Annotated in this window: 49 protein-coding genes (2 of these 49 only partly in view); 29 read left to right on the top strand and 20 right to left on the bottom strand. The window is 68.8% G+C overall.

Features of this window, described 5'->3' with window-relative positions; genetic code table 11:
• Positions 1 to 544, bottom strand: the 5' end (the start) of a protein-coding gene (locus EPO51_RS06570; RefSeq protein ID WP_293347558.1) for a helix-turn-helix transcriptional regulator. Its footprint begins 566 nt before the window's first position; 544 of the gene's 1110 nt are visible here — the first part of the coding sequence; it begins with the start codon at positions 542 to 544; its stop codon lies beyond the left edge, outside the window.
• A gap of 180 nt (positions 545 to 724) precedes the next feature.
• Between EPO51_RS06570 and EPO51_RS06565 the strand changes: the two genes are divergently transcribed.
• Positions 725 to 1423, top strand: a complete 699-nt coding sequence (locus tag EPO51_RS06565) for a PEPxxWA-CTERM sorting domain-containing protein (RefSeq protein WP_293347555.1) — start codon at positions 725 to 727, stop codon at positions 1421 to 1423.
• Here the strand turns inward: EPO51_RS06565 and EPO51_RS06560 are convergent.
• The 4 genes from EPO51_RS06560 to EPO51_RS06545 all read right to left on the bottom strand — a co-directional run bounded on the left by EPO51_RS06560 (position 1409) and on the right by EPO51_RS06545 (position 3971).
• Complete coding sequence (locus EPO51_RS06560; protein WP_293347734.1) at positions 1409 to 2200, bottom strand: alpha/beta fold hydrolase; 792 nt, start codon at positions 2198 to 2200, stop codon at positions 1409 to 1411. The two genes, EPO51_RS06565 and EPO51_RS06560, sit on opposite strands and share 15 nt — an antisense overlap.
• 171 nt (positions 2201 to 2371) lie before the next feature.
• Positions 2372 to 2944, bottom strand: a complete 573-nt coding sequence (locus tag EPO51_RS06555; RefSeq protein ID WP_293347552.1) for a TetR/AcrR family transcriptional regulator — start codon at positions 2942 to 2944, stop codon at positions 2372 to 2374.
• A 46-nt stretch (positions 2945 to 2990) separates the two neighbouring features.
• Positions 2991 to 3407, bottom strand: coding sequence for a VOC family protein (locus tag EPO51_RS06550; RefSeq protein ID WP_293347549.1), 417 nt, complete (start codon positions 3405 to 3407; stop codon positions 2991 to 2993).
• Between the two features lie 24 nt (positions 3408 to 3431).
• Positions 3432 to 3971: a GNAT family N-acetyltransferase gene (locus tag EPO51_RS06545; RefSeq protein ID WP_293347546.1), complete on the bottom strand. Its 540-nt coding sequence runs from the start codon at positions 3969 to 3971 to the stop codon at positions 3432 to 3434.
• 140 nt (positions 3972 to 4111) lie between these two features.
• On the opposite strand from EPO51_RS06545, the gene secG reads away from it, so the two are divergent.
• Both secG and EPO51_RS06535 read left to right on the top strand, forming a co-directional pair.
• The gene (gene secG / locus EPO51_RS06540; RefSeq protein ID WP_293347543.1) at positions 4112 to 4540 is read left to right on the top strand and encodes a preprotein translocase subunit SecG; all 429 of its coding nucleotides are present in this window, start codon (positions 4112 to 4114) and stop codon (positions 4538 to 4540) included.
• Positions 4541 to 4601: 61 nt separating this feature from the next.
• Positions 4602 to 6242, top strand: a complete 1641-nt coding sequence (locus tag EPO51_RS06535; protein WP_293347540.1) for a CTP synthase — start codon at positions 4602 to 4604, stop codon at positions 6240 to 6242.
• A 52-nt stretch (positions 6243 to 6294) separates the two neighbouring features.
• On the opposite strand, the gene EPO51_RS06530 is transcribed toward EPO51_RS06535, so the two are convergent.
• Positions 6295 to 6702, bottom strand: coding sequence for an MAPEG family protein (locus tag EPO51_RS06530; RefSeq protein WP_293347537.1), 408 nt, complete (start codon positions 6700 to 6702; stop codon positions 6295 to 6297).
• Positions 6703 to 6843: 141 nt separating this feature from the next.
• On the opposite strand from EPO51_RS06530, the gene rpmF reads away from it, so the two are divergent.
• The 3 genes from rpmF to EPO51_RS06515 all read left to right on the top strand — a co-directional run bounded on the left by rpmF (position 6844) and on the right by EPO51_RS06515 (position 9130).
• Positions 6844 to 7026 carry a 50S ribosomal protein L32 gene (gene rpmF, locus EPO51_RS06525; RefSeq protein WP_068875442.1) on the top strand — a complete coding sequence of 61 codons (183 nt, stop codon included), beginning with the start codon at positions 6844 to 6846 and terminating at the stop codon, positions 7024 to 7026.
• Positions 7027 to 7161: 135 nt separating this feature from the next.
• Entirely contained in the window at positions 7162 to 8598 is a 1437-nt protein-coding gene (locus tag EPO51_RS06520) for an alkaline phosphatase PhoX (protein WP_293347529.1), read from the top strand.
• A gap of 22 nt (positions 8599 to 8620) precedes the next feature.
• Complete coding sequence (locus EPO51_RS06515) at positions 8621 to 9130, top strand: hypothetical protein (protein WP_293347526.1); 510 nt, start codon at positions 8621 to 8623, stop codon at positions 9128 to 9130.
• On the opposite strand, the gene EPO51_RS06510 is transcribed toward EPO51_RS06515, so the two are convergent.
• Positions 9131 to 9904, bottom strand: coding sequence for an enoyl-CoA hydratase (locus EPO51_RS06510; RefSeq protein ID WP_293347523.1), 774 nt, complete (start codon positions 9902 to 9904; stop codon positions 9131 to 9133).
• Positions 9905 to 10023: 119 nt separating this feature from the next.
• On the opposite strand from EPO51_RS06510, the gene eno reads away from it, so the two are divergent.
• The 11 genes from eno (at position 10024) to EPO51_RS06455 (ending at position 23601) form a co-directional block, all read left to right on the top strand.
• Positions 10024 to 11304 carry a phosphopyruvate hydratase gene (gene eno / locus EPO51_RS06505; RefSeq protein WP_293347520.1) on the top strand — a complete coding sequence of 427 codons (1281 nt, stop codon included), beginning with the start codon at positions 10024 to 10026 and terminating at the stop codon, positions 11302 to 11304.
• Between the two features lie 68 nt (positions 11305 to 11372).
• Entirely contained in the window at positions 11373 to 11669 is a 297-nt protein-coding gene (locus EPO51_RS06500) for an FtsB family cell division protein (RefSeq protein WP_293347517.1), read from the top strand.
• A 49-nt stretch (positions 11670 to 11718) separates the two neighbouring features.
• Positions 11719 to 12768 (top strand): pyruvate dehydrogenase (acetyl-transferring) E1 component subunit alpha, encoded by a 1050-nt coding sequence (pdhA, locus tag EPO51_RS06495; protein ID WP_293347514.1) that lies wholly within the window; start codon positions 11719 to 11721, stop codon positions 12766 to 12768.
• Positions 12765 to 14180 carry a pyruvate dehydrogenase complex E1 component subunit beta gene (locus tag EPO51_RS06490; protein WP_293347511.1) on the top strand — a complete coding sequence of 472 codons (1416 nt, stop codon included), beginning with the start codon at positions 12765 to 12767 and terminating at the stop codon, positions 14178 to 14180. Before pdhA ends, EPO51_RS06490 begins: the two co-directional genes overlap by 4 nt.
• On the top strand, positions 14177 to 14581 hold the full coding sequence (locus EPO51_RS06485; RefSeq protein ID WP_293347508.1) for a GFA family protein: 405 nt from the start codon (positions 14177 to 14179) through the stop codon (positions 14579 to 14581). Before EPO51_RS06490 ends, EPO51_RS06485 begins: the two co-directional genes overlap by 4 nt.
• On the top strand, positions 14578 to 15897 hold the full coding sequence (locus tag EPO51_RS06480; protein ID WP_293347505.1) for a pyruvate dehydrogenase complex dihydrolipoamide acetyltransferase: 1320 nt from the start codon (positions 14578 to 14580) through the stop codon (positions 15895 to 15897). The genes EPO51_RS06485 and EPO51_RS06480 overlap by 4 nt, the downstream gene beginning before the upstream one ends.
• A 9-nt stretch (positions 15898 to 15906) precedes the next feature.
• Complete coding sequence (locus EPO51_RS06475; protein WP_363200217.1) at positions 15907 to 16386, top strand: glutathione peroxidase; 480 nt, start codon at positions 15907 to 15909, stop codon at positions 16384 to 16386.
• Positions 16386 to 17777 carry a dihydrolipoyl dehydrogenase gene (lpdA, locus tag EPO51_RS06470; protein ID WP_293347502.1) on the top strand — a complete coding sequence of 464 codons (1392 nt, stop codon included), beginning with the start codon at positions 16386 to 16388 and terminating at the stop codon, positions 17775 to 17777. Before EPO51_RS06475 ends, lpdA begins: the two co-directional genes overlap by 1 nt.
• Before the next feature lie 137 nt (positions 17778 to 17914).
• Positions 17915 to 19078 carry an efflux RND transporter periplasmic adaptor subunit gene (locus tag EPO51_RS06465; protein WP_293347499.1) on the top strand — a complete coding sequence of 388 codons (1164 nt, stop codon included), beginning with the start codon at positions 17915 to 17917 and terminating at the stop codon, positions 19076 to 19078.
• Positions 19079 to 19081: 3 nt separating this feature from the next.
• Positions 19082 to 22219, top strand: a complete 3138-nt coding sequence (locus EPO51_RS06460; protein WP_293347496.1) for an efflux RND transporter permease subunit — start codon at positions 19082 to 19084, stop codon at positions 22217 to 22219.
• Positions 22216 to 23601, top strand: coding sequence for an efflux transporter outer membrane subunit (locus EPO51_RS06455; RefSeq protein WP_293347493.1), 1386 nt, complete (start codon positions 22216 to 22218; stop codon positions 23599 to 23601). Before EPO51_RS06460 ends, EPO51_RS06455 begins: the two co-directional genes overlap by 4 nt.
• On the opposite strand, the gene EPO51_RS06450 is transcribed toward EPO51_RS06455, so the two are convergent.
• The 3 genes from EPO51_RS06450 to EPO51_RS06440 all read right to left on the bottom strand — a co-directional run bounded on the left by EPO51_RS06450 (position 23585) and on the right by EPO51_RS06440 (position 27013).
• A complete protein-coding gene (locus EPO51_RS06450) occupies positions 23585 to 23980 on the bottom strand; it encodes a DoxX family protein (protein ID WP_293347490.1) in 396 nt (131 codons plus the stop codon). The two genes, EPO51_RS06455 and EPO51_RS06450, sit on opposite strands and share 17 nt — an antisense overlap.
• Positions 23981 to 23996: 16 nt before the next feature.
• Positions 23997 to 25550, bottom strand: coding sequence for an AMP-binding protein (locus tag EPO51_RS06445; RefSeq protein WP_293347487.1), 1554 nt, complete (start codon positions 25548 to 25550; stop codon positions 23997 to 23999).
• Positions 25551 to 25639: 89 nt separating this feature from the next.
• On the bottom strand, positions 25640 to 27013 hold the full coding sequence (locus EPO51_RS06440; protein ID WP_293347484.1) for an SEL1-like repeat protein: 1374 nt from the start codon (positions 27011 to 27013) through the stop codon (positions 25640 to 25642).
• Between the two features lie 123 nt (positions 27014 to 27136).
• Between EPO51_RS06440 and lipA the strand changes: the two genes are divergently transcribed.
• Entirely contained in the window at positions 27137 to 28099 is a 963-nt protein-coding gene (lipA, locus tag EPO51_RS06435; RefSeq protein WP_293347481.1) for a lipoyl synthase, read from the top strand.
• A gap of 7 nt (positions 28100 to 28106) precedes the next feature.
• The gene (locus EPO51_RS06430; protein WP_293347478.1) at positions 28107 to 28556 is read left to right on the top strand and encodes a type II toxin-antitoxin system RatA family toxin; all 450 of its coding nucleotides are present in this window, start codon (positions 28107 to 28109) and stop codon (positions 28554 to 28556) included.
• On the opposite strand, the gene EPO51_RS06425 is transcribed toward EPO51_RS06430, so the two are convergent.
• Both EPO51_RS06425 and EPO51_RS06420 read right to left on the bottom strand, forming a co-directional pair.
• Positions 28541 to 29779: an APC family permease gene (locus EPO51_RS06425; RefSeq protein ID WP_293347728.1), complete on the bottom strand. Its 1239-nt coding sequence runs from the start codon at positions 29777 to 29779 to the stop codon at positions 28541 to 28543. The two genes, EPO51_RS06430 and EPO51_RS06425, sit on opposite strands and share 16 nt — an antisense overlap.
• A 50-nt stretch (positions 29780 to 29829) precedes the next feature.
• Entirely contained in the window at positions 29830 to 30321 is a 492-nt protein-coding gene (locus tag EPO51_RS06420) for a CinA family protein (RefSeq protein ID WP_293347475.1), read from the bottom strand.
• Positions 30322 to 30397: 76 nt separating this feature from the next.
• Between EPO51_RS06420 and EPO51_RS06415 the strand changes: the two genes are divergently transcribed.
• A complete protein-coding gene (locus EPO51_RS06415; protein WP_293347473.1) occupies positions 30398 to 32683 on the top strand; it encodes a spermidine synthase in 2286 nt (761 codons plus the stop codon).
• An 8-nt stretch (positions 32684 to 32691) separates the two neighbouring features.
• Here EPO51_RS06415 and EPO51_RS06410 read toward each other — a convergent pair whose 3' ends face one another.
• Positions 32692 to 33837 (bottom strand): bifunctional 2-C-methyl-D-erythritol 4-phosphate cytidylyltransferase/2-C-methyl-D-erythritol 2,4-cyclodiphosphate synthase, encoded by a 1146-nt coding sequence (locus EPO51_RS06410; protein WP_293347470.1) that lies wholly within the window; start codon positions 33835 to 33837, stop codon positions 32692 to 32694.
• A gap of 99 nt (positions 33838 to 33936) precedes the next feature.
• On the opposite strand from EPO51_RS06410, the gene dusB reads away from it, so the two are divergent.
• The 8 genes from dusB to hflX all read left to right on the top strand — a co-directional run bounded on the left by dusB (position 33937) and on the right by hflX (position 43721).
• Positions 33937 to 34944 (top strand): tRNA dihydrouridine synthase DusB, encoded by a 1008-nt coding sequence (gene dusB / locus EPO51_RS06405; protein ID WP_293347467.1) that lies wholly within the window; start codon positions 33937 to 33939, stop codon positions 34942 to 34944.
• Entirely contained in the window at positions 34941 to 36056 is a 1116-nt protein-coding gene (locus EPO51_RS06400; RefSeq protein WP_465246591.1) for a two-component system sensor histidine kinase NtrB, read from the top strand. Before dusB ends, EPO51_RS06400 begins: the two co-directional genes overlap by 4 nt.
• Complete coding sequence (gene ntrC, locus EPO51_RS06395) at positions 36057 to 37478, top strand: nitrogen regulation protein NR(I) (protein WP_293347464.1); 1422 nt, start codon at positions 36057 to 36059, stop codon at positions 37476 to 37478.
• Between the two features lie 102 nt (positions 37479 to 37580).
• On the top strand, positions 37581 to 39794 hold the full coding sequence (locus EPO51_RS06390) for a sensor histidine kinase NtrY-like (protein WP_293347461.1): 2214 nt from the start codon (positions 37581 to 37583) through the stop codon (positions 39792 to 39794).
• A 10-nt stretch (positions 39795 to 39804) separates the two neighbouring features.
• On the top strand, positions 39805 to 41202 hold the full coding sequence (gene ntrX, locus EPO51_RS06385) for a nitrogen assimilation response regulator NtrX (protein ID WP_293347458.1): 1398 nt from the start codon (positions 39805 to 39807) through the stop codon (positions 41200 to 41202).
• The gene (locus EPO51_RS06380; protein WP_293347455.1) at positions 41199 to 42062 is read left to right on the top strand and encodes a D-amino-acid transaminase; all 864 of its coding nucleotides are present in this window, start codon (positions 41199 to 41201) and stop codon (positions 42060 to 42062) included. Before ntrX ends, EPO51_RS06380 begins: the two co-directional genes overlap by 4 nt.
• A 97-nt stretch (positions 42063 to 42159) precedes the next feature.
• The gene (hfq, locus tag EPO51_RS06375) at positions 42160 to 42405 is read left to right on the top strand and encodes an RNA chaperone Hfq (RefSeq protein ID WP_111274395.1); all 246 of its coding nucleotides are present in this window, start codon (positions 42160 to 42162) and stop codon (positions 42403 to 42405) included.
• The gene (hflX, locus tag EPO51_RS06370) at positions 42402 to 43721 is read left to right on the top strand and encodes a GTPase HflX (protein WP_293347440.1); all 1320 of its coding nucleotides are present in this window, start codon (positions 42402 to 42404) and stop codon (positions 43719 to 43721) included. Before hfq ends, hflX begins: the two co-directional genes overlap by 4 nt.
• A gap of 18 nt (positions 43722 to 43739) precedes the next feature.
• Here the strand turns inward: hflX and mazG are convergent, their stop codons facing one another.
• Both mazG and EPO51_RS06360 read right to left on the bottom strand, forming a co-directional pair.
• Complete coding sequence (gene mazG, locus EPO51_RS06365; RefSeq protein WP_293347437.1) at positions 43740 to 44552, bottom strand: nucleoside triphosphate pyrophosphohydrolase; 813 nt, start codon at positions 44550 to 44552, stop codon at positions 43740 to 43742.
• 78 nt (positions 44553 to 44630) lie between these two features.
• Positions 44631 to 45119: a hypothetical protein gene (locus EPO51_RS06360; RefSeq protein WP_293347434.1), complete on the bottom strand. Its 489-nt coding sequence runs from the start codon at positions 45117 to 45119 to the stop codon at positions 44631 to 44633.
• A 166-nt stretch (positions 45120 to 45285) separates the two neighbouring features.
• On the opposite strand from EPO51_RS06360, the gene EPO51_RS06355 reads away from it, so the two are divergent.
• The gene (locus EPO51_RS06355; protein ID WP_293347431.1) at positions 45286 to 45453 is read left to right on the top strand and encodes a hypothetical protein; all 168 of its coding nucleotides are present in this window, start codon (positions 45286 to 45288) and stop codon (positions 45451 to 45453) included.
• 56 nt (positions 45454 to 45509) lie between these two features.
• On the opposite strand, the gene EPO51_RS06350 is transcribed toward EPO51_RS06355, so the two are convergent.
• The 5 genes from EPO51_RS06350 to EPO51_RS06330 form a co-directional block, all read right to left on the bottom strand.
• Positions 45510 to 49556: a hypothetical protein gene (locus EPO51_RS06350; protein WP_293347428.1), complete on the bottom strand. Its 4047-nt coding sequence runs from the start codon at positions 49554 to 49556 to the stop codon at positions 45510 to 45512.
• 10 nt (positions 49557 to 49566) lie between these two features.
• Positions 49567 to 52905: a hypothetical protein gene (locus tag EPO51_RS06345; protein ID WP_293347425.1), complete on the bottom strand. Its 3339-nt coding sequence runs from the start codon at positions 52903 to 52905 to the stop codon at positions 49567 to 49569.
• A 172-nt stretch (positions 52906 to 53077) separates the two neighbouring features.
• Positions 53078 to 54082 (bottom strand): amidohydrolase family protein, encoded by a 1005-nt coding sequence (locus tag EPO51_RS06340; RefSeq protein ID WP_293347422.1) that lies wholly within the window; start codon positions 54080 to 54082, stop codon positions 53078 to 53080.
• 65 nt (positions 54083 to 54147) lie between these two features.
• Positions 54148 to 56097 (bottom strand): S9 family peptidase, encoded by a 1950-nt coding sequence (locus EPO51_RS06335; protein WP_293347419.1) that lies wholly within the window; start codon positions 56095 to 56097, stop codon positions 54148 to 54150.
• Between the two features lie 62 nt (positions 56098 to 56159).
• Positions 56160 to 57201: the 3' end of a TonB-dependent receptor domain-containing protein gene (locus EPO51_RS06330; protein WP_293347416.1), read on the bottom strand. 1664 nt of this gene lie beyond the right edge of the window; only the last 1042 of its 2706 coding nucleotides appear in the window; its start codon lies beyond the right edge, outside the window; it ends in the stop codon at positions 56160 to 56162.

The following is a 57201-nucleotide window of genomic DNA, read 5'->3' as shown; positions in this document are numbered from 1 at the left end:
CCAGACGCGCCGTGGCGCTGTCGCTGGCGTCCGCTTCGCCCATCCGGATGTTGAGCTGCACCGCGCGCTGGATATGCGGCATGAGCAACTCCAGCAATCGAAGCTGGTCGCGCCCGAACGCATCGCGGCCCGGCAGCATCAGGACGGTGCGCCAGCCTTGCTCGGCCAGGACCATGCCGCCCAGCACGGTGCTGTAGCCCTGCGGCTGGGCCCACTCGGCGTGGTAGGCGCTCTTCACCAGCTCGTCGCGGGGCATGACCATCGCGTCCGTGGCCGGACGGCCGACCCCGCGGCGGGTGATGCGATGGAATACGTGGTTGAGCGGATGATAGGCCTCGGCGTAGAGCCGCAGCTGCTCGGGATCCGTGCGCGGCGCCACCATCCAGGGCAGGGCGTCGGACGCCATGGCGCCCAGCGCCGCCTCGCGGGCGCCCAGCGCGTCCGCCAAGTGGGTGAGCGTGTCGGGCCAGAGCGCGAACGAAGTTCCCGCGTCGTAAATCCTGCCGATCAGGTCCAGGACGTCGGTCTCACCGATGGCTTTCATGGTGTCGGGCCCCCAGCCGCTTCACCTCCTCAACTCGCGAGACGTGGCCAAGGTTCGCCGAACGTCGAATTTTCTCGCCGGTTTCCGCGCCAGACCTCGAACGAACGTCCGATGCGGCGGGTTGTCGCGGCCGTCTAATGTCGCGCTTCGCCCCTGGGGCTCGTTCCGATGGAGGGATGAATGACGAAGACTGGCCAATGCGCGCTGTTCGCCGCGAGCGCGCTGCTTCTCGGCGTAAGCCAAGCCGAGGCCGAGATAATTGGAGGTGTCGATTTTCCCCAGGGGCAGTTGTCGTTTGCTGACTCCGTGGTGTCGTTCGTGCCCGGCGCGGCCGGCATTCCGTCGGCGGCCTACCTCGGCCAGTCGAACGCGCTGGGCGCGCCGAACTACAATGGCAACCCGAGTTGCGCGAGCCAGGCGGCCTGCACCTTTCTCTCCCTCGGCGCCGGCGGCGCCCTGGTGCTGCGCTTCGACGACAATGTGTTGACCGGTTCGGACGACAGCGACTTCGACCTCTGGGTGTTCGAGGTCGGCCCGAACGTCGAGGACACCACCGTGGACCTCAGCGTCGACGGCCTGACATGGCTCTCGGTCGGCTCGGTGACCGGCAGCACGCGCGGGATCGACATCGACGCCTTCGGCTTCGACGCCACCTCCGCGTTTCGCTACGTTCGCCTGATCGACGTCGTGAACGAAGGCGGGACCGGCAACGGCGGCAGCGTCGGCGCGGATATCGACGCGCTCGGCGCGATCTCCACCCGGCCCTTCACCCCTCCGGACAATGGTGTGCCCGAGCCGTCCACCTGGGCGATGATGCTTCTCGGGTTCGCAGGCCTGGGCTCGGCGCTCCGGCGAAACCGCCGCCTACGGCCGATCTAGGACCGCGCGCCGATCCGCAGCATGGCGACAGTGATCGACGATCGCCTCGATAATGGCGGGCCAGTCGTCAGGATGTAGTTCGTGGCCGGCGCCGTCGAGGCGGACTAGCCGCGCGCCGCGCACCTTCTCCGCCAGTCGGACCCCATGGGCCAGGGGCGAGACGGGGTCCGCGGAGCCGTGGATCACCAGCAGCGGCGCAGCGAGCTCCGACAGACGCCCGGCCCAGTGGTCGCCGCCGGAGAGCATGGCATGGTTGAACGCGCTGCCGATGTTCTCCGCCCGGTCGTACTCCCCCTCGGCCCGTCTCCGTGCGGCTTCAAGGTCAAAACGGCGTCCGGTCCCCGAGGACAGGCGGGCGACCTCGACCATGAAATCCGTCACGGCTCCACGGTCGCTCCAGTTCAGGCGTGAGACACCGGAAAAGTGCACGAGGAAGGCCTCGTCGATCCCCGGCAGGTCGGGATCGGACTCGTCGAAGGCCGAGGAGCCGATGACGCTCAAGGTCTCCACGCGATCAGGGTGCGCCAACGCGACGAGTTGCCCAATCATGCCGCCCAGGGACATTCCGACGATATGGCCTCGGGATACGCCGTGGGCGTCCAGCACCGCGACGGCGTCGTCCGCCAGGTCGTCCAGGCTGTAGGTGAGGTGTCCGACGGGGCCGGAGGAGGATCGACCGGTGTCGCGATTGTCATAGCGGATTACCCGGAAGCCGCAGGCCGCCAGCGCCTCGCAAAACGCTGACGGCCACCAGAGCATGGAGGCGGTGGCCCCCATGATGAGCAGGATGTTGGAGGCGGAAGGGGCCCCGAACGCCTCGGTCGCGAGCTGCCCTCCGGGGATCGCGACTTGCCGCTCACGACTTTCGTAAACCATGAGGTGTCACCTCGATTCATATATAACCGACGCGGCAGTTATAATGATCGCAAGGGTGCGCGCAATCGGCCTTCAGGCCTCGAACTCATGGCCAGGAAAGGCGATGGCCATGGCGACCGAGAGGCGATCGAGCACGAACCGACCCAGCGGCGCCTCATCCGCCACCAGCCATTGCATGGTCGCGCCGGCGATCACGGCATGGAGATGCTCGGCCAAGGCCTCGGGGTTCGGCGTTCCGAGGGGAACTCGCGCCGAGATCGCAGCCTGGACCCTTCGATAACGTTCAGAGCCGAGGCCTTTCAGGACCGGATCCGTCGCCTCGCTCCATGCGATCAGCAGGCGAACCTGAAAGCCCGCGCCATCGCCCATCCCGAGGACGATGTCCGAAAGGAAACGCCACAGGTCCTCGACAGACCGTCCGGGTGGAAAGCCGTCCAGATACTCTCGCGTAAGGGCCACGTCGCGTTCGGCGAGCCGATGCAGAAGCGCGGACTTGTTCTGGAATCGCTGGATCAGGGCCGCGCGCGACATGCCCAGGGCCTGCGCCACGTCGCTGAGCGTGAACTGGATAGGTCCGGTGCGAAGCAGGACGTCGCTGGCCGCCTCCAGCACGGCCTCGTCGGAGTGGAGCTTGGGGCGCGGCATCGATCTCGACCAATGGCTAAGTCCTCCGCTATTCGCAAGGGTCCGCTCAGGGCGTGCTGGGCCCCTTCAGCTCGACCACATTGCCCTCGGGATCGCGGACGTAGAGCGAGAAGCCGTCGCCGTCGGCGCCGTAGCGGTCGCCTTCCTCGATCACGTCCACCCCGTGCGCCGCGAGATGCGCCCGGATCGCCGGCTCGTCGAAGGGCCGGACCTGCAGGGCGAAGTGGTCGAGGTTGCGGCCGGTCTCGCCAGGGCCGGCCCCGCCGCGCTGGCCGAGCGGACCGTCCAGCGTGACCAGGTCGATCATCTGCGGGCCCGCGCGAACGTGGGTCAGGCCCAGATCCGGGCGGTCACGGTCGACCGACAGGCCCAGCACGTCGGTATAGAAGGCCAGCATGCGGTCCTTGTCGCGGATCCGCAGCACGATGTGGTCGAAGGCTTGGATGGCGATGGGATTCGTCATGAGCGGGAGATAGGGTCCCGCCGGCTAGAGCAGAAGCCCGAACATGCGGCAGTCGCGGCGCTCCCCGTCCTTCAGGATGTGGCCTCGGAGCAGGCCTTCCTCGGTGAAGCCAAGAGTCTCGAGCAAGGCCTCGGAGCGGCGGGCGCCCAGGTGGGTGCGGGCGCTGAGCCTGCGCAGGCCGCTCGTGGCCGCGAACGCGATCACCGTGCGCATGGCCTCCAGCGGATAGCCCCGATCCCAGGCGTCACGGCCCACCATGAAGCCGATCTCGGCGCGGCGATGCCCGCGATCGATCTCGGAGAGTTCGCACGACCCCACGAATGCCCGATCGGCCAGGGTGCGCATCGCCCAGTAGATCGCGCGGCCCCCGGTCATGGCGTCGACCTGGCCCTGGACGACCCCCGCCACGATGTCCGGGTCCTCGACCTCAGGCACGTCCCAGTAGGCCATCACCTCAGGGTCGCCCATGATCGGATAGAGATGCGTGGCGTCCGCGGCGGTGAGGGGCTCCAGCCGCAGCCGCTCCGTCTCCAGGATCGGAAGACGCTTCGGATCGAGTATCATCCTCTTGCCCCCACACCCATTGTTCCTCGGGTGCGACGCACTAGCTATGGCGTTGGGGCGGGCGCGGTGATAGAGCGCGCGCTTCATTTCGGCGGGGTGTGGCCGCCTGAGCGCACCGAACGCACTGGAAAGTCTGTCCTATGCTGCTGAACCTGCTGCTGGTGATCGAGGTCATCGTCGCATTCTTCCTCGTGGTCGTGGTGCTGCTGCAGCGCTCCGAGGGCGGCGGGCTGGTCAGCGGGGGGACGAACTCGCTGGTTTCGGTGCGCGGCGCGGGGGACCTGCTGACCCGCATCACCTGGATCCTGGGCAGCATCTTCTTCATCCTGGGCCTGCTGCTGACCATCGTGTCCGGCCGCGAGCGCGGCGCGGCCTCGGTCGTCGACCGGATGAAGGTCAACGCCGTGAACCCGGCCGAACTGAACCGCGCCCCGCCGGAGCCGCCGGCCGGTACGGCCCAGCCCGGCCCCGCGGGCAGCGCCCCGGCCCCGCTGCAGGCCCCGACGCCCACGCTCAACAATCCCTTCGGCACGCCTGAGACCGGGGCGGCCGCGCCGGCCCAAAAGTAGTCGTGGATAGACAGCAAACCCGCGGGGCGCCGTGACCGAATCGCGGCTACTCTGAACGCCCATGGCCCGGTACATCTTCATCACCGGCGGCGTGGTCTCTTCCCTGGGTAAAGGTCTCGCGTCCGCCGCACTCGGCGCGCTTTTGCAGGCGCGAGGCTACAAGGTCCGCCTTCGTAAGCTCGACCCGTATCTCAACGTGGATCCGGGCACGATGAGTCCGACCCAGCACGGGGAGGTGTTCGTCACCGACGACGGCGCGGAGACCGACCTCGACCTCGGCCACTACGAGCGGTTCACGGGCGTCAACGCGACGCGCGCGGACAACATCACCACGGGCCAGATCTACAAGACGATCATCGAGAAGGAGCGGCGCGGGGACTACCTGGGCGCCACCGTCCAGGTGATTCCGCACGTCACTGGCGAGATCAAGGACTTCGTCCTGTCCGATCCAGGCGAGGGCGTCGATTTCGTGCTGGTCGAGGTGGGCGGCACCGTCGGCGACATCGAGGGCCTGCCGTTCTTCGAGGCGATCCGCCAACTGGGCCAGGAGCTTCCGCGCGGCCACGCCTGTTTCATCCACCTGACGTTGCTGCCCTACATCAAGACGGCCGGCGAGATGAAGACCAAGCCGACCCAGCACTCCGTGAAGGAGCTGCGCTCGATCGGCATCCAGCCCGACATCCTGCTCTGCCGCTGCGAAATGCCGATCCCGGAGAGCGAGCGGAAGAAGCTGGGCCTGTTCTGCAACGTGCGCCCCAGCGCGGTCATCCAGGCGATGGACAGCGACAACATCTACGCCGTGCCGCTGGACTACCACCGCCAGGGCTTGGACGCCGAAGTGCTGGACGTCTTCGGTCTCACCGACAGCGCGCCCAAGCCGGACCTGACGCGCTGGGAGGATATCTCCCACCGGCTGAGCCATCCGGACGGCGAGGTGAACATCGCCATCGTGGGCAAGTACACGGCGCTGACCGACGCCTACAAATCCCTGATCGAGGCCCTGATCCACGGCGGCGTGGCCAACAACGTCCGCGTCAAGCTGGACTGGATCGAGGGCGAGGTCTTCGAGCGCGAAGAGGCGATGATCAGCGAGCGGCTGACCAACGTCCACGGAGTGCTGGTGCCCGGCGCCTTCGGCGAACGCGGCTCGGAGGGCATGATCCAGTCGGTGCGCTTCGCCCGCGAGCACGCCATCCCGTACTTCGGCATCTGCTTCGGCATGCAGATGGCGATGATCGAGGCGGCGCGGAACCTGGCCGGGATCAAGAAGGCGTCGTCGACGGAGTTCGGCCCGACGTCCGAGCCCATCGTCGGCCTGATGACCGAGTGGGTGCGCGGTAACGAGAAGGAAATCCGGGGGGAGGGCGACAACCTCGGCGGCACCATGCGCTGCGGGGCCTACGAGGCGGTGCTGACGCCCGGGAGCCGGGTCGCGGAGATCTACGGCACGCCCACCATCTCCGAGCGCCACCGGCACCGCTACGAGGTGAACATCGCTTACCGCGACGCCATCGAGAAGACCGGACTGAGCTTCTCCGGCCTCTCGCCGGACGGGGTGCTGCCCGAGCTGTGCGAGCGCCAGGACCACCCGTGGTTCGTGGGCGTGCAGTTCCACCCGGAACTCAAGAGCCGCCCGTTCGACCCGCACCCCCTGTTCGCCAGCTTCATCGGCGCCGCGCGCAACCGGAGCCGACTGGTCTAGATTTTTTCCTCCCCTTCGCAGGGACGGAAGACCACGTCGGCGTCGTGGCTGGTCAGATGAAGAACATCACCCAGAAGGCCGCGAGCACGAGATTCGAGGCCGCGTAGGCTGCCAGCCGGTGGGTGACCTTGTTGTAGCCGAGGTGGATCACCGAATGGATCGCCCGCAGGCCCACATAGGTCCAGGCGAGCGCGAGCGCGGTCTGATCGACCCGGCCGGCGACGTAGTACATGAGCCCGGCCACGTAGAAGAGCATCGGCAGCTCGAGCAGGTTCATGAAGTTGCGGTTGGTCACCGCCACGTGCGGCGGGACGCGGGGTGATTCGCCCAGCTTGAAATCGTCGGGTGTCACCTGCCGCGCGAACACGGCCCGGAACCGGGTGGCGGGGATGAAACCCAGGACGATGAAGGTGAGGAGCGCCATCGCTCCCATAGGCGCGAAGATGAGTTCCTGCGGCATGATGAGCCCTTGGATGCCCGCTGACAGCGTAAGCTAGCTCAGACGGCTTGATCGCGCGTGGCGTTTCATGCATAAGCCCCCGCTCACGCAGGCGGCCCACCCCGGCCGCCGCAATCATTTTCCACGCCGGCGAGATTTCCGATGGCTGTTCCTAAACGCAAAACTTCGCCGTCGCGGCGGAACATGCGCCGTTCGCACCATGCGCTCGGCCCGAACTCGTTCCACGAGGACAAGGAAACGGGCGAGCTGAAGCGTCCGCACCATGTCGATCTGAAGACCGGCATGTACAAGGGCCGCCAGGTCCTGACGCCGAAGGAAGACTAAGCGCTTCCTCGCGCATCAGCGTGCGACTCCCAGACGCCGGCCGCGAGGCCGGCGTTTTGCGTTTCCGGCCGCTCGCCAAATGTCATGACGCCGTAGAGCCTCTTCGAAATAGGGTGGCGCCGTACGGGGGATTCGATGACGCTTTCACGCCGCCACCTGCTGTCCGCCGCCGCGACCGGCGCCGCCTTCGCCGGCTTCTCGCGCTTCGCCGACGCCGTGGCCGCCGAGCCCGCGGGCGCGGCCTATGTCAACGAGGCGGCGGGCTACGGGCCGCTGAAGCCCGACCCCGCGGGCGTGTTCGACCTGCCGGAGGGCTTTTCGTACACGGTGGTCCAGCGGGCGGGCGACCCGATGAGCGACGGGCTGCTGACCCCGCACAAGCTGGACGGCATGGGCTGCTTCCCCCTGGACCGCGACCGCGTGATCCTGGTTCGCAACCAGGAGCTCCGACCGACGGAGCTGCACCTGGGAGCTTACGGCAAGAACCCGGAACTGCGCGGCAAGGTGGACCGGAACCTGGTCTACGACCGCAATCAGGACGATTGGGCGCTGAGCGGCGGGACCACCACCCTGGTCTATGACGTGAGGAAACGCCGGCTGGAGAGCTCCCATCTCAGCCTGGCAGGCAGCAGCACCAATTGCGCGGGCGGGGTCACGCCCTGGGGATCGTGGCTCACCTGCGAGGAAGTCCTGCGCTCGGCAGGGCCGAACGCGGACGGCCAGACCCTGGGAAAATCGCACGGCTGGGTGTTCGAAGTGCCCAGCCGGCACAAGGGGCTGGCCCAGCCCGCGCCGATCACCGGGATGGGACGCTTCAAGCACGAGGCGGTCTGCATCGATCCCCGCACCGGCGTCGCCTACCTCACGGAGGACGAGACCGACGGCCGCGGCCTGTTCTACCGTTTCCTGCCCAACGACCGCCTCGTCCCGGCCAAGGGCGGTCGGCTGCAGGCCCTGGGATTCCGGGACGGCGGCGACAGCCGCAACTGGGACGGGAAGGACTGGGCGCCCGGCGCCTGGAAAGACGCGGTCTGGATCGATCTGGAGGGGGTCCACAATCCCGACGGCGACCTGCGCGACCGCGGCCACGCCAAGGGCGCCGCCTGGTTCGCGCGCGGCGAAGGGATCTTCTTTGGCAGGGGCGAGCTCTATTTCACCTGCACCAGCGGCGGGCCGGGCCGGCTCGGGCAGATCCTGCGCTACAAGCCCAGCCGGTTCGAGGGCGATGCGCGCGAAAAGGACGAGCCCGGCCGGCTGCAGCTCTTCGTGGAGTCGACGGACAACCGGGTCATGAACATGTGCGACAACCTCGCAGTGGCGCCGTGGGGCCATCTGGTGGTCTGCGAAGACAAGGTCGAGTCCAGGGGCGTGAACTTCCTGCGTGGGGTTACACCCGCGGGCAAGGTCTACGCCCTGGGCAAACTGGCCCGCGATGAGACGGCCGCTGCGCTGCCGACGACCGAACTGGCCGGCGTCTGTTTCTCGCCGGACGGCACGACCCTGTTCGTCAACGCCTACTGGCCCGGCATGACCCTTGCCGTCACCGGGCCATGGAGCCGGTTCAAGGCCTGACGTTCCACGCTAGGATGCGGACATGACGCACCTGTTGCTGAGCGCGCTGATCGCAGGCCTCGTCGCGGGGGCGCCCGCCGCGGTCCCGCCGCTGACGCCGGACGGCTGGGGCGAACTGCGCATCGGCATGGCCGAGGCCGAGGCGGTCCGGAAGTTCCGCCTGATCGTCCCCGGCGACGACGACGGGGTCAGCTCGGAGGCCTGTCGCGAGCTCGCCTTCCCCGAGGGCGGTCCGCGGCTGGTGGCGATGGCCGAGAACGGCCGCATCACCCGCATCAGCACGTTCGAGGACGGTCCCCTGCGGACCGACCGCGGCTTCGGCGTGGGCTCGCGCGAGGGCGACATCCGCAAGGCCTACGGACGGACCCTGCGCGTCGAGACCCACAAGTACGACGAGGAGCCGGCCCATTACCTGACCGCCTGGACCGTCGCGGGAAGGCGAGGGGTCCGCTTCGAGACCGACCGGAAGGGCGTCGTTCACACGGTCCACGTCGGCGGCCCTTCGATCGAATACGTCGAGGGCTGCCTCTAGCTATTGGTTCCGGCCGCGCGCCTGCACGGCGGCCCGGCGCGCGGCGACCATCTCGGGGGTGACTTCGCGGTTATGGGTGACCGAGCGTGCGTGTTCGAGCTTGAGGCCCTCGCCCATGGCCAGCTCGTAGCCGTCGTCGATCATGGCCTTGTAGGTGACCAGCATGTCGCCATCGATGTCGGCCATCTGGGCGGCGAGCTGCAGGGCGGCCGGCATCAGCTCGTCCGGCGCGACCACCCGGTTCACCAGGCCCCACTCGTAGGCTGTGGCGGCGTCCAGGAAATTCCCGGTCAGCGACAGCTCCTTGGCCCGATAGGGTCCGATGCAGCGGCTCAGCTTCTGCGACAGTCCCCAGCCGGGCGTGATCCCGACCCGGGCGTGGGTGTCGGCGAAACGGGCGTTGGTCGAGCAGATCAGCACGTCGCAGGCCAGCGCCACCTCGAAACCGCCGGTGATCGCCACCCCGTTGATCGCCCCGATGATCGGCTTGGAGCAGCCCAGCACGGCGCGGGCCGGGTTCTGGGCGGGGTCCGTCGCGTTGGCGGCCCCCATGCCCAGCGGGTCGGTGGAGAGCTCCTTGAGGTCCAGGCCGGCGGTGAAGGCCCGCTCGCCGGCCCCGGTCAGCACGATCACCTTCACCCCGGGATCGGCGTCCATCTCGGCGATGGCCGTCTGCAGCGCGGCCCGGAGCGCCTTGGAGAGCGCGTTCATCGCCTCGGGACGGTTCAGGGTGACGACGGCGACGCCGTCCAGGGGCTTTTCGACCAGCAGCATTCGGGACTCCTTTGTGCGCCTCGGATGGGCCGCTGCCGCAAGGGGCGTCAAGGGCGGGCGTTGCCCGACGCCGAGAAGCTGGCTAAGCACCAGCCGCTCCCCGCCGCCAGAGGAAGACCATGACCGAGATCGTCGACATCACCGCCCGCGAGATCCTGGACAGCCGGGGCAACCCGACCGTGGAAGTGGACGTGATCCTCGAAGACGGTTCGATGGGCCGCGCGGCGGTGCCGTCCGGCGCCTCGACCGGCGCCCACGAAGCGGTGGAGAAGCGCGACGGCGATAAGACGCGCTATGGCGGCAAGGGCGTGCTGAAGGCCGTCGAGGCCGTGAACGGCGAGATCTACGACGCCCTGTCGGGCTCGGACGCCGAGGACCAGCGCCGGATCGACCGGCTGCTGATCGAGCTGGACGGCACGAAGAACAAGGAACGCCTGGGCGCCAACGCCATCCTGGGCGTCAGCCTGGCGACCGCCAAGGCCGCGGCCAGCTCGGCCGCCCTGCCGCTCTACAAGTACGTGGGCGGCGTCTCGGCCCGCGTGCTGCCGGTGCCGATGATGAACATCATCAACGGTGGGGCCCACGCGGATAACCCCATCGACATCCAGGAGTTCATGATCCTGCCGACCGGCGCGGAGACCTTCGCGGAAGGCCTGCGGATGGGCGCCGAGATCTTCCACGCCCTGAAAGCGCAGCTGAAGGCGGCCGGCCACAACACCAACGTCGGCGACGAGGGCGGCTTCGCCCCCAACATTGGCTCGGCCGAAGAGGCCCTGGCCTTCATCGTCAAGGCGGGCGAGAGCGCCGGCTACAAGGCGGCCAAGGACTTCCACCTGGGCCTGGACGTGGCCTCCACAGAGTTCTTCAAGGGCGGCAAGTACGTCATGGAAGGCGAGGGCAAGACGGTCGATCCGGCCGGCATGGTCGACTATCTGGCCGGTCTGGTCGCCAAGTTCCCGATCGTCACCATCGAGGACGGCTGCGGCGAGGACGACTTCGAGGGCTGGAAGCTGCTGACGGATAGGCTCGGCGGCAAGATCCAGCTCGTGGGCGACGACCTGTTCGTGACCAACCCAGAGCGGCTGGGCATGGGCATCGGCAAGGGCCTGGCCAATTCGATCCTGGTGAAGGTCAACCAGATCGGCACGCTGTCGGAGACCCTGGACGCGGTCGATCTGGCGCACCGCAACAGCTACACCGCGGTGATGAGCCACCGCTCGGGCGAGACCGAGGACTCGACCATCGCCGACCTGGCCGTCGCCACCAATTGCGGGCAGATCAAGACCGGCTCTCTGGCCCGCTCGGACCGGACCGCCAAGTACAACCAGCTCCTGCGCATCGAGGAGGAACTGGGCGACCAGGCGGTCTACGCCGGCAAGGGTGCGCTGCGGAACCTGTGAGCAGGCTTGGTTAGCGCCGCGTTAGGGGAATCGGCGCGACAAAGGTCGCAACCTTTCTGGGAATCATCGTGCTCGCCCGCCTGCGTCCGTACCTCTCCACCGCCGCCCTCGCGCTCCTGATCTTCTATTTCGGGGTGCATGCCTTCACGGGCGAGGGCGGGCTGTTGCGCTCGAACCAGCGCGACGAGGCGCTGGCGGCCAAGACACGGGAGCTCGCCAGGCTGACCGCCCAGCGCCACGACCTGGAGGTTCGGGCCCAACTCCTGCGCGACACCAGCCTTTCCGCCGATCTCCTGGAGGAAAGGGCGCGCTCCCTGCTAGGCTTCGCCGACCCGAGGGATTATGTGATCCGATTGAAACCCTAGGACCGGTTCGTCGGTCCTAGGAGCCATCAAGAAGATCACGGAGTGACGCATGGCGCGCGGGCAGACCGGCACGACCGGTCGGCGGAAAGCCAATGGCTCGGCTGAAAAGCCCAAGACGGGCGGGGTCGAGGTCACCAAGGAACAGCTCCTTGGCTACTATCGCGAGATGCTGCTGATCCGCCGCTTCGAGGAGCGGGCCGGCCAGCTTTACGGCATGGGCCTGATCGGCGGCTTCTGCCACCTCTACATCGGCCAGGAAGCCATCGCGGTCGGCGTCGAGGCGGCGAAAAAGGCGGGCGACGAGGTCATCACCGGCTACCGCGACCACGGCCACATGCTGACCAGCGGCATGGACCCCAAGGAAGTCATGGCCGAGCTCACCGGCCGCATCGGGGGCTCGTCCAAAGGCAAGGGCGGGTCGATGCACATGTTCTCCACCGAGGCCAACTTCTACGGCGGCCACGGGATCGTCGGCGCCCAGGTGCCGCTGGGCACGGGCCTGGCGCTGGCAAACGCCTATCGCGGCGACGGCCGGGTCAGCTTCGCCTTCTTCGGCGATGGTGCGGCCAACCAGGGTCAGGTCTACGAGAGCTTCAACATGGCCGAGCTGTGGAAGCTGCCGGTCGTCTATGTGATCGAGAACAACCAGTACGCCATGGGCACGGCGATCCAGCGCTCGTCGTCCGAGACGCGGCTGTTCAAGCGCGGGGTGTCGTTCAACATCCCCGGCGAGGAAGTCGATGGCATGGATGTGCTCGCCGTCAAGGCCGCCACCGAAAAGGCCGCCGAACACGCCCGCTCGGGCAATGGCCCCTACATCCTCGAGATGAAGACCTACCGCTATCGCGGCCACTCCATGAGCGACCCGGCGAAGTACCGGACGCGGGAGGAGGTCGATGAGGTGCGCAAGACCCGCGACCCGATCGACCATGTCGAGGAGTTGCTGGAGAAGAGCGGCTGGGCAGACGAGGCCGCGCTTAAGGCCATCGACGCCGAGGTGAAGAAGATCGTCGCCGACGCGGCGGAATTCGCCCGCACGAGCCCCGAGCCGGATCCGTCCGAACTCTATACCGACGTCTATACGGAGCAGCGCGCGTGACCGACATCCTGATGCCGGCGCTCTCGCCCACGATGGAAGAGGGCACCCTCGCCAAGTGGCACGTGAAGGTCGGCGACAATGTGCGCTCCGGCGACGTGATCGCCGAGATCGAGACCGACAAGGCGACCATGGAGGTCGAGGCCGTAGACGAGGGCGTGATCTCCGAAATCCTCGTGCCGGAAGGCTCCGAGGAGGTGAAGGTCAACACCCCCATCGCCCGCCTGGGCGGCGAGGGCGGGGCGGCCGAGGCGGTCGAGGCCAAGCCCGAACCCAAGGCCCAGCCTGCGCCGGCCAGCCGGTCCGAAGCCTCGGGCGATCCCGAGCGCAAACCTCCGGAAGTCGACGCGAAACCGCGGCCCGAGGGCGAAGCGGCCGCGCCCGTCACGCCGAAGCAGATCCTGAAGGATCCGGAACTGCCCGAAGGCGTGAACCTGGTGACGGTGACCGTCCGCGACGCCCTGCGCGACGCCATGGCCGAGGAGATGCGGCGCGACGGCGACGTCTTCCTGATGGGCGAAGAGGTCGCGCAGTATCAGGGCGCCTACAAGGTCTCGCGCGGCCTGCTGGACGAGTTCGGTCCCAAGCGCGTCATCGACACCCCGATCACCGAGTATGGCTTTGCCGGCCTGGGGGTCGGCGCGGCGATGGCCGGGCTGAAGCCGATCGTGGAGTTCATGACGTTCAACTTCGCCATGCAGGCCATTGATCATATTATCAATTCGGCCGCGAAGACGCTCTACATGTCCGGCGGCCAGATCAGGACCTCGATCGTGTTCCGCGGCCCGAACGGCGCCGCAGCCCGGGTCGGGGCCCAGCACAGCCAGGACTATGCGGCCTGGTACGGCCACGTGCCGGGCCTCAAGGTGCTGGCGCCCTATGACGCCGCCGACGCGAAAGGTCTGCTGAAAGCGGCGATCCGCGACCCGAACCCCGTGGTCTTCCTGGAGCACGAGATGCTCTACGGTCAGGAGTTCGACGTGCCGGAGGGGATCGACTGGGTCGTGCCGATCGGCAAGGCCAAGGTCCGCCGCCAGGGCAAGGACGTCACACTCGTCGCCTACTCCCGGATGGTCGGCTTCTGCCTGGCCGCCGCCGAGGAACTGGCCAAGGACGGTATCGAGGCCGAGGTCGTCGACCTGCGCACGATCCGTCCCATGGACATCGATACGGTCGTCGAGAGCGTGAGGAAGACCAACCGCCTGGTCACCGTCGAGGAAGGCTGGGGCCCGATGGGCGTCGGCGCCGAGGTGGCGGCCAAGGTGACGGAACTGGCCTTCGACTACCTCGACGCCCCGCCGATCCGGGTCCACCAGGAGGACGTGCCCCTGCCTTACGCCGCCAACCTCGAGGCGCTGTCCATGCCCTCGGTGGAGCGGATCGTGAAGGCGGCCAAGGCGGTCTCGTACAAATGAGCGAGGCCTTCGCCTGGCGCGCGGGCGGCTGCCACTGCGGCGGGGTCCGCTTCGAGGCAGCGCTGCCGGCCCAGGTCCTGGCGCAGAGCTGCAACTGCTCCATGTGCGCCAAGACCGGCTACGTCCATGTGATCGTGCCGGAGAGCCGCTTCCGCCTGACCAAGGGCGCGGATCGGCTGGCCGAGTACACCTTCAACACCCGGGTGGCGAAGCACCTGTTCTGTTCGGAATGCGGGATCAAGAGCTTCTACCGCCCGCGGTCCAACCCGGACGGCTGGAGCGTCAACGGCCGGTGCCTGGACACGGTGGACGGGCTTGAACTCGTCATCGAGGCCTTCGACGGCCAGAACTGGGAGGCCAACGGGGCCGCCCTCGCGCATCTCTCCAAGGAACACGCATGACGGACATCCTCATGCCCGCCCTCTCGCCCACGATGGAAGAGGGCACGCTGGCCAAGTGGCACGTGAAGAAGGGCGACACCGTCAAGTCCGGCGACGTGATCGCCGAGATCGAAACCGACAAGGCCACGATGGAGGTCGAGGCGGTCGACGAGGGGGTCGTCGACGAGATCCTGGTCGCCGAAGGCTCGGAGGGCGTGAAGGTCAACACCCCGATCGCCCGGCTGGCCGGGGAGGGCGACACGCCCGCGCCGGCTCCGAAGGCCGAGGCGCCCAAGGCGGCAGCGCCAAAGGCCGAGGTCGCGCCGGCGCAGGCTCCTGAGCCCGCCAAGGCGGAGGCCCCGAAGCCTGCGCCGGTTCCCGCGGCCGCACCTGCGCCCGCGCCCGCCAAGGCTGCGGACGGCGCTCGCATCTTCGCCTCGCCGCTGGCGCGGCGATTGGCCGAGCAGAAGGGGATCGACCTCTCCGCCGTGACCGGCTCGGGCCCGCATGGGCGGATCGTGAAGGTGGACATCGACAAGGCCCAGCCCGGCCAGGGCAAACCGGCTCCGACCGCCGCGCCCGCCACGGGTGCTCCCGCTTCGGCGCCGCGCCAGGCCCAGACGCTGGAACAGATGGGCATCGTACCCGGCAGCTACGACCTGATCCCGCTGGACGGCATGCGCAAGACCGTGGCGCGGCGGATGACCGACAGCTTCCGCGACGTGCCGCACTTCCCGCTGAACATCGATCTGGAAATCGACGAACTGCTGGCCGCCCGGGCGAAGATCAACGCCATGCTGGAGAAGCAGGGCGTAAAGGTCAGCGTCAACGACCTGGTGATCAAGGCCGCCGCGGTGGCCCTGATGCGCGTGCCGGAAGCCAACGCCTCCTACACGCCCGATGGCATCGCCATGCACCACCACGCCGACATCGCCATGGCGGTGGCGGTGCCCGGCGGCCTGATCACCCCGATCATCCGCAGCGCGGAGACCAAGGGCCTGGCCCAGATCGCCACCGAGGCCAAGGATCTGGCCGAGCGGGCGCGGAACAAGAAGCTGAAGCCCGAGGAGTTCCAGGGCGGCACCTTCTCGGTCTCCAACCTGGGCATGTTCGGGATCAAGTCCTTCGCCTCGATCATCAACGAGCCCCAGGGCGCCATCCTGTCGGTGGGCGTCGGCGAGAAGCGGCCCGTGGTGCGCGGCGACAAGCTGGAGATCGCCACGGTGATGTCTGTCACCCTGACCTGCGATCACCGGGTGGTGGACGGGGCGACGGGCGCCAAGTGGCTGGCGGCCTTCAAGCCGCTGATCGAAGACCCGCTCAACATGATCGTCTGAGGCTCAGGTTTGACCAGCATCTACGACTTCAGCGCCGAGACGCTCGACGGCCGCACCGCGCCGCTGGCGGACTATCGGGGCAAGGTGGTGCTGATCGTCAACACGGCCTCGAAGTGCGGCTTCACTGGGCAGTATGCGGGGCTGGAGAAGCTCTACAAGCGCTTCCGCGACCGTGGCCTGGTGATCCTGGGCTTCCCCTGCAACCAGTTCGGGGCGCAGGAGCCGGGCGACGCCGACGAGATCGCCAGCTTCTGCTCGCTGACCTACGATGTGCAGTTCCCGATGATGCGGAAGATCGACGTAAACGGGCCCAAGGCCCATCCGCTCTTCGCCTACCTCAAGAAGGCGAAGAAGGGCTTCCTCGGGACCGAAGGCGTCAAATGGAACTTCACCAAGTTCCTTGTGGACCGGAACGGCCAGGTCACTGCCCGCTACGCCCCCAATATTGAACCCAAGGCGCTGGAAGGCGCGATCGAGGCTTTGCTCTGATGGCTGATGCTTTCGACGTCATCGTGATCGGTTCGGGACCGGGCGGCTATGTGACCGCTATCCGGGCCTCGCAGCTGGGGATGAAGACCGCCATCGTGGAGCGGGCCGAGTTGGGCGGCATCTGCCTGAACTGGGGCTGCATCCCGACCAAGGCGCTGCTGAAGTCGGGCGAGGTTTACGAGAGCCTGGACCATCTGAAGGACTACGGCCTGTCGGTGGAGAAGCGCGGCTTCGACTTCGGGGCGGTCGTGCAGCGGTCGCGCAAGGTGGCGGCGCAGCTGAACTCCGGCGTCACCTTCCTGATGAAGAAGAACAAGATCGAGGTGGTCGTCGGATCGGCCAAGTTCGAGAAGGGGCAGGGCGCGCCGACCGTCGTGGTGGGCGACCGCAAGCTGACCGCCAAGCACGTGATCCTGGCCACCGGCGCGCGGGCCCGCACCATCCCCGCCATTGGCCTGGAGCCGGACGGCGAGCGCATCTGGACCTATCGCGAGGCGCTGACGCCCAAGTTCGCGCCCAAGTCCCTGGTGGTGGTCGGCTCCGGCGCCATCGGCATGGAATTCGCCAGTTTCTACCGTGCTCTGGGATCGGAAGTTACAGTTGTGGAGATGCTGCCGCGGATCCTGCCCGTCGAGGACGAGGAGGTCTCCAAGGCCGCGCACAAGGCCTTCGAGAAGCGCGGGATCAAGTTCCGCGTGCCGGCCAATGTGAAGAAGCTGACCAAGCTGAAGGCCGGCGTGCAGCTGGAGATCGAGGTCGGCGGCAAGGCCGAGACCCTGGACGCCGATGTCGCCATCGTGGCGGTCGGCATCGTGGGCAACGTCGAGGACATGGGCCTGGAGGCCCTGGGCGTGAAGATCGACCGCACGCACGTTGTCACCGACGGCCACGGGGCCACTGGCGTGCCCGGCCTCTACGCCATCGGCGACGTGGCCGGCCCGCCCTGGCTGGCGCACAAGGCGAGCCACGAGGGCGTCCACTGCATCGAGCACATTGCGGGCCTGAAGCCCACGAACCTGACCTCGCCGATCCCCGGCTGCACCTACACAACGCCGCAGGTAGCATCCGTGGGCCTGACCGAGGCCCAGGCCAAGGAGCAGGGGCTGGAGCCCAAGATCGGCCGCTTCCCGTTCCGCGTGAACGGCAAGGCCATCGCCGCGGGCGAGCTGGACGGCTTCGTGAAGACCGTCTTCGACGGCAAGACCGGGGCCCTGATCGGCGCCCACATGATCGGCCACGAGGTCACCGAGATGATCCAGGGCTTCGTGATCGCCATGACGCTCGAGGCCACCGAGGCGGAGCTCCAGGCGACCGTCTTCGCCCACCCGACCATGAGCGAGGCGATGCACGAGGCCTCGCTCGACGCCTACGGGATGGTTCTGCACATCTGACACACGCCAGGGGGTTCGTGTCGCCGCCGCAGCAACCCTCACAGCGATGTAAAGAAGCGGTCATGCCGGCGCCGTCTTGGGGGACGACCTAGGGGACCGGCCCCAGATGGGGGGTCGCGGTCACGGCGAGATCCCTGATGGGCGTCAAGCTTCACCCCGGGCCGACGTTCGCCTTGGTCCTGCTGCTGTCCGGATGCGCCGCGAAGGCCGACAAGCCTGCGCCGAGCCCGCCAGAGGCCGGCTACGTGGTGATGGCGGCCCAGGACGCCCCGCTGGAGATCGAACTGGCCGGCCGCACTACGGCCTACGAGATATCAGAGGTGCGCCCGCAGGTGTCGGGCGTGATCCGGGCCCGCCGGTTCATCGAGGGCGGCATCGTCCGCCAGGGTCAGACCCTCTACGAGATCGATCCCAGCCTTTACCGCGCGAGCGAGGAGCAGGCGCAGGCGAACCTCGCCAACGCCGAGGCGACGCGGGACGCCGCCCAGGCCAAGGCCGACCGCTACAAGCCCTTGGCCGACATCGAGGCGGTCAGCAAACAGGACTACACCGACGCCGCCGCGGCCGCGAAACAGGCTACGGCCCAGGTCGCCCAGTCCAGGGCGGCGCTGGCGACGGCGAAGATCAACCTAGACTTCACCCGCGTTCCCGCCCCGATCACCGGCCGCATAGGCCGCTCCATGGCCACGACCGGCGCACTGGTCACGGCGGGTCAGGCCGATCCCCTGGCGACGATCACCCGGCTGGACCCGATGTACGTGGACATCCAACAGCCCAGCGCCGACGCCGTCGCCCTGCGGCGCGAGCTTTCCGGCGGCGGCGCGGCGCCGTCGGCGGCGAGCGTCGGGCTGACCCTGGAGGACGGCAGTCCCTATCCCTATGCGGGCAGGATCCAGTTCTCCGAGGCGATCGTCGACCCGGACACCGGCTCGGTGACCCTGCGCGCCAGCTTTCCCAACCCGCAGGGCCTGCTGCTGCCGGGCATGTTCGTCCGCGCGAAGCTGTCCCAGGCCACGGTCCACAACGCCATCCTGGCGCCGCAGCAGGGGGTCTCCCGCGACCCGCGGGGCAATGCGACCGTCATGGTGGTGGGCAAGGCCAACAAGGCCGAGCTGCGCACCGTCACCGCCAACCAGACGGTAGGCGACAGGTGGCTGGTCACCGCGGGTCTCGCCCCCGGCGACAAGGTGATCACGGAAGGCCTGGACAAGCTGAAGCCCGGCGACACCGTGCGGCCCGTCCCCGCCGGATCGCCGCCGCTGCCCGGCGCTGGCGGCGCCGGCAGCCGGCGCGGGCGCTGACGGATGATCTCCCGCATCTTCATCGACCGGCCGGTGTTCGCCTGGGTCATCGCCATCGCGATCATGTTGGCCGGCGTGGCGGGCATGTGGACGCTGTCGGTCGAGCAGTATCCCGACATCGCGCCGCCCTCGGTGAACATCCGCGCCACCTATCCCGGCGCCTCGGCCGAGGTGCTGGAGGCCAGCGTCACCCAGGTGATCGAGCAGCAGCTCACCGGCATCGACGGGCTGATCTACTTCTCGTCCAACTCGAACGCCGCCGGCCAGGTCAGCGTCACGGTGACCTTCGTGAAGGGGACCGACCCCGACATCGCCCAGGTGCAGGTGCAGAACAAGGTGCAGCAGGCGCTGCCCCGGCTGCCGCAGGCCGTCCAGCAGCAGGGCCTGGTGGTGACCAAGTCAAACGCCGACTTCCTGATGGTGGTGTCGATCTACGACGCCAGCGACCGCACCACGAGCGCCGACGTCTCAGACTACCTCGTCTCGCACCTGCAGGAGCCGATCGGGCGGCTGGAGGGCGTGGGCGATGTCAACGTCTTCGGGGCCCAGTACGCCATGCGCATCTGGCTGGACCCGTTCAAGCTGGCCAGCTTCAAGCTGATGCCCAGCGACGTGACCGCGGCGATCGAGGCCCAGAACACCCAGGTCGCCGCCGGCCAGATCGGCGGTCAGCCGTCGCCCGACAGCCAGATGCTGAACGCGACCGTGACCTCGCGCTCGCGGCTCACGACGGTGGATCAGTTCAAGAACATCCTGGTGAAGGCCCAGACCGACGGCTCCAAGGTGCTGCTGGGCGACGTCGCCCGGGTCGAGCTGGGCAGCGAGAGCTACACCACCATCAGCCGGCTGGACGGCCATCCGGGCGCCGGCATCGCCGTGCAGCTCGCCCCAGGCGCCGACGCGCTGAAGACCGCCAAACTGGTGCGCCAGGAGATCGAGCGGCAGGCGGGCGCCTTCCCGCAGGGCTACCGCTACGCCTATCCGAACGACAGCACGGCCTTCATCAAGGTCTCGGTGCGCGAGGTGGTCTTGACCCTGTTCGAGGCGATCGTCCTGGTGGTCATCGTGATGTTCGTCTTCCTGCAGCGCTGGCGGGCGACTCTGATCCCGGCGATCGCCGTACCCGTGGTGCTGCTGGGTACGTTCGGGATGCTGGCCGCCGCCGGCTTCAGCATCAACGTACTGACCCTCTTCGGCCTCGTGCTCTCCATCGGCCTGTTGGTCGACGACGCCATCGTGGTGGTCGAGAACGTCGAACGGGTGATGGCCGAGGAGCCGGGCATTTCCGCGCGCGAGGCCACGATCAAGTCGATGGACCAGGTCCAGACGGCGCTGATCGCCATCGCCATGGTGCTCTCGGCGGTGTTCTTGCCGATGGCCTTCTTCGGCGGTTCGGTGGGCGTGATCTACCGGCAGTTCTCGATCACCATCGTCTCGTCGATGGTGCTGTCCGTGGTCGTGGCGCTGGTCCTGACTCCGGCGCTGGCGGCGACCCTGCTGAAGCCGCCGGGCGAAGAGCATCATGGCAGCAGGCTAGATCGGGCGCTGGCCCGGTTCGGGGACCGCTTCAATAGCTGGTTCGACCGCAACGCCGACCGCTATCGCCGGGGGGTCGCGGCCGTCATCCAGCGGACGTCGCTGGCCCTGGTGGCCTATGCGGGAATCGTGGCCGTCCTGATCGGCGCGTTCTTCATCCTGCCGACCAGCTTCCTGCCGTCCGAGGATCAGGGCCTGGCCCAGCTCCAGTTCACGCTGCCGCCGGGCGCCACCATGGCCCGCACCCTGGCCGCCGCGAAGGCGATCGAGCACTATTTCCTGGCCCGCGAGAAGGACAACGTCGGGGCGATCTACACGGTGATCGGCCAGGGCCAGGCCGGCGCGGGCCAGAACGCCGGCCGCGGCTTCATCTCGCTGCGCCCTTGGGACGACCGCCACGGCCAGGCCAACACCGCCCAGGCGATCACCCGCCGGGCCAGCCGCACGCTGTCGAAGCTCCGCGACGTGCAGTTTTTCGCGCTCAACCCGCCGCCGGTGCGCGGCCTGGGCCAGTCCAGCGGCTTCACCGCGGAGCTGACCAATACCGGCGGCCTGAGCCGGGCCGACTTCAAGGCCCGGGTGGACCAGTTCCTCGACGAGGCCCGGAACGATCCAGTGCTGACCGGGGTGCGGCAGAACTCCCTGGAGGACAACCCGACCCTGCACGTGGACATGGACGAGGAGAAGATCGGCGCGCTGGGCCTGTCGCAGCCGGCGGTGGACTCGACGCTGAGCACCGCCTGGGGCGGCGACTATGTGGACGACTTCGTCGACCGGGGCCGGGTGAAGCGGGTCTATGTCCAGGGCGACTCGCAATACCGCAGCCGACCCGAGGACCTGGGCTCCTGGTTCGTCCGCTCGGCCAACGGGGAGATGGCGCCGTTCTCGTCCTTCGCGCGGTTGAGCTGGGCCCAGGCGCCCGCCAGCCTGCTGCGGTTCAACGGGACCCCGGCCTACGAGATCCAGGGCGACGCCGCCGAGGGCAAGAGCACCGGCCAGGCCATGGCCCGGGTGACCGAGATCGTGTCGCACCTGCCGGGCGTCTCGGTGGCCTGGAGCGGCCTGTCGTACCAGGAGCGGCTCTCGGGCGGCCAGGCGCCCCTGCTGTACGCTATCTCGCTCCTGGTGGTGTTCCTGTGCCTCGCGGCGCTCTACGAGAGCTGGTCCGTCCCGTTCTCGGTCCTGCTGGTGATCCCGCTGGGACTGGTAGGCGCGGCGGTCGCGGTGGCGCTGCGCGGACTATCCAACGACGTCTATTTCCAGGTCGGCCTGCTGACGACCATGGGATTGTCGGCCAAGAACGCCATCCTGATCGTCGAATTCGCGGAGGCGGCCGAGCGGCGTGGCCGGTCCGCCCTGGAAGCCGCCCTGGAGGGCGCGCGGCTGCGCCTGAGGCCGATCCTGATGACCAGCTTCGCCTTCATCTTCGGCGTCCTGCCCCTGGCGATAGCGAGCGGGGCGGGGGCGAGGAGCCGGGTCGAGATCGGCACCGCGGTGATCGGCGGCATGCTGACGGCGACGGTGCTGGCCATCTTCTTCGTGCCGATGTTCTTCGTCCTGGTCCGGCGGATCTTCCCGCGGCGCCGTCGGGAGGCCGCGGCATGAGGCGCCTGGGGGTCCTGCTGGCCACCGCGGCGCTGGGCGGCTGCACGCTGGAGCCCGCCTATGTGCGGCCGGCGCCGGCCGCGCCGGCGACCTGGCCCGTCGGCGCCGCCTATGCGCCCGCGCGGGCGCAGGCCGCGCCGTCCCTGACCTATGCGGAGGTGTTCCGGGATGGCCGCCTCAAGGGCCTGATCGATCGCGCCCTGGCGAGCAACCAGGACCTGGTCGCCGCCCTGGCCAATGTCGAGATGGCCCGCGCCCAGTACCGGGTGCAGCGCGCCGAGCAACTGCCGCACCTGAACGCCACCGCCTCGGCCGACGAAAGTCATGACAAGGACGACACGACCAGGGCACATCAGGCGGGCCTGGAGCTGCCGGCGTTCCAGCTCGACCTGTTCGGCCGGCTGCGCAGCCTGAGCCACGCGGCGCGGGAGCAGTATCTGGCGAGCGAAGCCGGGGCGCGGATGGTGCGGCTGACGCTGGTGGGCGACGTGGCCAACGCCTGGCTGGCGCTGGCGGCCGACCGCAGCCTTTTGGCCATCGCAGGCGACACGGAGGCGAGCGCCCAGAAGACCCTTGATCTGACCCAGGCGCGCCTGGCGGGCGGCGTCGCGCCGCGCGGCGATCTCAGCCAGGCCCAGACCGTGCTTCAGCAGGCGCGCGCTGACCAGGCGCAGCTCACCACCCAGGTGGCTCAGGACCGCAACGCTCTCGAGCTGCTGGTGGGCGGGCGGGTGGCGGATGGCGAACTGCCGGCGAACATCGAGAGCCTCGACGGTAGCCTGGCCGAGACGCCGGCCGGTCTGGACGCCCACATCCTGTTGGGCCGTCCCGACGTGGAGGAGGCCGAACACCAGTTGAAAGCCTCGAACGCCGAGATCGGCGCCGCGCGGGCCGCGTTCTTCCCGTCGATCAGCCTGACCGCCCTGGCTGGAGTCGCGAGCCCCGAGTTGGGTGCGCTGTTCTCGGGCGGGACCTTCAGCTGGCAGGGGCAGGCCGGCGCTTCGCTGCCGATCCTCGCGGGCGGTGCGCTCCGCGCCGGGCTGGACCAGGCCAAGGGCGAACGCGACCTGGCGGTGGCGCAGTACCAGAAGGCCATCCAGGCGGCGTTCCGCGACGTCGCCGACGCCCTGGCCCGCCGCGGCACGATCGCCGACCAGCTCGCCGCCCAGGCGGCCCTCGAGGCCGCCGCGAACCAGAGCTACACGCTATCCGTGGCGCGCTATCGCGAGGGGGTCGATCCCTACCTCAACACCCTGGACGCCCAGCGCACGCTCTACGCTGCGCGGCAGGGGCTGGCCACGACGCGCCTGGCCCAGGCGCAGAACCTCGTGGCGCTGTACGAAAGCCTGGGCGGCGACCCGCTGGTCAGGTCCGCTTCCTGACCGCGGTGTCCAGGCTCCAGACCCCGGGGCCGGCGAACACCAGGTAGAGGAAGATGAAGCAGAACAGGATCGCCGCCTCGCCGCCGTTCAGGGCGGGCCAGAAGCCCTGGCTGCCGTGGGCCATGAAATAGGCCGCCGCCATCTGGCCGGAGCAGATGAACGCCGCGGCGCGGGTGAACAGGCCCAGCGCGATCAGGCCACCCCCGACGACTTCGATCCACGCCGCGGCGAGCAGCAGCGTCGGCAGCGGGTCGGGCGCCCCGGGTTGCGCGGCCGGGAAGTGGAACAGCTTCATCAGGCCATGCTCCATGAAGAGCAGGGCGGCGACGACACGCAGCAGGCTGAGCACCCGCGGCGCCCAGACGGCGAGATTCGGCATCACGTGTTCCTCTTTGTCAGGCGGCGCGGCGAATCTCCGCGTCGACGATCCGCTGCAGGGCGACGTAGTCGGTCTTGCCGGTGCCGAGCACCGGTATCTCCTGCACCTTGATGATCTTGCGCGGCACGGCCAGCTCCGGGGCGCCGATCTGCTGGGCGTGGGCGATCAGGGCGGCGGTGTCGGCGTCGCGGCGATCCGTGACCAGGATCAGCCGCTCACCTTTCTTCGGGTCAGGCAGGGCGACGACGGCGTGGCGGCAGTCGGGCCAGACGGCGGCCGCAAGGTCCTCCGCGGCGGTGAGCGAGACCATCTCGCCGCCGACCTTGGCGAAGCGCTTCACCCGGCCAAGGATCTTGATCCAGTCGTCGTCGCTGAGCGAGACCACGTCGCCGGTGTCGTGCCAACCGCCGGGCAGGGGCTCGATACCGCCGCCGGGGGTCAGGTAGCCCGACATGATGTTGGGGCCGCGCACCAGCAGCTTGCCGCCGCCGGGGATGCCTTCGACCGTTTCCAGCCGGGTCTCGATGCCGGGGAGCAGGCCGCCGACGGTGCCGCGGCGGTTGTCGGTAGGCGTGTTCACCGCGATCACCGGCGAGGCCTCGGTGGCGCCGTAGCCCTCCAGCAGCGGGATCGGTCCGAACTTCTCGGCAATGAGATTGTGGGTCTCCTCCCGCACCTTCTCGGCCCCGCAGACCACGAAGGTCAGGCCGCTGAGTTCATCGGGCGCGGCCGAGCGGGCGTACTGGTTGATGAAGGTGTCGGTGGCGAACAGGACGTTGGCCTTGGTGTCCTTCACCAACGGCGGGATCTGCTTGATGTGCAGCGGCGAGGGGTACTGGAAGGCCTTCAGACCTTCCAGGATCGGCAGTAGCGCGCCGCCGGTCAGGCCGAAGCAGTGGAAGATCGGCAGCGGATTGAAGAATACCCAGTTGGGGTCCAGCGGGATGTGCTGGGCGATCTGGCGGCAGTTAGCCACGAGGTTCGAATGGCTCAGCACCACGCCGCGCGGCGCTCCGAAACTCCCGGAGGTGAACAGGATCACGCCCGGGTCGGAGGGGCTCACCGCGACCCGGAACTGCTTCGGCATCGCGCCTGCGGCCGCCGCGAACAGCTTATCGGACAGCCCGACGGTCTTCCGGACGTCTTCCAGGTAGACGACGTTGGTCAGGGTCTCGAGGGCGTCGATGAGGTCGTGCAGCTTGCCCTGTTCCACGAAACGGTGGGACGTCAGCACGGTCTTGACCCCGGCCAGCTCGCAAGCGGCCTTCAGGTTCCGAATGCCCGCCGTGAAATTCAGCATGGTCGGGATGCGGCCAAAGGCGTGCAGGGCGAAGAACGTCACCACCCCGCCCGAGCTGGACGGCAGCATGACGGCCACGCGTTCCCCCTTTCGGGTGAATGCGGAAATCTTGCGCCCCAGCGCGAACGCCGCGCGGATGAGGTCCGTATAGGTGAGGGGATTGCGCTCCTGGTCCTCCAGGATCGGCTTCTTGGCCCCGTGTTTCCGCGCCGCCCCGATCAGCGCGTCGAAGATTGAGGACTGCGCCTTGGCGCTGTCGAACGCACGCAAGAGCGGCGCCTCCCATGTTATCGTTAGCGGGACCGTATCTGCCCGACGCCCATGTGAAAAGATCGGTAACGGAGCGTGAGGTCGGCGGGCTACGGGTTCTTCGCTTCGCAGGCGTCGTTGCGACCCAACTCACACGCGCGACGGAACAGCTCCAGGGCCCGGGTGGGATTATGCGGCGCGCCGATCCCGCTCGCGTAGAACGCGGCAAGTTCCCCGCAAGCCGTGGCCTCTCCGCCGTCGCAACCGAGGCCGTAGAAATGGATCGCCTGCTTCGGATCGCCAGGCACCCCCTCACCTAGGGCAAACATGTCGCCGAGATTTTTGCACCCGAACGCATCAGCGTCGCCGCACCCACGACGAAACAAATCTAAAGCGATGCCCTTGTTCGTCTCGACACCGATGCCGTTGCGGAACAGTCCTCCCAGGCCGGAACAGGCCGCCGCCACGCCTCGGGCGCACCCGTGTTCATAGAACTGCACGGCCATCGCGGGATCCTTGGGCACGCCTCGACCCTGCACAAGGAGCCCGCCGACGTTCGTGCAAGCTTGCGGAACACCGCGCTGGCACGCGTGGTCATACAACCTCGCCGCCTGGATTTCGTCCTTCGCCACGCCATCGCCGTTTTCGAACATGACACCGGCGTCGGAACAGCCTTCGGCATCACCGAGGTCGCAAGCACGAGCAAGAAGGGCAAAGGTCTGGCTCCTGTCGCGATCAACGGGGCCATCCCGCGCGTACACCTCGGCCAAGTTCCGGCAGGCCTCAGGCGCCCCCCGGTCGCAGGCGTCCTTGAACATTCTGGCGGCCAGCAGCCGGTCCTGTGTCACACCTCGCCCGCTGTCGTACATCACGCCCATGTGCGAGCATGCGATGTTCTCGCCCCGGTCGCATGCCGACCGGTAAAGGGCGAGGGCCTTTGCAAAGTCTTGGGTGACGCCCCTTCCGTCGGCGTATGCGTTGCCGAGGTTGGCGCAAGCCAGCGCATTTCCGCCGTCGCAGGCCATACGGTAGAGCTTCACCGCCCGATCGAGATCGACCCGCACGCCTTCGCCCTTGCGATACGCGGCGCCGAGGTTCGAGCATGCCACTAGGTCGCGCTTCTCGCAGGCTTTGAGGTAGAGTGTCGCCGCCCGGGCGTGATCCAGCGGCCGCCCGTCACCGGTGGCATAGATGTAGCCGAGGCTCGTGCATCCGCCGGGCACACCGCCTCCGCACGCCTTTTCGAAGAGGCTCGCGGCGTATTCCATGTTGCGGGCCACGACTTCGCCTCTGAGGTATAGCGTCCCAAGGTCGGCGCAGGCGGCAAAGCCACCACTGTCACAGGCGTTCTGCATCTGGCTGATCGCCACTTCTGGATCGACGTCCCTAACATCAGCCCGCGCGGGCAAGCCGAACTGAACCAGCCCAACGAAGGCTGCGAAAAGCGCAGCGCGAACGCGCCGGGCCATCGACCTGATACTCATGCTGCCCCCAGCACCCACTCAACCGAGAATTATCCGTGCGGATCGCCACCCGTGCTGTCAATCGTGCGCGCCGGAACACGACGGTGGCTTGATCCGGAGGCCCGGACGGACGATCTAGGGCTCATGGCCGTGGTCATCGACACCCTCAACCAGCGCCGTCCGCGGCATCCCGAGAAGCAGAACCGGCCGGATACGCCGATCCTGCGCAAGCCGGAGTGGCTGCGCGTGCGCGCGCCGGGCTCTCCCGGCTACAACGCCACCCGCGACATCGTGAAGGGCCATGGGCTGGTCACGGTGTGCGAGGAGGCCGCCTGCCCGAACATCGGCGAGTGCTGGTCGAAGAGCCACGCGACCATGATGATCATGGGCGAGATCTGCACACGGGCTTGTTCCTTCTGCAACGTCGCCACGGGCAAGCCGAACCCCCTGGACCCGACCGAGCCCGCCCGTGTGGGCGACGCCGTCGCCAAGATGGGCCTGAAGCACGTGGTGATCACCTCGGTGGACCGCGACGACCTGGCCGATGGCGGGGCGGCCCACTTCGCCGCCGTGGTGCTGGCGATCCGCGCGGCCTCGCCGGACACGACGGTGGAGATCCTGACGCCGGACTTCCTGCGCAAGCCGGTCGCGGCGGTGCATGAGGTGATCGACGCCCGGCCCGACGTGTTCAACCACAACCTCGAGACCGTGCCGCGGCTCTACCTCTCGATCCGGCCCGGCGCGCGCTACTACAACTCGCTGCGCCTGCTGGAGCGCGTGAAGGAGCGCGACCCCACCCAGTTCACCAAGTCCGGCATCATGGTCGGCCTGGGCGAGGCGAAGGAGGAGGTCATGCAGGTGATGGACGACATGCGCTCGGCCGGCGTCGATTTCATCACCATCGGCCAGTACCTCCAGCCCACCCGGAAACACGCGCCGATCGACCGCTTCGTGCATCCCGACGAGTTCAAGGCCTATGAGGAGATCGCCCGGGCCAAGGGCTTCCTGATGGTCTCTGCCAGCCCGCTGACGCGCTCGTCGCACCACGCCGGCGAGGACTTCGCCCGGCTGCAGGAGGCGCGGCGGGCCAAGGAAGCGGCGGCCTAGTCCGGCCTTGCACCATCACGTCTCCCGGGTTCTGCCGTACACGCCGGACCAGCTCTTCGCGCTGGTCGGCGACGTGGACGCCTATCCGGAGTTCGTGCCGTGGATCAGCTCCATGCGCACCTGGAACGGCCGCACCCTGAGCGACGGTGTCGACAGTCTGGATGCGGAGGCCGGCGTCGGCTTCTCCTTCTTGAAGGAGCGCTTCGCGACCCGGGTGCGGCGCGACGCCGGCGAGCGCCAGATCGACGTCAATCTGCTGTCCGGGCCGTTTCGCCGGCTGACCAACCGTTGGCGGTTCATCGAGGACGAGGCCGGAACCCGGATCGAGTTCGACATCGACTTCCAGTTCAAGTCGCGCCTGCTGGAGGGCCTGCTGGCGGCGAATTTCCACGGCGCGGTCGAGAAGCTCATGGGCTGCTTCGAGGACCGGGCGAAGGCGCTCTACGGCGGTCCCTGACGGCGCCAGCCCGTCACGGCCAACAGCACGAAGCCGACCACGAGCACGGCCACCAAGGCCGGTAACTCCTTCGTCGCGCCCAACGCCAGGACGCCGGTGAAAAGCGCGGCTGTGAACAGGGCGATGGGGCCGCGGAAGGGCAGGGCGAACCGGGGTGGCGGCGCGTCCGCGCGGCGCGCCAGGTTCCAGAGCGCGAGGCAGCAGAGCACGTAGCCGGTCAAGCGGGCCGCGGTGGCGATGGTCAGCGCCGTGAGCACGTCGCTCACCATGGCGAATCCGAAGCCGAGCACACTGGAAATCACAATGGCGATATGCGGGGTGCGCCAGCGAGGGTGTACCCGGCCGAGCCAGGGGGGAAGCTGGCCCTGTTCTGATAGCGCCAACAGCATACGGGGCATCGAGATGGTGATGACGAGGATGGTGCCGGCGATCACCGCCAGCGCGCCTGCCGAAACCGCCACCGCGCCGATTGGCCCGAAGAGCTGGCGACCGACCTCGGCCAGCGGACGATCGTTCGCGGCGGGCTGGTCAAGGACGCCCATGCAGACAAGCAGGACGGCTGCGTAGGCGAAGGTCACCGCCAGCACGCCGCCGATCAAGGCGGCGGGCACGTCCCGCTGCGGGTCGCGCGCCTCGCCCGCGACCACCGACCCTCGCTCGAAGCCGGAGTAGGCGAAGAGATAGATCAACATGGCCTGGGCGAACGTGATGGCCCCCGGGATCGGGACGTCGATGGTCAGGCGGTCGGCCTGGACGAACCAGATCCCGCCGGCGGCGAAGGCCAGGACGAAGCCCACCTTCAGCACGATCAGAAGGTTACTGGCCCGCGCCGACTGGCGGATGCCGACCAGCACGATCCCGGTCAGGCCCACGCCCAGGGCTGCGATGGTGAGGTAGCGCGGGAACCCGCTCTCCAGCGTCGGCGCGAAGCCTGCGAGATAAGTCACGAACAGCGCCGACAGCGTCGCCACCGACATGGCCTGACTGAACCACATCAGCCAGCCAACGGCGAAGGCGGGCGAGGCGGGCAAGCCTGCCCGAGCGTAAAGGTATGGGCCGCCAGTGCCGGAGAACCGGCTTGATAAGTCGGCGAAGCACAGGATCAGCGGCGTGAGGGCCAAGGCGGCCGCGCCCAGCACCACGAAGCTCCAGCCGCCCGCCAGCGCATAGACCTTGGCCGGGGCGGCCAGCATGCCCGCGCCGATCATGGCGTTGAGGACGATGCCCGTGAGGTCGCGCCGCCTAAGCGCGCGGAGAAGGTGAGGGGCCTCGCTCAGACGAGTCGGTCCCGCATCATCTGCAGCGCGGCCTGCACGGCGGCGAGTTGAACACCCTCGCGAGTGTCCTGCTCGAAGAAATGCTCCTCATGCACAAGCCGCTGATTGGTGCGGGCGGTGGCGATATGGACGGTGCCGACCGGCTTCATCGGCGTGCCCCCGCCAGGGCCGGCCACGCCGGTGATGGCCACGGCCAGGTGGGCGTTTGAGGCCTCCAGCGCCCCCTCGGCCATCATGCGCGCCACCGGCTCGGACACCGCGCCAAGGTCGGCGATGAGGTCCCCGGGTACGCCCAGCAGCTCCTGCTTGGCCCGGTTGGAATAGGTGACGAAGCCGCGTTCGAAGACATCGGACGAGCCGGCGATGGAACAGATGGCGCCGGCCACCAGCCCGCCGGTGCAGCTCTCGGCCGTGACGATTCGCAGGGACCGTTCCCGCGCCTCGTCGATCAACAGGCGCGCCAGGGTGACGATCTCCAGGTTGAACATCGGCTTGAAGGTCCCTCTACTCGCGCGCCATCACTGAGCATCGCACGTCCCCTTCGATCAAGGCGATTCGAGACCCATGACCACGCTCGCCGCCGGGACGCCGGCCCGCACTGCACCGCCGGCGCTCTTTGCGCTGACCGTGTTCACCAGCGCCGCCCTCGTGTTCCTAGTGCAGCCGATGGTGGCCAAGCTGGTCCTGCCGCTGCTGGGCGGCAGCCCATCGGTGTGGAACACCTCAATGGCCTTTTTTCAGCTCGCGCTGCTGGCCGGCTACTTCTACGCCCACCTGCTACAGCGGATCCCGTCGGTGCGCGGCCAGGCGGTCGCCCACGTCGCCGCCCTGCTCGTGGCGGCCATCGCCCTACCGCTGCGGGTGAATGAGCTGGCCGGTCCGCCGTCGTCCCAGCATCCGAATCTCTGGCTGCTGGCGGTGCTGGGGCTGTCCATCGGGGCGCCGTTCGCGATCCTGTCCGCCACCGCGCCCCTGGTGCAGGCCTGGCACGCGCGCACCATCGGCGCGGCGGAAGGCAAGGAGCCCTACGCCCTCTACGCGGCCAGCAACTTCGGCAGCCTGATCGCCCTGTTGGCCTATCCCGTCGTGGTGGAGCCCCTGACCACGCTCGCGGGCCAGAGGTACGGATGGAGCGCGGGCTATGGGCTCTTCATCCTCGTGATCGGGACGCTGGCCCTGGCGGTCATCCGCGTGCGCTCGGCCGCGGTCCAGAAGGTCCGGGCCACGGCCCCCGCGCCAGCCTGGCGCGAACGGCTGGCCTGGGTGGCGCTGGCGGCGATCCCGTCCAGCCTGATGCTGGGGGTCACCACCCACATCACCACCGACGTGGCCTCCGCGCCCTTCCTGTGGGTCGTCCCGCTGGCCCTGTACCTGGTCACCTTCATCGTCGCCTTCCAGGAAAAGCCGTCGATTTCGCCGGCGCTGACCCTGACGCTGCAGGCCGCGGCCGTGGCGGCGTGCGTGGCGCTGCTGCCCTTCAAGGCCACGACGTTCGCCGTGCAGCTTCCCCTGCACCTGATGGCGTTCTTCCTGACCGCGTTGATGTGCCACCAGCGGCTGGTGGCGCGGCGGCCCGACCCGGCGCACCTGACCGAGTTCTATCTCTGCCTGTCGCTGGGCGGGGTGGTCGGCGGGGCGTTCAACGCCTTCCTGGCGCCGGTGATCTTCAACGACGTCTGGGAATATCCGATCGTCCTGGCGCTCTCGTGCCTGGCCCGGCCGTGGGGCGACCTCAACCGGATCCCCCGCTGGAGCTGGGCGATGCTCACCGTGGGCGTCCTGGCCGCCGTGGCGACGCCGATCGCCGTGACCTTCGCCTCAAACCGCCTGACGACCGAGTCCGTGGTCGGGACGTTCGACCAGTCCGAGCTGTTCGACATGGCGATGAAGACCCTGCTGGTGCTGGCGGTGCTGGCCGCCTTCATGGTCCGCCGCCACGCGCTGCTGTTCTTCGCCATCCTCTCGGTGCTGAGCTATGCTGCCGAGACCGCCGCCGACCGCACCGACACCCAGGCTAGCTGGCGCAGCTTCTTCGGGGTGCTGAAGCGGTCCGAAACCTATGTCCCGAGCATCGGCCAGGTGAAGATGCTGGCCCATGGCACGACCTTGCACGGCGCCCAGGCCCAGGACCCGCGCTACCGCTGCCGACCGATGGTCTACTACACCCCCAGCACGCCGATCGGACAGGTGTTCACGGCCAAGCAGAAAATCTCGTCGGCCCTGCGGATCGGGGCCGTGGGCCTGGGGACCGGATCCGTCGCGGCCTATGTCCGACCCGGCGACCACCTGACCTTCTTCGAGATCGACCCGCTGGTGGTGAAGATCTCCACCGACCCGCGGAACTTCACCTACACGACCGAATGCGCGCAGAGCCCGGTCGACTATGTCATCGGCGACGCGCGCCTGACGGTGGCCAGGCAGCCGGCGGGCAGTTTCGACATCCTGCTGATCGACGCGTTCTCGTCGGACGCGGTGCCGGCGCACCTGCTGACCGTCGAGGCCGTGCGAGGCTACCTGACCAAGCTGAAGCCCGACGGCATCCTGATCCTCCACCTCTCCAACCGGAACCTCGACCTGATGCACCCCGCCCAAGCCGTGGCGAGGGCAGCCGGCGGTTGGTCGCTGGCGCAGAATTACGAGGCCCCGAAGGACGATCCGGAAGGCACCTGGGAATCCTCCGAGGACGCCGTGATCGTGGCGAAGAACAGGGCGGCGCTGGAAGGCTTCATGACCACCCGAAAATGGCGTTGGGGCGATCCCTTCAAGGCTCGGCCCTGGACCGACGACTACACGAACCTCGCCGGCTCGCTGTACGCGAACCTCGAGGCCCGCTGGACCTGGCTACCCTAGGCTAGATCCTAGATCGGCGTCTCGACCGCCACGACGGCCTGGGCCATCAGGCCTTCCTCGCGGCCGGTGAAGCCCATCCCCTCGGTCGTGGTCGCCTTGACGCTGACCCGGTCGATGGGAAGGCCCAACAGCTCGGCGATCCGGCCGCGCATGGCGTCGCGGTGCGGCTTCACCTTGGGGCGCTCGCAGATGAGCGTGACGTCGGCGTTGAGGATGCGGCCGCCGCGCGCCGCCACCCGGCTCACCGCATGAAGCAGGAAGCGGTCCGACGAGGCGCCTTTCCAGCGGGGGTCGGACGGCGGGAAGTGCTCGCCGATGTCGCCGTCGGCGATCGCGCCCAGAACCGCGTCGGTCAGGGCGTGCAGGCCGCAATCGGCGTCGGAATGGCCGATCAGGCCCAGGTCGTGCTGGATGCGGATGCCGCACAGCCAGACGACGTCGCCAGGCCCGAAGCGGTGGGCGTCGATGCCCTGGCCCATCCGCACGATCCGCCGGCCGGCCGAGAGCTGTTCCGCCAGCATGAAGTCCTCGGGATAGGTCAGCTTCATGAGCATCGGGTCGCCTGGGACCATGGCCACGTGGCCGCCCGCGCGTTCCATGACCGAGGCGTCGTCGGTGGGCTCCTCGCCCGCCGGCCACCGGCGGTAGGCGGCCTTGAGCTTGCCGAAGCGGAACGCCTGCGGGGTCTGGGCGCGCCACAGCCCGTCGCGGGAGACCGTCTCGTCCACCAGGCCTTCGCCGCGCTTCAGCGTATCGGGGACGGGCAGGGTGGGGATCGCGCCATCGGCGAGGTCCAGGGCCGCCAGCAGGCGATCCACGTGAGCCCGGCCGACGAAGGGGCGCGCGGCGTCATGGATCAGCACCGGCTGGGCCGCCTTGGCGGTGATCGCCGCGAGCCCCGCCTGGACCGATTCGGCCCGGGTCTTGCCGCCGGTCACGGCTTTCCAGCCATCGAGACCGACGAGAGCCTCGTCGGCGTGCGTCAGACGGTCGCGGGCTACGACGACCACGACCTCTCGAGCCCCCGCCGCCAGCAGGCCTTCCACCGACCAGCGAACCATGGGACGCCCGCCCAGGTCGCGCCACGCCTTGGGCTCGCCGGGCCCAGCCCTAAGGCCGTCGCCGGCCGCCACGATCACCGCGGAGAAACTCATGCCCGTCGCTTTAGGGAACTGCGCCGCTTTGTTCCAGCTTTCGCGCTTTACGTCGCGGTTACATGTGCCTAAAAAGGCGGCGATAGGGGTGACTATTTAATGAGCATCGCGCTCGATATCGGCGGAGTGAAGGTCGGGGGGCGGGTCTGGATCGCGCCGATGACCGGCATATCCGACTTGCCGTTCCGCCGCGCCGCCAGCCGGCTTGGCGCGTCCTATGTCGCGACCGAGATGGTCGCCTGCGCCGAGTTCTCCAAAGGCCGGCCCGACGTGGTGCGCCGCGCCGCGGTTGGCGAGGGGCTGCCGCTGATGGTCGTGCAGCTCGTCGGCCGCAACCCCGTCCACATCGCCGAGGGCGCGCGCCTGGCCGCCGAGGCCGGGGCCGAGATCATCGACCTCAACTTCGGCTGCCCGGCGCGTGAGGTGACCGGTGGCTATGGAGGTTCGGCCCTGATGCGCGAGCCGGAACTCGCCGCCGAGCTGATGGCCGCGGCGGTGGAAGCTGTCGATGTGCCGGTGACCGTGAAAATGCGCCTGGGTTGGGATGACGGCTACCGCAACGCGCCCGAACTCGCCGCGCGGGCCGAGGCGATCGGCGTGCGGGCGGTGACCGTCCATGGCCGCACCCGCTGCCAGTTCTACAAGGGCGCCGCCGACTGGGCCGCCATCCGGCCGGTGAAGGACGCCGTCTCGATCCCGGTCATCGCCAACGGCGACATCGTCGACGGCCCGAGCGCGCGGGCCGCCTTGGCCGCGTCCGGAGCGGATGCGGTGATGGTCGGGCGTGGGGTCTACGGGAAGCCGTGGATCGCGGCGCAGCTCGAGGCCGAGCTGGACGGCCGCGCCTTCGAGGCGCCGGGCGCCGAGGCCCGCCTCGCCATCGCGACCGCGCACCTGCGCGAGAGCCTGGAATTCTACGGCGAGCGCCTGGGCTTGCGGATATTCCGCAAGCACCTGGCCGCCTACATCGAAAACGCCCCCTGGCCAGCCTGTGCTACGGCCCGGAGAGAAGCGCGCGCGGCCCTGTGCCGCCTGGAGGACGCCCGATCGGTCGAGAGGGGGCTGCAAGCCCTCTGGGGACCTCCAGACCACAGGCTGGCTGCATGAGCGGGAAGATCAAGTTTCAGGAAAAGGGCGTCGATATGGACGCCCTGAAGGCCGCGGCCTTCGAGCTCAGTCCGGACCCCGCCCTCGTGGTGGACGCCGAGGGCTCGCTGACGGCGGTCAACGAGGCCGCCGAGGCCTTGTTCGGCCAGGGGCTGGGGCTGCTGGCCCGTGGCCGGTTCCGAGCGGCGCTGCCGCACGGCTCGGCCTTGGTGTCGCTGCTGAACCGCGCCATCGAGGAGGACGCCAGGGTCCGGGAACGCGGCATCCACATCAGCCTCTTCGGCCTGCCGCCGTTCGAGGCCGACGGGGCCGCCGCCCCGCTGGGCGACGGCTCGGTGCTGTTGACCCTTACGGTGAAGAACGGCCTGGGCAACGAGCGCGGCGCCCACGAGGCGGCGGGCCTGCGCTCGCTGGTCGGCCTGGGCCGCATGCTGGCCCACGAGATCAAGAATCCGCTGGCCGGCATCCGGGGCGCGGCCCAGCTCCTGAAGTCCGGAGCCAAGGCCGAGGATGTGCCGCTGGCGCAGCTTATCGTGGACGAAACGGATCGCGTCCGCCGGCTGGTGGATCGGATGGAGGCCTTTTCCGACGACGCCCTGCCCAATCTCGCGCCGATCAACATCCACCAGATCCTGGACCGGGTCCGGGCGCTGGCCACCAACGGCTTCGCCGAGGGCCTGGGCCTGAAGGAGAGCTACGACCCCTCGCTCCCGCCGGTTCCGGGCGACGAGGACCAGCTCATCCAGATCTTCCTGAACCTGGTGAAGAACGCCGCCGAAGCCGCCCACTCGCGTAACGACGGGCGCGGCGAGGTCTCGATCCACACCGCCTATCGTCACGGTGTGCGGGTGCGCTCGGCCAAGGGTCAGGCGCTGCGCGGCGCGCCGTTGGAAGTCCGGGTGGTCGATAATGGCCCGGGGGTGCCGGAGCACATCCGCGAAAGCCTGTTCCAGCCCTTCGTCACCTCCAAGAATAACGGCGCGGGCCTGGGCCTCGCCCTGGTCGCCAAGCTGGTCGCCGGCCACGGCGGCCTCATCGATTTCGAATCGGAGCCCGGCCGGACCGTTTTCCGGGTGCTGCTGCCGATCGCGGCTCACGAGGACGCAACCTAGATGAACGCCGCCTCCAAGAAGATCCTGATCGCCGACGACGACAGCTCGATCCGGTTGGTTCTGTCCCAGGCTTTCACCCGGCTGGGCTATCAGGTCCGCGCCACCGGGAATGCCGCCACGCTCCTGAAGTGGGTGACGGACGGCGAGGGCGACCTGGTGGTCACCGACGTGGTGATGCCGGACGAGAACGTCTTCGACGTGCTGCCGCGGATCAAGAAGCACCGGCCCAAGCTGCCGGTCATCGTGATGAGCGCGCAGAACAACCTGATCACTGCGGTCAATGCGGCGGAGGTGGGCGCGTTCGAGTATGTGCCCAAGCCGTTCGATCTGGACGACATGACCTCGGCCGCGCGGCGCGCCCTGTCGCGGCCGGCCGACGCCGAGGCGTCGAAGGCCCAGGCGCGGGCGGTCCGTGACGACCGCCTGCCGCTGATCGGCCGTTCGGCCCCGATGCAGGAGGTCTATCGGACCATCGCCCGCCTGGTGGGCGCGGACCTGACGGTGCTGATCACCGGGGAGTCCGGCACCGGCAAGGAACTGGTCGCCCGCGCCCTGCACGACATGGGCCGTCGGCGCGACGGCAAGTTCGTGGTCATCAACCTGGCCGCCACGCCCCGCGAACGGGTCGAGACCGAGCTGTTCGGCAAGGACGAGAGCGATCACGGCAAGCTGGTGGACGCGGACGGCGGCACCCTGTTCCTGGACGAGATCGGCGACATGCCGCTGGACGCCCAGACGCGGCTGCTGCGGGTGATCGACGGCTCGGAGCCGACGCTCAACCCGAAGACCAACCGCCGGCCGAACGTGCGGATCATCGCCGCCACCAACCGCGACCTGCGCGCGCTGATCCAGCAGGGACTGTTCCGCGAGGACCTGTTCTTCCGCCTGAACGTGGCGCCGCTGCGCATCCCGCCGCTGCGCGACCGCAGCGAAGACATCCCCGACCTGGCGCGCGCCTTCCTGCTCCGCGCCAACCGCGAGGGGTTGCCGGCCAAGACCATTGACGCCAACGCCCTGGAACGGCTGAAGCGCCACGCCTGGCCGGGCAACGTCCGCGAACTGGAGAACCTGGTCCGTCGGGTCTGCGCGCTCTACGGCGAGGATCTGATCAGCGCCCGGATCATCGAGAAGGAGCTGGCCGACCAGCAGCCCACCGTTCAAGGCCAGGAGGGCCCGGCGACGCTGTCTCAGCTCGTCGAGCAGAAGCTGGCCGGCTATTTCGCCGACCAGCCGGACGGCATTCCGCCGGCCGGCCTCTACGACCGCGTGCTGGAGGAGGTGGAGCGTCCGCTGATCCAGCTCACGCTGGCGGCGACGCGGGGGAATCAGGTCCGCGCGGCCGAGATCCTGGGCCTCAACCGCAACACCTTGCGCAAGAAGATCCACGATCTGGGCGTCGAAATGGCCCGCGGACGCCGCTAGCGGCGCTTGCGGGGCGGCGGCTCGGCCTTGGCCAACCGTTGCCGTGCAGCGCGGCAACATAGCTGTTGATTTTGGGGCACAGGCGCCTAGGCTTCGCGGTTAATGGCGTTGCTTGCGCATCCCGCGTTCCGACATCCGGTCCTGGCCCGCATCCGGAACGCCCTCAGGTCCCGCGTTGTGCTCGGCGTCGGCTACGGCATCGCGGCCGTGCTGACGGGCGTGGCCATCGTGCTCGCCGCCTCGCCGCCCGAGAAAGGCCCGCTCGGGCCGGCCAGCCAACTGATCCTGACGGTCCTGGGCCTCAACCTGATCCTGATCATCGGCCTGATGATCGCCGTCGTCCTGCGGATCATCGAGCTGCTCGACGCCCGCTCCCGCGACGCCGGTGCGCGACTGCACGTCCGCTTCGTGCGCCTTTTCGCCCTGGCGGCGGCCGCGCCGGCGGCGGTGGTGTTCCTCTTCTACGGGGTGCTGGTCACCCAGGGCGTCGAGAACTGGTTCAGCGCCCGCGTCCAGACGGTGGTGGAGAATTCAGCCACCGTCTTCCGATCATATATCGAAGAACAAACCCGGGCGACGGCGGACCGCGTCACGGCGATGGCCCTCGACCTCAATCGCGAGGCGCCGGGCCTGCAGGGGCAGCCGGAGCGGCTGAACGGCGCGCTCCAGGCGCTGGCGTCATACCACGATGTCCCCGCCCTCTACCTGGTGGACAAGCAGGGCCGCATCCTGGCCCAGTCGGAAGCCTCCGGCGCTCCGGCCTACCAGAAGCTGCCGGCGGCCGCCTACGAGTCGGCCGATCAGGGCGAGATCTATGTCCACGCCGACGACGTCATTCGCGCCCTGTATCGCCTGCCGGACTATCGCAACGTCTATGTCTACGCCGTCCGGCCCTTGGGAACCGGCATCGTGGCGCATCTGCGCGAGGCGGAGAGCTCCCTGGTCTCGTACCGTGAGGTCAAGGAGAACCGCGGCCGGGTCCAGACGATCTTTGTCCTGAGCTACGCCGAGACTGCGTTGCTGGTGCTGGTGGGCGCGGTGTGGCTGGGGTTGGCCGCGGCGAACGCGATTTCCGCCCCCGTGGCCCGCCTGGTGCAGGCCGCCGGACGGGTCGCCGGCGGCGACCTGAGCGCGCGCGTGGACGCCGACGCCGACCCGGATGAGATCGCTGTCTTGTCCCGCGCTTTCAATAGCATGACGCACGATCTTCAGGCGCAGCAGGAAGCCTTGCGGCGCGCGGGCGAGGAGGCCGAGGAGCGGCGCCAGTTCATCGAGACGGTGCTGACCGAGGTCAGCGCGGGCGTCATCGGCCTGGATCCGGACGGCCGGATCTCGGTCGCCAACCGCCAGGCGGCCGTCCTGCTGGCCCTGCCCGAGAACCTGGGCCGGGGACGCAAGCTGCCGGATGTGGTGCCGGAGTTCGCCGAGCTGGCCGCGGCGGGTCGGGGCGGCGAGGCGGAGGAGGAGATCGACATCGTGCGCGGGCGCGACAACCGCCGCCTTCGGGTCCGGGCCAGCCAGAGCGAGGGCGGCCTGGTGCTGACTTTCGACGACGTGACCCGGCTGGTGGCGGCGCAGCGCAACGCGGCCTGGCGCGACGTGGCCCGCCGGATCGCCCACGAGATCAAGAACCCGTTGACCCCGATCCAGCTCTCCGCCGAGCGGCTGCGCCGCAAATACCGCAAGGACATCGCCGAATCCGAGCTGGAGACCTTCGACCGCTGCACCGACACCATCGTGCGCCAGGTCGGCGACATCGGCCGGATGGTCGACGAGTTCTCGGCCTTCGCCCGGATGCCGGCGCCCAAGTTCGCGAAGCTCGAAGCCGGCGAGCTGGTGCGCGCCGCGGTCTTCGCCCAACGGGTCGCGAGCCCCGATGTCACCGTCGAGCTGGAGGAGATGTCGGCCGACGCCACGCTCTACGCGGACGGTCGGATGATCGGCCAGGCTCTGACCAATGTCCTGAAGAACGCCGCCGAGGCGGTGGAGGCGCGCCGCGCCAAATCCCCGCGCGCGAAGGGCCGCATCACCACGCGGCTGATCGTGGAGGACGCCTCGGTGTCCATCGAAGTCGAGGACAATGGGGTGGGCCTACCCGCCAAGGACCGTGACCGGCTTACCGAACCCTATGTGACGACCCGCGAGAAAGGCACCGGCCTGGGCCTGGCGATCGTCAAGCGCATTCTGGAAGACCATGGCGGCGACCTGGAACTGGCCGACGCGCGGCGGGGGCAGGGGGCGCTGGCGATCCTGCGCCTGCCGGCGGCGCCGATTCCGCGCGCGGCAAAACCAACCGCGGCCATGACGGCCAAGTGAGGAAGACCTGATGGCGGCTGACGTTCTGGTGGTCGACGACGAAGCGGATATCCGCGACCTGGTGGCGGGGATCCTGACCGACGAGGGTTATGACGTTCGCACGGCGAATGACTCGGAGAGCGCGCTCGCGGCCGTCCGCGCCCGCAAGCCCGCGCTGCTAATCCTGGATATCTGGATGCAGGGCGGCGGGATGGACGGGCTGGAGCTCCTGGACATGGTCAAGGCCCTGGACGCGGACCTGCCGGTGATCATGATCTCGGGCCACGGCAACATCGAGACCGCGGTCAGTTCGATCAAGCGCGGCGCCTACGAATTCCTGGAGAAGCCGTTCAAGTCCGACCGTCTGCTGCTGGTGGTCGAGCGCGCCCTGGAGACCACCAACCTGCGCCGCGAGAACCGCCGCCTGCGCGCCCAGGCGATCACGCCCGAAGGCCTGATCGGCAAGTCGATGGCCGCCCAGCAGCTGCGCCAGATGATCGCCAAGCTGGCCGGGGCCAACAGCCGCGTGCTGATCTCCGGCCCCGCCGGCTCCGGCAAGGAGACCGTGGCGCGCCTGATCCACGACGCGAGCCACCGCGCCCGCAACGAGTTCGTGCCCATCGGCGCGGCCGGGATGACCCCCGAACGCATGGACGTGGAACTGTTCGGCGAGGAGGGCGCGGGCGGCCGCCCGGCCAAGATCGGAGTGTTCGAGCGCGCCCACGGTGGGACGCTCTACCTCGACGAGGCGGCCGACATGCCGCGGGAGACTCAGGGCCGCATCCTGCGCGTCCTGGTCGAGCAGCGGTTCCGGCGGGTCGGGGGCGACGCCGACGTGCAGGTGGACGTGCGCGTGATCTCCTCCACCTCCAAGGACCTGCGCGAGGAGATCTCGGCCGGCCGCTTCCGCGAGGACCTGTTCCACCGCCTGAATGTCGTGCCGGTGAACGTGCCGGGCCTCTCCGAGCGCCGGGAGGACATACCGGAACTGGTCGAGGACTTCATCGCGCGGATCTGCGAGGCCTCCGGCCTGGCGCGGCGCAAGCTGTCGGACGATGCGTTGGCCATGCTCCAGGTCCGCGCCTGGCCGGGCAACCTGCGCCAGCTCAAGAACAATGTGGAACGGATGCTGATCCTGGCCTCGGGCGCGCCCTCCGACCCGATCACCGCCGACATGCTGCCGCCGGAAGCGTCGGTGAACGACCAGTCGTCCTCGCTCGGGGCCGAACGGATCATCGCCCTGCCGCTGCGCGAAGCCCGGGAGGTGTTTGAGCGCGAGTACCTGAACGCCCAGATGCTTCGTTTCTCGGGCAATATTTCACGGACCGCAGCCTTCATCGGCATGGAACGCTCGGCGCTGCACCGTAAGCTGAAGTCGCTGGGGCTCTCGGGGGCCCGGGCGCTGGAAGCCGAGGAGGCCGGAGTTTGACGCGCATTGCCTATGTGAACGGACGCTTCGTCCAAAAGGCGGAGGCCTTCGTCCACATCGAGGACCGCGGCTATCAGTTCGCCGATGCGGTCTACGAGGTCTGGGCTCTGTTCGGCGGCAAGCTGGCCGATCCCGAGGGGCATTTCGTGCGCCTGGAGCGCAGCCTGTCGGAGCTGGGCATCGACATGCCGATGAGCCGGGCGGCGCTGACGACGGTGCTGAAGGAGACCGTGCGCCGCAACCGCATCCGCGAGGGCCTGGTCTATCTCCAGGTCAGCCGCGGCGTCGCGACCCGCGATCACGCCTTCCCGGCCCCCGGGACGCGGCCGGCCGTCGTGATCACCGTGAGCCGGGTGGACCGCGAGGCTTCCGAAGCCCGCGCCGCCAAGGGCGTATCGGTGGTCACCACGCCGGAGAACCGCTGGGGCCGCTGCGACATCAAGACGGTGGGCCTGCTGCCGAACGCGCTTGCCAAGCAGAAGGCCCGCGAGGTCGGCGCGGTCGAGGCCTGGTTCGTCGACGACCTGGGGCTGGTCACCGAGGGCGCCTCCTCCAACGCCTGGATCGTGGATGGCGATGGCATCCTACGGACGCGCGACACCAACGCCAACATCCTGCGCGGCGTCACCCGGCTTTCCCTGCTCGAAGTGGCCCGCGAGGCCGGGCTGAAGGTGGAGGAGCGGCCGTTCACCCCCGACGAGGCGCGGGCGGCGAAGGAGGCCTTCATCACCGGCGCAGGCACCCTGGTGCTGCCGGTGATCGCGGTCGATGGCAAGCCTGTGGGCGATGGTTCGCCAGGACCGGTGGCGTCGAGGCTCCGTCGCCTCTATATCGAGCGCGCGCAGGCGACGGCCATCTAAGTCGAGCCTGCGATTGCAACGGCCGCCGTTTGCGGCTTAGCGTGACCTTGTGTGTGGGCGGATCTTCCGCCCGATCAAAACGAAAAGGCGGAAAGCCGTGAGCGACAAGAAACAAAACCTGCAGGACACCTTCCTCAACAGCGTGCGGAAGTCCAAGACGCCGCTCACCATCTTTCTGGTGAACGGGGTCAAGCTGCAGGGCGTGGTGAGCTGGTTCGATAATTTCTGCGTCCTGCTGCGCAGGGACGGACAATCCCAACTCGTCTATAAGCACGCCATCTCCACCATTATGCCGGCCCAGCCCGTGCAGCTTTACGAGCCGGCCGACGACGAGGCCGATTGAGCACTTCAAAATCTGTAGACCGTGAGGCGCCTGTCCAGCGCGCCCTGGTAATCCATCCGGACCGGGAGGGCCGCGGCTCCGAGCGCCATCCAGAAGCCCGGCTGGAGGAGGCCGCCGGCCTCGCCCTCGCCCTCGACCTCGAGGTCCGCGAGACGATGGTCGTGAATCTTCGCCAGCTCACGCCCGCCACCTTGTTCGGCAAGGGCAAGGTGGAGGAGATCCGCGTGCTGGTGGAGGTGGAGGAGCTGGACGTCGTGGTCATCGACGACGCGCTAACTCCCGTCCAGCAGCGGAACCTGGAGAAGGCGTGGAGCGCCAAGGTCATCGACCGCACGGGCCTGATCCTCGAGATCTTCGCCCGCCGCGCCCGGACGCGCGAAGGCCGCCTGCAGGTGGAATTGGCGCGCCTGACGTATGAGCGCTCGCGGCTCGTGAGGACCTGGACCCACCTGGAGCGCCAGCGCGGCGGCTTCGGGGTCATGGGCGGCCCGGGCGAAACCCAGATCGAGACCGACCGGCGGCTGATCGCCGAGAAGATCCGCAAACTGAAGGACGAGCTGGTGGAGGTGCGCCGGACCCGCACCCTGCAACGCTCGCAGCGCCGGCGTGTACCGTTCCCGACGGTGGCCCTGGTCGGCTATACCAACGCCGGCAAGTCGACGCTGTTCAACCGGCTGACCAACGCCACGGTCGTGGCCGAGGACATGCTGTTCGCGACCCTGGATCCGACCCTGCGCTCGCTGAAGCTGCCGGATGGCCGCCCGGCGATCCTGAGCGACACGGTGGGTTTCATCTCCGACCTGCCGCACGAACTGGTGGAGGCGTTCCGCGCCACCCTCGAGGAGGTCAAGGAGGCCGACGTCGTCCTGCACGTCCGCGACATCGCCAGTGAAGAGACCAAGGCCCAGGCGGCCGACGTCCGCGCCGTGCTGGCGCGCCTGGGCGTGGACATGGAAGAGCGGCGCATCGTCGAGGTCTGGAACAAGGCGGACCTGCTCCCGGCCGAGGCCCGCGACGAGGCCACGCACGACGCCCGCCGCGCTCAGCCGCCGGCCGTGCTCGTGTCGGCGGTGACGGGGCAGGGCTGCGACGACCTGCTGTCGATGATCGCCGGCCTGGTCGACGAGGCTCCGCCGGTGGACGTCTACGCGCCGGCCGGGGAGGGCGCCGCCATCGCCTGGCTCTACCGCCACGGCCGCGTCATCGAGCGGAACGAGGGCAAGGATGGGTCGGTCCGCCTGGCGGTCAGCCTGACGGCCCAGGCCATGGGCCAGTTCGAACAGCTGTTCCCGCAGGCCGAGATCCGAACGCACTGAGCGGAGCGTGGTCCAGCCCTAGGCACGCTCGGCGGCTTTGGCCTCGTCCCAAAGGCCGTCCATCTCCGCCAGGTTCGACTGGTCGGGCGTCTTGCCCCGCTCGGCGAGGCGCCGCTCCACATAGTTGAAGCGGCGGACGAACTTGGCGTTGGTGGCGCGGACGGCGTCCTCGGGGTCCACGTCGAGGGTCCGGGCCAGGTTGGCGACCACGAACAGCACGTCGCCGATCTCACCCTTGGCTTTCTCCAGGTCGCCGGCCTCGATCTCGACCAGCATCTCGCCGACTTCCTCGTGCAGTTTGGCGACCACGTCCTGCACGGTGGGCCAGACGAATCCGACGGTGGCGGCGCGCTTCGACAGCTTCACGGCACGCGTGAGGCCCGGCAGTCCAACCGGCACGTCGTCCAGCAGGCTGGCGGCCTTGCCCTTGCCTGCGCGCTCCGCCGCCTTGAGCTGCTCCCAGCCCTGCTTTTGGTCGTCGAGCGATGCATAGGTCTCGTCGGCGAACACATGCGGATGCCGGCGGATCATCTTGTCGTTGATGGCCTGGGCCACGTCGTCGAAGGCGAAGGCCCCCTGTTCCTCGGCCATGCGCGCGTGAAACACCACCTGCAGCAGCAGGTCGCCCAGTTCCTCCTTGAGGTCCGCCAGATCGCCCCGCTCGATGGCGTCGGCCACCTCATAGGCTTCCTCCACGGTGTAGGGCGCGATGGTCTCGAAGGTCTGTTCCAGATCCCAGGGGCAGCCGTCTTGCGCATCGCGCAGCCGCGCCATGATCGCCAGCAGCCGGTCGATGGGCGCCAGGTCGGCGGGCGGGGCAGGACGGGTCATGGGGCCAACTCGAAAAGGAAACGGCGCGCGGCGATCAGACCGCGCGCCGCATCGTGTAGCAAGCTATGCGCGCGGGGTTCAGCGGCCGGCGACTTCCTGGCCGCGGGCCAGCCGCCGAGCGAAGCGGTCGAAGGTCCATTCGGCGTCGCTCCAGATCCAGTTGGCCCTGGACTGACGGATGTCGGTCTCGAACCACTGGTACTTGATCGGGCTCTCGGTCCCGTCGGCGGCGATCATGCGGCCCTCGATAGCCGCGCCGCCGACGCCGAAGCTCTCGAACGACAGGCCGGGCGTGTCCCCAAGCTGCTTGAAGGTCGGGCGGTTGGGCTTGACGTCGGTGAGCACCAGTTCGACGCGCGCGCCGTCGTAGATGGGCTTCTTCGCGAGTTGCGCCGTCACCGACTCGCGCAGATCCTTGGTCAGGAACTCGGCTTCGCGCAGGCCGTAGGTCTTCTCGAACTTCTTCTGCAGCTCGGGCCCGACGGCGACATTGACCGAGGCGGGAGCGGCAAGGACGGTCGTGGCGCTGGCGAGCAGGGCGGCGGCCGTGAGGGCGAGGAGGCGCATGGGGAGGCTCCGATCCACCAACAGTAATTACTAAACATAGATAAGGCGCCGACCTTCGAGTCACAAGGCGGCGCAAGATATCGTCAAAATTCGCCTATCAGGCGAATCTGCGTAGGGTTCGTACATGAGGTCGGGTCCCGCAGAGCGGCCCGCCGAGGAGGCCCGCATGAGCGACATGGTCTCTCCGCACGCCACCGCCTTCGAGGGGGCGCCGGCCCGCGTCCGCCGTGTGCGCGCCATCCCCATCGGCTACGGCCTGCTGTTCGGCGCGATCCTCTCGATCGCGATGTGGATTGGCCTGGTCCTGGCGGTCGTCCGGTTCTGGCCGTCCTAGGCGCCCGACAAACGGCCTGGTGGCCGCCGAGATACGAAGCTTCTGCGCGCCCCCGGTCAGACCGCCACGGCCTCGGCGTAGACGATCCGGTCCGCGGTCGGGATCACGCCGGCGGCGTCGCGATCGCCGGTGGGATGGCGCTCCCGCTCGGTGATCAGGATCCGCAGGCGCCGGCCGACCTGGGCAGGGGGCGTACGGATCTCGCCTTCCCAGATCAACGGCGGCAGCAACCATTGAAGGAGGTCGGGCCGCACGGCCAACGCCTCGAAGTCGTTGGCCTCGGAAAGGCGGATCGCCTCGGCCGATAGTGCGCGCTCGGCCGCGTTGCGGGGCTGTACGGAACGCACGGCGGAGATGTTCCGCACCCTGATCTGGCCTACGCCGAGATCGCCGCGCGGCCCGGCCTGCGGAGTCGCGGGCGGGGGGACCGCCTTCCAATCCAGGGTTTCATCGGCGCCGGCGGCCAGTTGCTGCAGCTCGACCTCGATGCGGCCGGACTCCAGGAATCCCAGGGTCTTGCCCCCTGTGTAGCCATGCACCGCCACCGTCACGTGGTCGCCGCTGCGCGACACGCTGACGTAGCGATCCGGAGTCAGCTGCTGGAATTCCGCCAGGACGACCTGCGAGAGGTGGGCGCCCGACACCGAGACGGGATGATAGCGCGCCAGCGCCAGGCGAATGAACGGGAAGTAGGCGTCCCCCGGCCGGACCACGACGTCGCAGTACCAGAGTCCGCGGCTGGCGTCGAAACCCACCTGATGGGCGGCGACATCGACCCGCAGGCTTGAATCCAGGCCCGGTACGCTGAGGCCCTGGAGGTCGAAGCTGTCCGGCAGATCGGCCCCTTCGTCCTGGAACACGTCGGGCGCGCCCGGGACGGCGGCCGGCCCGCCGGTGACGCGCAAGGGGAAAGCGCCCGGACCGGGCGCCGCCTGCTCGACACGGCCACCTAGCCAGATCGGATCGGCGCCCCACTGGGTGACATGGGCCTTGAGCGGTCCCTCGATCGTGCTGAGCGGCGTGTCGGGCCGCGGCAGCAGGACGCCCAGCAATTCCCCATGACCTGAGGCGAACCAGGGGCGATCCATGTAGACCCGCAGGCCGCCGCCCCGTCGCCAGGAGGTCTTCTTGCCGTCGACGGACCCGCGGCTCCAGCCGAATGTCGGGATGACGTAACGCACCTGGGGCGGCGGCGGAGGCGCGGCGTTGGGGATCCACACGCGGACCTCGTCGGACACGACCTTCACGGGCTCGCCGCCCGGCGAGTTCCGGATCTCTGGCGGCATGTACTCCCGGAACCGGCTGGTCGCTTCCAGGCGGTACAGCACACGGCGGTAGCGGGTGTCGGGGAAGTCGTGCAGCGCCGAGCGCTCCGACCAGCGGTCGTCCGGCGCTCCGCGGCGCGAGACGGTCCAGCTCTGGGCCTGGGCCTCGCTTTCCCGGCTGTCCGGCCCGCCGGCTAGGGTGTCGCGCGGCTCCTGCCATCGGCCGAACAGGTCGAGGCGGGCGGTGCTCTTGGCGTGGAGCGGCGTGGAAAAGGAGATGTGCGCGGGCGTACGTCCAAGGCTGCGGCTGGCGTTCGGCAGGCCGTTCCCGCCCAGGCCTTCCATCACCGTCATGATCAGCGGCTTCTGCACCGCATGGACGAGGTCGATCTCGCGCCAGGGTGTCATCATCCAGTGCTGCCCGCGAACAGCCCGCTTGCGCAGGCGTTCCAGCTGGGTCGCCGGGAGGCCCTTGGCCTCGATCAGCCTCCAGACGGCCAGCAGGTCGAGGTCGCGGTCGCCGATCAGGCAGCTGATCCGCAGGCGAGCGCGCTCGGCGCGTCCCACGGCCACGGAGAACAGACGCTTGTCCTTCACGAATTTCGGTTGGCGCTGGCCATCCGTGAGGCCGATCTGAAACGGAGCCGCGTCCGGCCATCTGGCGTCGTCCGGGTAGAGGTCGATCCTGAACACCTCGTCGGGGTCGACGTGGTCCAGGCCGAAGATGCGGATCGCGACCCCGTGGGCCAGCGGGTCCGGAAGATAGGTCAGGGTGTAGGCCTCAGGCGCCACGGCGTAGGAGGTCTTGATCGGCGGAACCGGCGGGGCTCCGGCAGGCCGCCAGGCGGGTGTTTCGAGCACGGTGGAGGACAGGCCGACGTCGCGCGCGGCGAGGAGGGCGAACAGGTCCGGGTCGACCCGCCCCTCCGATGTGTCGAGGGCGCCGTTCAGCTCGGCGAAGTTGTGGGTCACCCGCGGCGCCAGCACGTGGCGACGCACCATCGGCGGTTCGGCCGACACCACGGCGTCATAGGGATCGTTGAACGTGCGGATGGCGAGGCGGCCCATGGACTCGCCGTCGGTGGGCCATTCGTCGGGCGCATCGACGAGCGCCAGGGCAGGGGCCTCCACCGGCTCGTAGCGGAGATAGGCCTCCTGCTCGCTCAGCACCTCCGGCGGAACCTTGAGCTCGGGATCGAACGGCAGGGAGTTGCCGGCCAGATCCACCAGGCGGACCCGCAGCTGATAGGTCCGTCCGAACCGCAGGCTGGGCAGCGAGCCCCTGCGGACGGTGAAATCGGTCTCCAGGGGCAGGCCCTCGGGCGCGGCGTTGTCCGGCTCGGCGACCTCGTCATTGATCCCGATGGCGGGCATGGGGAGAGAGGCGCACAAGCTCCAGCCGCGCCACACGAACAGCCCTTCGTGGATCTTCATCACATCGGGATTTTCGCCGTCCGTGGATTCGGTCGCCGCCAGCCGGATGACGCCTTCCTCGTCCTCGGTCCGCAGGACCGAACCGTCGTTGACCAGCGTGTAGGTTCCGTCGCGGCGGCATAGGGATCGCCAGGCCTCGGACCGGTCGTCCCAGACGTCGGCGCGGTAGCCGCGCACCAGGTCTTCGGCGAAGAGCGTGATCCTCTCCTCGGCCACGTGTTGGGTCTGGAGCTTGGTCGCCCCCTTGAACATGGCCTTCACAGCCTGGTCCCGCTGGCGCTGGGCCAGTGTCAGCCCGCCGGAGCGGAGTGTCGGCGCGCCCGTGCGGTGCGGCTGCATCTCCTCCTTGCCAAAGGACTCGTCGGCGGTGGATTCGTCCTGGGTCCGCCAGACGGAGAGGGCGAAGTTCCGCAGCTTGAGACCGGCGCCGTCCACGTCCATCTGCACCACGTCGAACGCCTTCGGATTGAGGCGAAGCCAGGAGCCGGCGATGTGGCTCTCGGCGGCGTTTCGCGGACGCGCGGTGAAGGCCTTGTCCTCGATCTCGAACGCCGTCGCTGGGGTTTCGTCCGGCAGGCTGTCGATGGTGGGGTCAGGTTTCCACTTCGGCACGAAGCGGATCTCTCCCGACGCCGGCGCGCCGCGCCTCGAGACCTCGAAATCCAGCACCAACCCGCAGGGCCGCAGCAGCATCGGGTGCTGCCCGAGGGCCGAGACCACCTGGTGGAAATCGATGAGCTTCTGGAAGTCCTCGGCGGCGGGCAGGGGCGCCAGACGCTGGCTGCGCCACTTGGAGCTGGGTTGGGGATCGTCCGGCCCCTGGTTTTCATAGTGGTGGAGTTCGGCCCGTTCGAGCGGTCGGTGATAGGCGCCGAGCAGGTCGAGGATGTCGGGCAGCGATTTAGAGAAGCCCCCGACGCCCTCCTTGGCGAGCTCGCGCAGCACGGAGGCGGGCTCCTTCGGCTTCTGCAGGCCTCGCGCGAGCGGGCCGAAGCTCCCGGCTGACGGCAAATCGTCTTCAGCCCCGACGGCCAGATCCTGATAGACCCTTTCGACGACCGCGGCCGTGGCGGCGATCGGGTAGCTGAGGATGGTCCGGTTGCTGAAATCCTCAAAGACGCGGGACTTGACGTGGGTCTCCGGCGTGAAAAGCGCCTTCCACACGGCGCTGTCGGGGGTCGACACCAGCTTGCCCGGCCGCTTCTGGCCGCCGATCTCGAAGGCCCATTCGCCCTCGGCCAGCTTGGCGGGCCAGTCCAGCCAATCCTTGAACTGAGCGAGCTCCGGCGCGCCGCCGAAAAGCTTGAGCCTCGGCGAGATCATGACCGAGACCTTGAGGTCGCCGTCGTCGGTGAGTCCGTTCGGCAGGCAGGTCCAGATGACCTGCTGGGACGCTTGCGCCATGCGCGGGCTCCTAAGCGAAGGCGGCGCAGTAGTTGCGCCAGGCGTCGTCGGTGGGCACGAATTCGACGAAGGTCGGATCGGAGGGGGCGCCGGCGAACCGGCGCTCCACGCGCACGGTGACCGAGGCGCTGAAGAACAGCACCTCCACCTCGACCACCAGCTCGGCCTGGCCTCGGACCTCGGCCTGGCCGCCGGTCTTGCGGTAGCCCAGCGACAGGTGGAAGGTCAGCGAGACGGAGATCAGGCCCAGGACGGACAGCTCGCCGCCCATCTCCACATAGCCGTCCAGCTCCACCAGCTTGTCCGGCGTCTCGCGCCAGTGGAAGTAGACGCCGGCCTTCACGTAGACGCGGCCTGAGGCGACCCCGAGGTCGATGGCGATCTGGGCCCCGAACTCCAGCGCCGCCTCGATCTCGCGGACGCCGCCCGCATCGATGCCGATCAGGAAGAAGCCGCCGCCGCCCAGCAGCGAGACCGTCAGGTTGAAGGGGTTGTGTCGCTCGGCGAAATTGAACCGGACGGAGGGGCTGTCCCCGGTGAACGGCAGGGTGAAACCCGCGCCCAGCGAAACGTTCTGCAGGCTGAAGATCCCCACCCCGATGGTGGGCAGGGCCAGACTGTAGCTGGCGGTGATCCCCGACGGCGAGATCGACAGGTCCGGAGGATCGGAGAAGCCGTTGGACGGTATGACGTCGCGCAGGGTGTTCACGAACCTGAGCGGCCCGCCAAACACCACGCCGTTGTCCGGGTCCAGATCGACGTCGACCTCCGGCTTGCGGCCGGGCTCGGCGAAGAACCGAAGGCGGTCGAAGTTCAGCGCGATCATGCCGAACAGGTTGATGCGGAAGTGGGTGAGCGACCCCTGGACGCTGGTCTCGACAGCGCCGCCGTTGCGCATCACCGTCGTGCGCGCCCGGATATCCAGTTCACTCTGGCCGCCGATGTCCGGCTCGAAGACCAGCACGGCGCGCAGGTTAGTCTGCTTCAGCCGCAACTCGGCCACGACACGGTCGGGGAACTCCACCTGGTCGAACTTCGGCGTCTGGCCCGGATCGCCCGCGACGTTGGTCACCGCGTGCAGGATGTCGCGCAGCGGCAGGACGCCCAGCAGCTTCGCGTCCGGGAACACGCTGGCCGGATCGAAATGGCCGCCGGCGAACGTCCCCATGGGCCCGGCCACCACGCCGAACCGCCGGGAGAAGGCGGTCGGGGTCATGTCGGGGGTGACGAGGCCGCCCACCTTGTCCGCGCCGACGCCACCGCCGCCGAACTTCAGGGCCTGGCTTTGCGCCTCGAGGAAGACCTGCCCGACGTTGGAGCCCGCCAGGCCGCTTGTCCGGTAGATCGGCGGGAAACTCACGACCGCGGTTCGGCGCTCGCCGGTCAGCGCCTGGACGGCGCCCGAGACGACTTCGGCGCCCTTCATATTGGGGTAGTAGTGCGGCGCATCGGCTCGGGAGACGGCGGCCGGGATGCCCTGGAAACTGATGGTCTCGGTCGGGATGCGCGTGTCGCCGCCCGCGTCCGGATCGCCGATGGCCAGCGGTGCGAAGGCGACGCGCGCGCCGTTCAGCGGGCGTTTGGCGCGACCGTCGTTTCCGTTGTTGTAGGCGGTGGCGATGGTGGCGAACGAGGGGTGCTCGGCGCCGTTGGCGTCGATCCTGATAAAGGCCAGCGGCGCCGAGAAGGGGATGCGCTGGCCGGCGTGGTCGACGCCCACGCAGTCGAACAGGAAGTCCTTGCCGCTGCGCGTCGGCCACCAGTTGGGCTGGCCTGCCGGCGGCTTGGCCAGGGGCGGGGTCTCGCGGGTGAGGATCTCCACCGCCTGGAAGGGCAGGCCTCGGCCGTCGTCCGGCATCCCGAGGCTCGGGAAGCTCCGGACGGGTTCGCGCACCACGATGAAGTGCTTCTGGCGCAAGGTGGCCATGCGGCCGCCGCCTTCGGGGACGGTCTCGAACTTGCGCTCGGTGATGACGATGTAGACGGCCTTATGGCCGAACGGGAACAGGAAGCCCGCCTTGACGATCCGGACATAGAAGTCGCGGCCCAGCGCCGCCTGGTGCGTCCAGCTTTCCAGCGGCAGCTTCCCGTTGACCTTCCACTCGCCGTAGTAGTCCAGCCGCGCCCCGAGGGCGCTGAGGATCAATCGGCGGGCGTCGCCCGGCACGGGCGTCGGCCAGCCCTCGGGAACACCGCTGTAGCCGGCGGTCGCGTGGACCAGGAAATGACGGTCCTCCGCCGTGCTCGATGTGGTGAAGGACGTCTCCTGTGGCGAGCCATAGTCCGGCGACCAGATGGCCCGCAGCGGCTGGGACTTGCTGTCGTCCACCTCACCGCCGGATCGCCGGCCCAGGCGGCTGTGCCATAGCTCCGTCTGGCCCTCGTGCGTCACCGGCGTTTCGGCGTGCGTAAAGCCCGCGGTCGCCAACGGCGTGTGGATCACCCGCCAGGGAAGTTCGATCGCCGTGACCGCGGCCGACGGCTCGTGAGGAACGCCCAGGAACGGCAGCAGCGGGTCGATCAGTTCCAGGCTCGGCGCCTGTTCAAGTCGCCCGGGCGTCAGGGCCTCGCGGACCATCTGTTCCGCGGTCGCCAGGGTCAGGATCTCCCGCGCCGCCTTGGTCTGGGCCGCGGGCCTGCGCGGGCCGCCGGCGAGCGTCCGCTGCAGCTCGCTGTCGAGCAGGCGGGCGATCTGCGCGTCGTCCCGGGGACGACCTTCGCGGGCAGTGGCGATCATGCCGGCGCCCAGGCGGGCGGCGGAGCGCCTGAGCGACAGCGCGTCGGCCTCCGCGATCCCGGCGCGCGCTTGCGCTTGCCGGATGAACTGGCCGAGTTGGTCGATAAGGATCCCACCGGGCGGGAACGGCAGTTGGAGCTGGCGCGGGTCGGGCCGCGCCGCATAGTCCAGGGCCAATGGCCATTCCGAGCAAGCCTTGAGGAAGGCTTCCAGGGACCAGTCCAGGCTGGCCACCTCCACGGGCATGGTCACCGCGACCCGGGATTTCCCGGCCAACCGCGAGGGCGCGGTGAACGGCGGATGGGGCCCCGGTTCGAAGGGCTCTTCCTGATAGACGCCTTCGCCGATCGCCTGCGGCTGGTGATGGACGATCATGCGCGCGGGCTTGGAGCCGTCCCGACGAACCAGGAACCGCCGGCCGCCCTGCTCGCGGCGCTCGAGGTTGTCGAAGGCGAAATCCAGGACCAGCAGGTCCTCCGGACGCACGACCCGGACGCGGAGCGCCGTCTGCCGGAGGTTCTCCGCGATCTCGGCCTGAAGCCGGCCGAAGGATGCGCTGAGCTCGCGCTGCGCAGACGCGCTGAGGGCGCTGAAGAGCTTTCTGTCCGGCACAGTCGCCCCCTTGATGCAGTCCCAGCGTGAAGCTGGACCGGCGGCGATCTCCGCGGCCGGCGAGGGACGATAGGCGGCGCTTTCGCCCACGGCGTCGGACGTTCGTCCTACGGATCAACCGCGAGATGTAGCTATACGTCGGTTACGTGTGGCCGTGGGGGCCGGGTCGTGGCTAGCGCTTCGGCCGGTCCGGCCCGGCGTTGCGGATGATCCGCCACTCCTCCGGGCTCAGCGGGAGCAGCGGGTAGGTCTCGGCATAGTAGCGTTGGAGGTCGCGGACGAATGGCCAGTCCGAGCCGGCCACGAAGTGCGAGACGCCGATGCGACGGATGACGGCGGCCAGCGCCTCGCGGTCGGCGGGCGGCGTGCGTTCGTCGCACACCTGCGCCAGGTCGAACCAAAGCTTGCGGCCGAGGGCGGGGTTCCGCTCCAGGGCGTCGGCGAAGGCTCCGAGCGCGCCCAGCGTATAGGGGTTGGTCCCGCCCCAACCGGCGGCATGGGCGATCACGACGGGACCGCCGCGCGCGGCCGGCAGGACATCGCGCAGGAAGACCTCGACGTCGCGGGGTCCGTAGTCCGGGGCGCGGGTGCGCATGTGGATCAGGACCACCAGCCGGGCGTCGGCCGCGGCCCGGAAGACGGCCGCCAGCCGCGCGACATCGGCCTGAGAGCGCAGGTCGAGGCCGGAGTTGGTCAGGTGCAGCTTGACGCCCATCACCGCCGGGTCGCCACGCCAGCGGGCGATCTCGGGCAGGGCGGTGTCGGTGAGAGGATTGATCCCGATAAAGGCCGCCAGGCGATCGGGGTGGGCGCGGGCCTGCGCGACCGTGAAATCGTTGGCGCTGCGGAGGATATCGGCCGCGCGCGGATCGGGCGGCGACATCATCGGGCTCTCGGCGAGATAGCCCGTCGAGAGCAGCCAGCCTCGGCGGACGCCCGCGCCATCGAGGGCCGCCAACGCGTCGTCGGCGGTCAGCGGCAGGCTGAAGGCGGGGTCGCAGGGGCTCGTGCGGCTGGGGCTCGCGCAATAGCCGGGCAGGAATCCGAGGATCGCCGGCGAGTGGACATGCATGTGGTGATCGACGCCGACCGGAGGCTCGGCGGCGAAGACGCGCCCGCCCGTGGCCAGTGCGAGGAGCAGGGCGGTCGTCAGGGTGCGGGCGGCGGACGAGGTCATGGGGCGCATTGCTGTGGGGTCGGCGCGCGGCTGGGGAGGAGGAGCCGCCGCGCGCCGACGGAGGACTACTTCGACGGCTCGCCGAGCAGCGTACGGCGCCAGAACTGGAGGCCAGTCCAGAAGTAGTAGTCCTCGTTCTCCTTCTTGTGGAAGCCGTGGCCCTCGTTACGGGCCAGCAGGTGCCAGGCCGTTCCGCCGTGGGCCCGCACTGCGCTGATGATCTGGTCGGCCTCGGTCGGCGGCACGCGCGGGTCGTTGCCGCCGGTGGCCACCAGCAGGGGGATGCGGATCTTGTCGACGCTGGTCAGTGGCGAGATCTGGGTCAGCTTGGCCCGCTGGGCCGGATCGCGTTCGTCGCCGTACTCCACCCGTCGCAGGTCGCGCCGGTACGACTGCGTGTTTTCGAGGAAGGTGACGAAATTGGAGATCGCCACCTCGCAGTTGGCCCCCTTGAGGCGGGCGCTGTAGTGGACGGCGGTCGCGTAGCACATGTACCCGCCGTACGACATGCCCTGGACGGCGAAGCGGTCTGGGTCGAGGGCGGGCTCCTTGGCCAGGGCGTCGAGGAACGCGCCGATGTCCTTGACGGTGTCCTCGCGCCGGTCGGGGCCGTTGTCGAGGTTGACGAACCGCTTGCCGTAGCCGGACGAACCGCGGACGTTCGGGAAGAAGACTGCGATGCCCAGCTCATTGACCAGATAGTTCTCCGGTCCGATGAAATCGGGGCGGGTCTGCCCCTCGGGCCCGCCGTGGATGTTCACCACCAGCGGCCGCTTGCCGGGGAATTTCTTCGGGTCGGGCGCATAGAGGAAGCCCGAGACCACCTCGCCGTCGAAGCTCTTCACCTCCACCAGGCGGGGCTCGATATTGACCTGCGGGTCGAGGCCGCCGGTCTCGCTGTGGGTCCACTGGGTCACGGCCAGCGTCTTGGCGTCCACCGAGAAGGCGTCGCCCGGCACCCGGGCCGACGACATGCTGAGGCCGATCTGGCCCCAGGGGGCGATCTCGATGGCAGGGCCGATGCTGTAGGGGATCACGCCAGGGGGCAGGCCTTCCACCTTGCGAACCGCGCCGGTCGCCACGTCAAGGACGCGCAGGCGCGAAACGCCGGCCTCGTTGATGGCGTAGGCCACGAAGGCGCCGTCGGGCGAGACGGCGAAGTCCGTGACGTCCCAGCGCGCCTCCCGGCTGGCCGGGGCGAAGGCGCCGGTAGCGCGGTTCAGCCGGCCCAGGCGCAGGAAGTCGGAATCCTTGTCCGAGGTCACCCAGATCGCGCCGTCAGGGGCGTAGCGCGCGCCGGCGTAGGCGACCTCGCGGGCCGGATCGGTGATCGGCTTCAGCGCCCCGCTGGCGACATCGAGCTCGTAAACGGGCGAGCGGTTGATCGACTGGCGATTGATCACGAGCGCGGTGCGGCCGTCGGCCGAGAAGTCGGAGATGCTCCAGCCGCCACCGGTGACCTGGGCCACCATGCGCTCGCTGCCGGGCCGGCTCGGATCGGAGACATAGAGGTCGGCGTCCGCGCCGTTGCGGCGCGTCGACGAATAGCCGATCAGCCGCCCGTCAGGGCTCCAGGCGCCGAACCAGTTGCGGCTCTTGCCGTCGGTGAGGCGCGTGAGGCGGCCGTCCTTCAGGGTGTAGAGCTGGAAGAACTCGTCGCCGCCGCTGTCCTTCTGCACCACCAGGATGTCACCCTTTGGCGAGAGCGCACCGGTGAGGATCGGCTCCGCCTCGAAGCTGATCTGGCGGCGGACGCCGTCCGGTTTGGCCACCACGTGGAGCTGTTCTGTGGTCCCAAACCGGGTCTTGACCAGCATCGAGCGGTCGCGGGCGCTCCAGCCGAGGAAGGCGGCGCGGCGCGACTGCATGTAGGGCTGGGTGTCGGCGGCCAGCGCATCCGGCACGGTGGGAGCGCCGTCGAGGACGATCGCGGGCGGGGGCGGTACGTCGGCCGAGCCGGCGGACGCAACCAGGCTGAGCCCCAGGCCGATGGCCAGGGAAATGCGGGTGAACATGGGAGGCCTCTGGAAGCGGGAGAACGCCGCCGACCCCGAGGGGCCGGCGGCCTCGGGCAGGCTCAGAACGCGAGCCGCGCCCCGACGGTGAAGTAGCGACCGATCACATCGTAGTAGGGCGAGTAGAGCGACCCGGGAGGCGGATCCTTGTCGAACAGGTTGGTGATGTTGCCGTAGACTTGGACGTCGCGGTCCGCGAACTGGGGCAGGCGCGCCGTCACCCCGAGGTCGAAGTAGGTGTAGGCCCCGATGTGGTTGTTCACGATCTTGATGGTCTTGTTGTAGTCGCCCGCGGAGATGTAGCGGGCGCGCAGGTTGGCCCCGAAGATGTCCCCTTGCCACGCGGCGCTTCCGACCACCCGCAGCTCGGGCACGCCCAGGCCGAACGAGTAGCCCTGCGAGCCGACGTATTCGATCTCGCTCACGCCATCGTCGGTGGTCAGGCTGTTCACCCAGGTCCCGACGAGGCGGAACTGGACGCGGCCCGGCGCGCCGTCGAAGAAGGTGTCCAGGGGCGCGGCGTATGACACCTCCGCGTCGACGCCGTCCGTCTCGTAGCGGGCGAGGTTCACGAAGGTGGACCGGGTGCGCACGATATTCCCGCCCGCATCGCGTTCGACCCGGCTGCAGAGGTCGGTGTTGCCGTTGAAGCACCGGGTGACGATGTCCTGCGGCGCGATCGTGGTGATCACGTCGTCGATCTTGATGTGGAAATAGTCGACCGACATGTTCAGGCCGGGGATCGCCGGCGGCGCGTAGGTGATCCCGACGGTCAGCGTCTTGGCCGTCTCGGGGATCAGGTTCGGGTTGCCGCCGCCGTTGTTCAGCACATAGACGGTCTGGCCCTTCACCGGGTCGTTGATGTTGTTGTAGCCGGTCGTCGTGGTGGTGAAGAGTTCGGACAGGTTGGCCGAGCGAATGTCGCGCGAGTAGGTGACCCGTCCGCGGAAGCCGTCAAAGAACTCGTTCGTCGCCCCGACCTTCCAGGACCAGATCGAACCGGTGGTGTTGTAGTCCGAGATCCGCGCGGCGGCGTTGAGCTCGAGCTTCTTGAACACCGGAACGTCGCTGACGATCGGCGCCAGCACCTCGCCGAAAGCCTCC

Source organism: Phenylobacterium sp. (assembly GCF_004297125.1).
Classification (GTDB): domain Bacteria; phylum Pseudomonadota; class Alphaproteobacteria; order Caulobacterales; family Caulobacteraceae; genus Phenylobacterium.
This window is presented reverse-complemented; position numbering and strand designations above follow the sequence as displayed.

What these genes read in the sequence shown, in the direction of transcription:
- EPO51_RS06340 (WP_293347422.1), bottom strand. Translation starts at nt 54,082, where the DNA reads ATGACCTCGTCCGCCGCCCGCACCCTGACGACCGCCCTGCTCCTCGCA.
- EPO51_RS06410 (WP_293347470.1), bottom strand. Translation starts at nt 33,837, where the DNA reads ATGAGTTTCTCCGCGGTGATCGTGGCGGCCGGCGACGGCCTTAGGGCT.
- EPO51_RS06440 (WP_293347484.1), bottom strand. Translation starts at nt 27,013, where the DNA reads ATGAGTATCAGGTCGATGGCCCGGCGCGTTCGCGCTGCGCTTTTCGCA.
- EPO51_RS06350 (WP_293347428.1), bottom strand. Translation starts at nt 49,556, where the DNA reads ATGGCGCAAGCGTCCCAGCAGGTCATCTGGACCTGCCTGCCGAACGGA.
- EPO51_RS06480 (WP_293347505.1), top strand. Translation starts at nt 14,578, where the DNA reads ATGACGGACATCCTCATGCCCGCCCTCTCGCCCACGATGGAAGAGGGC.
- EPO51_RS06510 (WP_293347523.1), bottom strand. Translation starts at nt 9,904, where the DNA reads ATGCTGCTGGTCGAAAAGCCCCTGGACGGCGTCGCCGTCGTCACCCTG.
- lpdA (WP_293347502.1), top strand. Translation starts at nt 16,386, where the DNA reads ATGGCTGATGCTTTCGACGTCATCGTGATCGGTTCGGGACCGGGCGGC.
- ntrX (WP_293347458.1), top strand. Translation starts at nt 39,805, where the DNA reads ATGGCGGCTGACGTTCTGGTGGTCGACGACGAAGCGGATATCCGCGAC.
- EPO51_RS06415 (WP_293347473.1), top strand. Translation starts at nt 30,398, where the DNA reads ATGACCACGCTCGCCGCCGGGACGCCGGCCCGCACTGCACCGCCGGCG.
- secG (WP_293347543.1), top strand. Translation starts at nt 4,112, where the DNA reads ATGCTGCTGAACCTGCTGCTGGTGATCGAGGTCATCGTCGCATTCTTC.
- ntrC (WP_293347464.1), top strand. Translation starts at nt 36,057, where the DNA reads ATGAACGCCGCCTCCAAGAAGATCCTGATCGCCGACGACGACAGCTCG.
- EPO51_RS06545 (WP_293347546.1), bottom strand. Translation starts at nt 3,971, where the DNA reads ATGATACTCGATCCGAAGCGTCTTCCGATCCTGGAGACGGAGCGGCTG.
- rpmF (WP_068875442.1), top strand. Translation starts at nt 6,844, where the DNA reads ATGGCTGTTCCTAAACGCAAAACTTCGCCGTCGCGGCGGAACATGCGC.
- mazG (WP_293347437.1), bottom strand. Translation starts at nt 44,552, where the DNA reads ATGACCCGTCCTGCCCCGCCCGCCGACCTGGCGCCCATCGACCGGCTG.
- EPO51_RS06360 (WP_293347434.1), bottom strand. Translation starts at nt 45,119, where the DNA reads ATGCGCCTCCTCGCCCTCACGGCCGCCGCCCTGCTCGCCAGCGCCACG.
- EPO51_RS06565 (WP_293347555.1), top strand. Translation starts at nt 725, where the DNA reads ATGACGAAGACTGGCCAATGCGCGCTGTTCGCCGCGAGCGCGCTGCTT.
- EPO51_RS06555 (WP_293347552.1), bottom strand. Translation starts at nt 2,944, where the DNA reads ATGCCGCGCCCCAAGCTCCACTCCGACGAGGCCGTGCTGGAGGCGGCC.
- EPO51_RS06390 (WP_293347461.1), top strand. Translation starts at nt 37,581, where the DNA reads ATGGCGTTGCTTGCGCATCCCGCGTTCCGACATCCGGTCCTGGCCCGC.
- EPO51_RS06560 (WP_293347734.1), bottom strand. Translation starts at nt 2,200, where the DNA reads ATGGGGGCCACCGCCTCCATGCTCTGGTGGCCGTCAGCGTTTTGCGAG.
- EPO51_RS06355 (WP_293347431.1), top strand. Translation starts at nt 45,286, where the DNA reads ATGAGCGACATGGTCTCTCCGCACGCCACCGCCTTCGAGGGGGCGCCG.
- EPO51_RS06535 (WP_293347540.1), top strand. Translation starts at nt 4,602, where the DNA reads ATGGCCCGGTACATCTTCATCACCGGCGGCGTGGTCTCTTCCCTGGGT.
- EPO51_RS06520 (WP_293347529.1), top strand. Translation starts at nt 7,162, where the DNA reads ATGACGCTTTCACGCCGCCACCTGCTGTCCGCCGCCGCGACCGGCGCC.
- EPO51_RS06400 (WP_465246591.1), top strand. Translation starts at nt 34,941, where the DNA reads ATGAGCGGGAAGATCAAGTTTCAGGAAAAGGGCGTCGATATGGACGCC.
- dusB (WP_293347467.1), top strand. Translation starts at nt 33,937, where the DNA reads ATGAGCATCGCGCTCGATATCGGCGGAGTGAAGGTCGGGGGGCGGGTC.
- eno (WP_293347520.1), top strand. Translation starts at nt 10,024, where the DNA reads ATGACCGAGATCGTCGACATCACCGCCCGCGAGATCCTGGACAGCCGG.
- pdhA (WP_293347514.1), top strand. Translation starts at nt 11,719, where the DNA reads ATGGCGCGCGGGCAGACCGGCACGACCGGTCGGCGGAAAGCCAATGGC.
- EPO51_RS06335 (WP_293347419.1), bottom strand. Translation starts at nt 56,097, where the DNA reads ATGTTCACCCGCATTTCCCTGGCCATCGGCCTGGGGCTCAGCCTGGTT.
- EPO51_RS06530 (WP_293347537.1), bottom strand. Translation starts at nt 6,702, where the DNA reads ATGCCGCAGGAACTCATCTTCGCGCCTATGGGAGCGATGGCGCTCCTC.
- EPO51_RS06420 (WP_293347475.1), bottom strand. Translation starts at nt 30,321, where the DNA reads ATGTTCAACCTGGAGATCGTCACCCTGGCGCGCCTGTTGATCGACGAG.
- EPO51_RS06455 (WP_293347493.1), top strand. Translation starts at nt 22,216, where the DNA reads ATGAGGCGCCTGGGGGTCCTGCTGGCCACCGCGGCGCTGGGCGGCTGC.
- EPO51_RS06515 (WP_293347526.1), top strand. Translation starts at nt 8,621, where the DNA reads ATGACGCACCTGTTGCTGAGCGCGCTGATCGCAGGCCTCGTCGCGGGG.
- lipA (WP_293347481.1), top strand. Translation starts at nt 27,137, where the DNA reads ATGGCCGTGGTCATCGACACCCTCAACCAGCGCCGTCCGCGGCATCCC.
- EPO51_RS06485 (WP_293347508.1), top strand. Translation starts at nt 14,177, where the DNA reads ATGAGCGAGGCCTTCGCCTGGCGCGCGGGCGGCTGCCACTGCGGCGGG.
- EPO51_RS06550 (WP_293347549.1), bottom strand. Translation starts at nt 3,407, where the DNA reads ATGACGAATCCCATCGCCATCCAAGCCTTCGACCACATCGTGCTGCGG.
- EPO51_RS06460 (WP_293347496.1), top strand. Translation starts at nt 19,082, where the DNA reads ATGATCTCCCGCATCTTCATCGACCGGCCGGTGTTCGCCTGGGTCATC.
- EPO51_RS06450 (WP_293347490.1), bottom strand. Translation starts at nt 23,980, where the DNA reads ATGCCGAATCTCGCCGTCTGGGCGCCGCGGGTGCTCAGCCTGCTGCGT.
- EPO51_RS06465 (WP_293347499.1), top strand. Translation starts at nt 17,915, where the DNA reads ATGGGCGTCAAGCTTCACCCCGGGCCGACGTTCGCCTTGGTCCTGCTG.